At 63.2% G+C, this 54,768-nt stretch carries 59 protein-coding genes and 2 pseudogenes (1 of these 61 only partly in view); 27 read left to right on the forward strand and 34 right to left on the reverse strand.

Annotated elements, in window-relative coordinates; translation table 11 throughout:
• Both AC1DXM_RS24665 and AC1DXM_RS24670 read right to left on the reverse strand, forming a co-directional pair.
• Window positions 1–190, reverse strand: a pseudogene (locus AC1DXM_RS24665) (IS5/IS1182 family transposase); the annotation flags it as partial.
• A 405-nt stretch (window positions 191–595) separates the two neighbouring features.
• Window positions 596–1,516 (reverse strand): glycine--tRNA ligase subunit alpha, encoded by a 921-nt coding sequence (locus AC1DXM_RS24670; RefSeq protein ID WP_454586910.1) that lies wholly within the window; start codon window positions 1,514–1,516, stop codon window positions 596–598.
• A 295-nt stretch (window positions 1,517–1,811) separates the two neighbouring features.
• Here AC1DXM_RS24670 and AC1DXM_RS24675 point away from each other — a divergent pair, with 295 nt between their 5' ends.
• Entirely contained in the window at window positions 1,812–2,273 is a 462-nt protein-coding gene (locus tag AC1DXM_RS24675) for an N-acetyltransferase family protein (protein ID WP_477237061.1), read from the forward strand.
• A gap of 51 nt (window positions 2,274–2,324) precedes the next feature.
• Here AC1DXM_RS24675 and AC1DXM_RS24680 read toward each other — a convergent pair whose 3' ends face one another.
• The 5 genes from AC1DXM_RS24680 to AC1DXM_RS24700 form a co-directional block, all read right to left on the reverse strand.
• The gene (locus AC1DXM_RS24680) at window positions 2,325–4,103 is read right to left on the reverse strand and encodes a tetratricopeptide repeat protein (protein WP_477237063.1); all 1,779 of its coding nucleotides are present in this window, start codon (window positions 4,101–4,103) and stop codon (window positions 2,325–2,327) included.
• A gap of 192 nt (window positions 4,104–4,295) precedes the next feature.
• Complete coding sequence (locus AC1DXM_RS24685) at window positions 4,296–4,712, reverse strand: DUF1284 domain-containing protein (RefSeq protein ID WP_477237065.1); 417 nt, start codon at window positions 4,710–4,712, stop codon at window positions 4,296–4,298.
• A gap of 6 nt (window positions 4,713–4,718) precedes the next feature.
• Complete coding sequence (locus AC1DXM_RS24690) at window positions 4,719–5,318, reverse strand: biotin transporter BioY (RefSeq protein ID WP_477237067.1); 600 nt, start codon at window positions 5,316–5,318, stop codon at window positions 4,719–4,721.
• A 156-nt stretch (window positions 5,319–5,474) separates the two neighbouring features.
• Window positions 5,475–6,143: a GntR family transcriptional regulator gene (locus AC1DXM_RS24695; RefSeq protein WP_477237069.1), complete on the reverse strand. Its 669-nt coding sequence runs from the start codon at window positions 6,141–6,143 to the stop codon at window positions 5,475–5,477.
• An 88-nt stretch (window positions 6,144–6,231) separates the two neighbouring features.
• Window positions 6,232–7,248, reverse strand: a complete 1,017-nt coding sequence (locus AC1DXM_RS24700) for a polyprenyl synthetase family protein (protein ID WP_477237367.1) — start codon at window positions 7,246–7,248, stop codon at window positions 6,232–6,234.
• Between the two features lie 199 nt (window positions 7,249–7,447).
• Between AC1DXM_RS24700 and AC1DXM_RS24705 the strand changes: the two genes are divergently transcribed.
• The 7 genes from AC1DXM_RS24705 (at window position 7,448) to AC1DXM_RS24735 (ending at window position 11,844) form a co-directional block, all read left to right on the forward strand.
• On the forward strand, window positions 7,448–7,672 hold the full coding sequence (locus AC1DXM_RS24705; protein WP_112567065.1) for a putative signal transducing protein: 225 nt from the start codon (window positions 7,448–7,450) through the stop codon (window positions 7,670–7,672).
• A complete protein-coding gene (locus AC1DXM_RS24710) occupies window positions 7,672–8,466 on the forward strand; it encodes a tRNA1(Val) (adenine(37)-N6)-methyltransferase (RefSeq protein ID WP_477237071.1) in 795 nt (264 codons plus the stop codon). The genes AC1DXM_RS24705 and AC1DXM_RS24710 overlap by 1 nt, the downstream gene beginning before the upstream one ends.
• Before the next feature lie 178 nt (window positions 8,467–8,644).
• Window positions 8,645–9,502: a S49 family peptidase gene (locus AC1DXM_RS24715; protein WP_477237073.1), complete on the forward strand. Its 858-nt coding sequence runs from the start codon at window positions 8,645–8,647 to the stop codon at window positions 9,500–9,502.
• A gap of 81 nt (window positions 9,503–9,583) precedes the next feature.
• Entirely contained in the window at window positions 9,584–9,769 is a 186-nt protein-coding gene (locus AC1DXM_RS24720; RefSeq protein ID WP_477237075.1) for a hypothetical protein, read from the forward strand.
• Window positions 9,770–9,795: 26 nt separating this feature from the next.
• Window positions 9,796–10,689, forward strand: a complete 894-nt coding sequence (locus AC1DXM_RS24725) for a 4-(cytidine 5'-diphospho)-2-C-methyl-D-erythritol kinase (RefSeq protein WP_477237077.1) — start codon at window positions 9,796–9,798, stop codon at window positions 10,687–10,689.
• Entirely contained in the window at window positions 10,676–11,230 is a 555-nt protein-coding gene (moaB, locus tag AC1DXM_RS24730; protein WP_477237079.1) for a molybdenum cofactor biosynthesis protein B, read from the forward strand. Before AC1DXM_RS24725 ends, moaB begins: the two co-directional genes overlap by 14 nt.
• 185 nt (window positions 11,231–11,415) lie before the next feature.
• Entirely contained in the window at window positions 11,416–11,844 is a 429-nt protein-coding gene (locus AC1DXM_RS24735; protein WP_477237081.1) for a GFA family protein, read from the forward strand.
• On the opposite strand, the gene AC1DXM_RS24740 is transcribed toward AC1DXM_RS24735, so the two are convergent.
• The gene (locus AC1DXM_RS24740; protein WP_477237084.1) at window positions 11,834–12,808 is read right to left on the reverse strand and encodes a hypothetical protein; all 975 of its coding nucleotides are present in this window, start codon (window positions 12,806–12,808) and stop codon (window positions 11,834–11,836) included. The two genes, AC1DXM_RS24735 and AC1DXM_RS24740, sit on opposite strands and share 11 nt — an antisense overlap.
• A gap of 186 nt (window positions 12,809–12,994) precedes the next feature.
• Complete coding sequence (locus AC1DXM_RS24745) at window positions 12,995–13,498, reverse strand: glycosyltransferase (protein WP_477237086.1); 504 nt, start codon at window positions 13,496–13,498, stop codon at window positions 12,995–12,997.
• Between the two features lie 150 nt (window positions 13,499–13,648).
• Between AC1DXM_RS24745 and AC1DXM_RS24750 the strand changes: the two genes are divergently transcribed.
• Window positions 13,649–14,803 (forward strand): PA0069 family radical SAM protein, encoded by a 1,155-nt coding sequence (locus AC1DXM_RS24750; RefSeq protein WP_352584514.1) that lies wholly within the window; start codon window positions 13,649–13,651, stop codon window positions 14,801–14,803.
• A 155-nt stretch (window positions 14,804–14,958) separates the two neighbouring features.
• Window positions 14,959–15,654: a ribonuclease HII gene (locus AC1DXM_RS24755; RefSeq protein ID WP_477237088.1), complete on the forward strand. Its 696-nt coding sequence runs from the start codon at window positions 14,959–14,961 to the stop codon at window positions 15,652–15,654.
• Between the two features lie 224 nt (window positions 15,655–15,878).
• Here the strand turns inward: AC1DXM_RS24755 and AC1DXM_RS24760 are convergent, their stop codons facing one another.
• From AC1DXM_RS24760 to AC1DXM_RS24790, 7 genes are all read right to left on the reverse strand, one after another.
• Window positions 15,879–16,370 (reverse strand): F0F1 ATP synthase subunit B, encoded by a 492-nt coding sequence (locus AC1DXM_RS24760; protein ID WP_477237092.1) that lies wholly within the window; start codon window positions 16,368–16,370, stop codon window positions 15,879–15,881.
• Window positions 16,371–16,380: 10 nt separating this feature from the next.
• A complete protein-coding gene (locus AC1DXM_RS24765) occupies window positions 16,381–16,980 on the reverse strand; it encodes a F0F1 ATP synthase subunit B (protein WP_477237094.1) in 600 nt (199 codons plus the stop codon).
• A 66-nt stretch (window positions 16,981–17,046) separates the two neighbouring features.
• Window positions 17,047–17,271: a F0F1 ATP synthase subunit C gene (locus tag AC1DXM_RS24770; protein WP_006206606.1), complete on the reverse strand. Its 225-nt coding sequence runs from the start codon at window positions 17,269–17,271 to the stop codon at window positions 17,047–17,049.
• Window positions 17,272–17,352: 81 nt separating this feature from the next.
• The gene (locus AC1DXM_RS24775; protein WP_352557343.1) at window positions 17,353–18,111 is read right to left on the reverse strand and encodes a F0F1 ATP synthase subunit A; all 759 of its coding nucleotides are present in this window, start codon (window positions 18,109–18,111) and stop codon (window positions 17,353–17,355) included.
• Between the two features lie 63 nt (window positions 18,112–18,174).
• A complete protein-coding gene (locus tag AC1DXM_RS24780; protein ID WP_477237096.1) occupies window positions 18,175–18,567 on the reverse strand; it encodes an AtpZ/AtpI family protein in 393 nt (130 codons plus the stop codon).
• 264 nt (window positions 18,568–18,831) lie between these two features.
• Complete coding sequence (locus AC1DXM_RS24785; RefSeq protein WP_477237098.1) at window positions 18,832–20,016, reverse strand: cell wall hydrolase; 1,185 nt, start codon at window positions 20,014–20,016, stop codon at window positions 18,832–18,834.
• Between the two features lie 138 nt (window positions 20,017–20,154).
• A complete protein-coding gene (locus tag AC1DXM_RS24790; RefSeq protein WP_477237100.1) occupies window positions 20,155–21,468 on the reverse strand; it encodes an MFS transporter in 1,314 nt (437 codons plus the stop codon).
• 116 nt (window positions 21,469–21,584) lie between these two features.
• Between AC1DXM_RS24790 and AC1DXM_RS24795 the strand changes: the two genes are divergently transcribed.
• Window positions 21,585–22,493: a LysR substrate-binding domain-containing protein gene (locus AC1DXM_RS24795; protein ID WP_477237102.1), complete on the forward strand. Its 909-nt coding sequence runs from the start codon at window positions 21,585–21,587 to the stop codon at window positions 22,491–22,493.
• A gap of 250 nt (window positions 22,494–22,743) precedes the next feature.
• On the opposite strand, the gene der is transcribed toward AC1DXM_RS24795, so the two are convergent.
• Both der and AC1DXM_RS24805 read right to left on the reverse strand, forming a co-directional pair.
• Window positions 22,744–24,177 (reverse strand): ribosome biogenesis GTPase Der, encoded by a 1,434-nt coding sequence (gene der / locus AC1DXM_RS24800; protein WP_477237104.1) that lies wholly within the window; start codon window positions 24,175–24,177, stop codon window positions 22,744–22,746.
• A gap of 59 nt (window positions 24,178–24,236) precedes the next feature.
• A complete protein-coding gene (locus tag AC1DXM_RS24805; protein WP_192256206.1) occupies window positions 24,237–24,899 on the reverse strand; it encodes a tetratricopeptide repeat protein in 663 nt (220 codons plus the stop codon).
• A gap of 195 nt (window positions 24,900–25,094) precedes the next feature.
• Here AC1DXM_RS24805 and AC1DXM_RS24810 point away from each other — a divergent pair, with 195 nt between their 5' ends.
• Window positions 25,095–26,093: a polysaccharide deacetylase family protein gene (locus AC1DXM_RS24810; protein WP_477237106.1), complete on the forward strand. Its 999-nt coding sequence runs from the start codon at window positions 25,095–25,097 to the stop codon at window positions 26,091–26,093.
• A 29-nt stretch (window positions 26,094–26,122) separates the two neighbouring features.
• Here the strand turns inward: AC1DXM_RS24810 and sbmA are convergent, their stop codons facing one another.
• From sbmA to AC1DXM_RS24825, 3 genes are all read right to left on the reverse strand, one after another.
• On the reverse strand, window positions 26,123–27,385 hold the full coding sequence (gene sbmA / locus AC1DXM_RS24815) for a peptide antibiotic transporter SbmA (protein WP_477237108.1): 1,263 nt from the start codon (window positions 27,383–27,385) through the stop codon (window positions 26,123–26,125).
• A gap of 121 nt (window positions 27,386–27,506) precedes the next feature.
• Entirely contained in the window at window positions 27,507–28,664 is a 1,158-nt protein-coding gene (locus tag AC1DXM_RS24820) for a YbfB/YjiJ family MFS transporter (RefSeq protein WP_477237110.1), read from the reverse strand.
• A 289-nt stretch (window positions 28,665–28,953) separates the two neighbouring features.
• Window positions 28,954–29,163: a hypothetical protein gene (locus AC1DXM_RS24825; protein ID WP_436258819.1), complete on the reverse strand. Its 210-nt coding sequence runs from the start codon at window positions 29,161–29,163 to the stop codon at window positions 28,954–28,956.
• Between the two features lie 94 nt (window positions 29,164–29,257).
• Here AC1DXM_RS24825 and AC1DXM_RS24830 point away from each other — a divergent pair, with 94 nt between their 5' ends.
• Window positions 29,258–30,172, forward strand: a complete 915-nt coding sequence (locus AC1DXM_RS24830; RefSeq protein ID WP_477237112.1) for a LysR substrate-binding domain-containing protein — start codon at window positions 29,258–29,260, stop codon at window positions 30,170–30,172.
• Window positions 30,173–30,259: 87 nt separating this feature from the next.
• Window positions 30,260–31,516: an aminopeptidase gene (locus tag AC1DXM_RS24835; RefSeq protein WP_477237114.1), complete on the forward strand. Its 1,257-nt coding sequence runs from the start codon at window positions 30,260–30,262 to the stop codon at window positions 31,514–31,516.
• Window positions 31,517–31,701: 185 nt separating this feature from the next.
• Here AC1DXM_RS24835 and AC1DXM_RS24840 read toward each other — a convergent pair whose 3' ends face one another.
• Window positions 31,702–32,049, reverse strand: coding sequence for an ArsC family reductase (locus AC1DXM_RS24840; protein WP_477237116.1), 348 nt, complete (start codon window positions 32,047–32,049; stop codon window positions 31,702–31,704).
• A gap of 167 nt (window positions 32,050–32,216) precedes the next feature.
• Between AC1DXM_RS24840 and AC1DXM_RS24845 the strand changes: the two genes are divergently transcribed.
• Window positions 32,217–32,573 (forward strand): ArsR/SmtB family transcription factor, encoded by a 357-nt coding sequence (locus AC1DXM_RS24845; protein ID WP_477237118.1) that lies wholly within the window; start codon window positions 32,217–32,219, stop codon window positions 32,571–32,573.
• The gene (locus AC1DXM_RS24850) at window positions 32,570–33,049 is read left to right on the forward strand and encodes an SRPBCC family protein (RefSeq protein ID WP_477237120.1); all 480 of its coding nucleotides are present in this window, start codon (window positions 32,570–32,572) and stop codon (window positions 33,047–33,049) included. Before AC1DXM_RS24845 ends, AC1DXM_RS24850 begins: the two co-directional genes overlap by 4 nt.
• 83 nt (window positions 33,050–33,132) lie before the next feature.
• Here the strand turns inward: AC1DXM_RS24850 and AC1DXM_RS24855 are convergent, their stop codons facing one another.
• The 10 genes and pseudogenes from AC1DXM_RS24855 to AC1DXM_RS24900 form a co-directional block, all read right to left on the reverse strand.
• Window positions 33,133–33,486, reverse strand: a complete 354-nt coding sequence (locus tag AC1DXM_RS24855) for a SnoaL-like domain-containing protein (RefSeq protein ID WP_477237122.1) — start codon at window positions 33,484–33,486, stop codon at window positions 33,133–33,135.
• 134 nt (window positions 33,487–33,620) lie between these two features.
• Entirely contained in the window at window positions 33,621–33,980 is a 360-nt protein-coding gene (locus tag AC1DXM_RS24860; RefSeq protein WP_477237124.1) for a 2'-5' RNA ligase family protein, read from the reverse strand.
• A gap of 23 nt (window positions 33,981–34,003) precedes the next feature.
• Window positions 34,004–34,255 carry a hypothetical protein gene (locus tag AC1DXM_RS24865; protein WP_477237126.1) on the reverse strand — a complete coding sequence of 84 codons (252 nt, stop codon included), beginning with the start codon at window positions 34,253–34,255 and terminating at the stop codon, window positions 34,004–34,006.
• A gap of 81 nt (window positions 34,256–34,336) precedes the next feature.
• Window positions 34,337–34,462 (reverse strand): annotated as a pseudogene (locus AC1DXM_RS24870) (aldehyde dehydrogenase family protein); the annotation flags it as partial.
• 11 nt (window positions 34,463–34,473) lie between these two features.
• Window positions 34,474–35,559, reverse strand: a complete 1,086-nt coding sequence (locus tag AC1DXM_RS24875) for an ABC transporter ATP-binding protein (RefSeq protein WP_477237128.1) — start codon at window positions 35,557–35,559, stop codon at window positions 34,474–34,476.
• Window positions 35,549–36,157, reverse strand: a complete 609-nt coding sequence (locus tag AC1DXM_RS24880; protein WP_477237130.1) for a helix-turn-helix domain-containing protein — start codon at window positions 36,155–36,157, stop codon at window positions 35,549–35,551. Before AC1DXM_RS24880 ends, AC1DXM_RS24875 begins: the two co-directional genes overlap by 11 nt.
• A gap of 206 nt (window positions 36,158–36,363) precedes the next feature.
• Window positions 36,364–37,434 (reverse strand): ABC transporter substrate-binding protein, encoded by a 1,071-nt coding sequence (locus tag AC1DXM_RS24885; RefSeq protein WP_477237132.1) that lies wholly within the window; start codon window positions 37,432–37,434, stop codon window positions 36,364–36,366.
• Window positions 37,435–37,460: 26 nt separating this feature from the next.
• A complete protein-coding gene (locus AC1DXM_RS24890; RefSeq protein ID WP_477237134.1) occupies window positions 37,461–38,285 on the reverse strand; it encodes an ABC transporter permease in 825 nt (274 codons plus the stop codon).
• Window positions 38,282–39,169, reverse strand: coding sequence for an ABC transporter permease (locus AC1DXM_RS24895; RefSeq protein ID WP_477237136.1), 888 nt, complete (start codon window positions 39,167–39,169; stop codon window positions 38,282–38,284). The genes AC1DXM_RS24890 and AC1DXM_RS24895 overlap by 4 nt, the downstream gene beginning before the upstream one ends.
• Window positions 39,170–39,264: 95 nt before the next feature.
• Window positions 39,265–40,548 (reverse strand): NAD(P)/FAD-dependent oxidoreductase, encoded by a 1,284-nt coding sequence (locus AC1DXM_RS24900; RefSeq protein WP_477237138.1) that lies wholly within the window; start codon window positions 40,546–40,548, stop codon window positions 39,265–39,267.
• A gap of 186 nt (window positions 40,549–40,734) precedes the next feature.
• On the opposite strand from AC1DXM_RS24900, the gene AC1DXM_RS24905 reads away from it, so the two are divergent.
• The 5 genes from AC1DXM_RS24905 (at window position 40,735) to AC1DXM_RS24925 (ending at window position 46,135) form a co-directional block, all read left to right on the forward strand.
• Window positions 40,735–41,892 carry a fumarylacetoacetate hydrolase family protein gene (locus AC1DXM_RS24905; protein ID WP_477237140.1) on the forward strand — a complete coding sequence of 386 codons (1,158 nt, stop codon included), beginning with the start codon at window positions 40,735–40,737 and terminating at the stop codon, window positions 41,890–41,892.
• A 255-nt stretch (window positions 41,893–42,147) separates the two neighbouring features.
• Window positions 42,148–43,080 (forward strand): substrate-binding domain-containing protein, encoded by a 933-nt coding sequence (locus AC1DXM_RS24910; protein ID WP_477237142.1) that lies wholly within the window; start codon window positions 42,148–42,150, stop codon window positions 43,078–43,080.
• A 111-nt stretch (window positions 43,081–43,191) separates the two neighbouring features.
• Window positions 43,192–44,178, forward strand: coding sequence for an ABC transporter permease (locus AC1DXM_RS24915; protein WP_477237144.1), 987 nt, complete (start codon window positions 43,192–43,194; stop codon window positions 44,176–44,178).
• A gap of 3 nt (window positions 44,179–44,181) precedes the next feature.
• Entirely contained in the window at window positions 44,182–44,976 is a 795-nt protein-coding gene (locus AC1DXM_RS24920; protein ID WP_477237146.1) for an ATP-binding cassette domain-containing protein, read from the forward strand.
• A 136-nt stretch (window positions 44,977–45,112) separates the two neighbouring features.
• Window positions 45,113–46,135, forward strand: a complete 1,023-nt coding sequence (locus AC1DXM_RS24925; RefSeq protein WP_477237148.1) for a LacI family DNA-binding transcriptional regulator — start codon at window positions 45,113–45,115, stop codon at window positions 46,133–46,135.
• A gap of 361 nt (window positions 46,136–46,496) precedes the next feature.
• Here AC1DXM_RS24925 and AC1DXM_RS24930 read toward each other — a convergent pair whose 3' ends face one another.
• The gene (locus tag AC1DXM_RS24930) at window positions 46,497–47,078 is read right to left on the reverse strand and encodes a TetR/AcrR family transcriptional regulator (protein ID WP_112565683.1); all 582 of its coding nucleotides are present in this window, start codon (window positions 47,076–47,078) and stop codon (window positions 46,497–46,499) included.
• 242 nt (window positions 47,079–47,320) lie between these two features.
• Between AC1DXM_RS24930 and AC1DXM_RS24935 the strand changes: the two genes are divergently transcribed.
• From AC1DXM_RS24935 to AC1DXM_RS24945, 3 genes are read left to right on the forward strand one after another with little or no spacing between them, the layout of a single operon-like run.
• The gene (locus tag AC1DXM_RS24935) at window positions 47,321–47,563 is read left to right on the forward strand and encodes a hypothetical protein (protein ID WP_192256158.1); all 243 of its coding nucleotides are present in this window, start codon (window positions 47,321–47,323) and stop codon (window positions 47,561–47,563) included.
• On the forward strand, window positions 47,557–50,751 hold the full coding sequence (locus tag AC1DXM_RS24940) for an efflux RND transporter permease subunit (RefSeq protein WP_477237151.1): 3,195 nt from the start codon (window positions 47,557–47,559) through the stop codon (window positions 50,749–50,751). The genes AC1DXM_RS24935 and AC1DXM_RS24940 overlap by 7 nt, the downstream gene beginning before the upstream one ends.
• Window positions 50,752–50,765: 14 nt before the next feature.
• Complete coding sequence (locus AC1DXM_RS24945; RefSeq protein WP_477237153.1) at window positions 50,766–51,920, forward strand: efflux RND transporter periplasmic adaptor subunit; 1,155 nt, start codon at window positions 50,766–50,768, stop codon at window positions 51,918–51,920.
• A 60-nt stretch (window positions 51,921–51,980) separates the two neighbouring features.
• Here the strand turns inward: AC1DXM_RS24945 and AC1DXM_RS24950 are convergent, their stop codons facing one another.
• A complete protein-coding gene (locus AC1DXM_RS24950) occupies window positions 51,981–52,901 on the reverse strand; it encodes a LysR substrate-binding domain-containing protein (RefSeq protein WP_477237155.1) in 921 nt (306 codons plus the stop codon).
• Between the two features lie 99 nt (window positions 52,902–53,000).
• On the opposite strand from AC1DXM_RS24950, the gene AC1DXM_RS24955 reads away from it, so the two are divergent.
• From AC1DXM_RS24955 to AC1DXM_RS24965, 3 genes are all read left to right on the forward strand, one after another.
• Entirely contained in the window at window positions 53,001–53,789 is a 789-nt protein-coding gene (locus AC1DXM_RS24955) for a HalD/BesD family halogenase (RefSeq protein WP_477237157.1), read from the forward strand.
• Between the two features lie 103 nt (window positions 53,790–53,892).
• Window positions 53,893–54,582 (forward strand): GntR family transcriptional regulator, encoded by a 690-nt coding sequence (locus AC1DXM_RS24960; RefSeq protein ID WP_477237159.1) that lies wholly within the window; start codon window positions 53,893–53,895, stop codon window positions 54,580–54,582.
• 39 nt (window positions 54,583–54,621) lie between these two features.
• Window positions 54,622–54,768 carry the 5' portion of a mandelate racemase/muconate lactonizing enzyme family protein gene (locus AC1DXM_RS24965; protein ID WP_477237161.1) on the forward strand. 957 nt of this gene lie beyond the right edge of the window, so the window shows 147 of its 1,104 coding nt (coding positions 1–147); its start codon is at window positions 54,622–54,624; the stop codon falls past the right edge of the window.

The raw sequence follows: 54,768 nt of genomic DNA on the forward strand, positions 1-54,768 counted from the left end.
CCCTGAACATCACCAGCGAATTGTACGCAGGCCGCCCTGGCCCAGCCGGCGAGCGCAGCCGCGCCAGGATCTTCTCGAAGCGATACCACTTCACCAGCGACGACAGCCGGTCCAGCCGACCGCTCCGACCAAGACCCTGTGGCAGCAGAGCCTCCACAAAACTGAACTGACCGCTCGGCTTTGTCGTCATCGCAAAATCCCCGTTTCAAAAACAGGGAATCACATCCATCCAATTTTGCAACAGTCCCATCTAGGGGGAGGTAGGGGCGCATAACAACTCGGCTCACCGTCAATTTCTAGAAATTCTCAGCACCCTGTCGGGACGTGCCGACCCCGCCCGTCCTTGGATCAAAGATTTCCATGAACCAAACGCAGCGCTGAAGCGACCAACGCTCAGGCAGGGACCTATTGGCTGAACGACCATGAAAACGGCATCGAGACTTCTCCAGATACTCGCCCTCAGCGCCTGTTTCGCCGCGCAGGCCCATGGCGCCTTCTCGATGCCGGGCGTGCGGCAGGCCATGCGGACGATCGATAGCGCAAGCGCTCAAGGCGCAAAGCCGAGCGCCGCCACCATCCAAATCGCAGCCTTGCGCTAAGCTGCCAGCCCGCCGGCCTGGGTCATCAGGAATGCCTCGCCGCAGGCTTTCGCCAGATTGCGCACGCGCAGGATGTAACTCTGTCGCTCAGTCACCGAAATCACGCCGCGCGCATCGAGCAGGTTGAAGACATGGCTTGCCTTGATGCACTGGTCATAGGCCGGGAAGACCATGCGGTGCATCGGCAGATTGTCGTTCGAGGCCGGAGCGCCGGCCGCCAGCAGCGCCTTGCATTCGGCTTCGGCGTCCTCGAAATGCCGGAGCAGCATGGCGGTGTTGGCATATTCGAAATTGTGCCTGGAATATTCCTGCTCGGCCTGCAGGAAGACCTCGCCATAGGTGACTTTTTCAGCGCCTTCGCGGCCGTTGAAGTTGAGGTCGTAGACATTGTCGACGCCCTGCACGTACATGGCCAGCCGCTCCAGGCCGTAGGTCAGTTCGCCCGCCACCGGCGCGCATTCGATGCCGCAGACCTGCTGGAAGTAGGTGAATTGCGATACTTCCATGCCGTCGCACCAGCACTCCCAGCCAAGTCCCCAGGCGCCCAGCGTCGGGCTTGCCCAGTCGTCCTCGACGAAGCGGATGTCGTGCAGCAGCGGGTCGACGCCGATCGCCTTGAGCGAGCCGAGATAGAGCTCCTGCAGGTTCGGCGGATTGGGCTTCAGAATCACCTGATACTGGTAATAATGCTGCAGCCGGTTGGGGTTCTCGCCATAGCGGCCGTCCTTCGGCCGGCGCGAGGGCTGGACATAGGCGGCGTTCCAGCCGCGGGGGCCGAGCGCGCGCAGCGTGGTTGCCGGATGAAAGGTGCCGGCGCCGACCTCCATGTCGTAGGGCTGCAGGATGACGCAACCATAGGCGGCCCAGTAATTGTGCAGGGTCAGGATCAGCCCCTGGAACGAGCGGCTGGGATGCATATGGTCTGACGTCACGGCGGCCTCGCAAAGCGCGAAAAAGAAGACATTCCCTTAAAGCATGATCCCGAAAAGTGGAAACCGGTTTTCGGAAAAGATCATGCTCTAAAAAGCAACTGGATCAGGTCGACGATTCAACCGAACGTCGGCCCGATCCAGTTGCCGGGCCGGCAAGCGTCAAGGCAGCGCCTTGCGCCGCCTTGCCCGAGAGGTTGAACGCTTTGCTTCTCGCTGGCCCATTGCCGGACGGCGCCGGCGGCCCTCTGCTGAGCTCAGTTCCACCGACAAAGGTTCAGCCATGCAAGGCCAGTCCATCGTGCGCCCCATCACCCGGCAGGATTACGAGCAATGGCTACCGCTGTGGGACGGCTACAATGCCTTTTACGGCCGCTCGGGCGAGACCGCCCTGCCCGGCGACATCACTGCGATGACCTGGTCGCGCTTCTTCGATGCCTATGAGCCGATGCATGCGCTAGTCGCCGAGAGCGAGGGCAAGCTTCTCGGTCTCGTCCATTATCTTTACCACCGCACCACCACGGCGATTTCGCCGAACTGCTATCTGCAGGACCTTTTCACCACCGAAGCGTCGCGCGGCAAAGGCGTTGGCCGGGCGCTGATCGAAGGCGTGTACGAGCGGGCGCAAGCCGCAGGCTCGGGCCGCGTCTACTGGCTGACGCACGAGACCAATCACACGGCGATGAAGCTTTACGACAAGATCGGCGAGCTTTCGGGGTTTGTCGTCTATCGAAAAATGTTCTGAAAATAAAAACGGGGCTCAGCGAGCCCCGTTTAATCAGAAGTATGACTTGCCTCACCCCTTCGGCGCAGGCGCCGGTGCGACCGGCTTGACCTTCGGGGTTTCCTGCGCGGTGTTGGATTCGATCGGCGGCAGGCCCTTCATCAGCTTCTGCTGCAAGGTGGCAAGCACATCGGGATCCGGCTTCAGATCACGCGCCTGGTTCCACTGGAAGGTGGCTTCGAGCTTGCGGCCGACGCGCCAGTAGGCATCGCCGAGATGGTCGTTGAGCACCGGATCTTCCGGCTTGAGCGACACGGCGCGCTCCATTTCGCGCACGGCGTCGTCGAACCGGCCCATGCGGAAATAGGCCCAGCCCAGCGAATCGACGATGTAGCCATCGCTTGGCCTGAGGTCGACGGCCTTCTGGATCATCGCCAGGCCTTCCTTGAGGTTCATGTTCATGTCGACCCAGGAATAGCCGAGATAGTTCAGCACCTGCGGCTGGTCGGGGAACAGTTCCAGCGCCTTGCGAAAATTCGGTTCGGCCTTCGGCCATTCCTTCAGCCGCTCATAGGCGATGCCGCGCTGGTAATAGATGTTCCAGTTGGCATTGGTCGGCGTCTTCAGCACCGCGACCGCCTTGTCGTAGAGGGTGGCGGCGGAGCGGAAATCCTCCTTCGAGGCATAGACCCCGCCCAGCGCCAGATAGGCGCGCATGTCGTCGGGGTGGGCGTCGACGAAGGCCTTCAGATGGGCGATCGCCTCATCGTGACGGTTGAGATCGGCAAGGTTGAGGCCGAGCTGCAGGTCGGAAAGCTCCTTCAGCGGCGAGGAGGCCGGAATACGGCGGTAGAGCGCAATGGCGCCTTCGCCGTCCTTCAGCTGCTCCGCAACGGCGGCAAGCTGTACCAAAGCGGCGTCGCTGTCGGGCTTCAGCGCCAGCGCATATTGCAGATAAAGGCGCACGAACGGCTCGCCGCCGCCGCGATTGAGGGCGATGGCGAGGTCAAGCAGGATTTCGGAGGCGCCTTCCGACGGGCTGGAGACGAAGGGCTCGATCTTGTCGCCCTTGCTGATCCTGTCGCGAAGCGCCTGGATGTCCAGCTTGCCCGGCGCGAACGCCTCGGCCTTGTCGAGCACGTAGAGCGCCTTGTTCTTGTCGCCCTTGCGAGCCAGGAAAGACGCATAGGCCTGAGCGTTGCGCATCCATGTCTCGGGCGCAGCACCTCCGGCCGTGGTGTCGGTCAGGGTCGCGTCATAGAGCGCATCGGCCTTGTCCGACATGCCTGAGGCATCGGCGATCAACGCGCGGTGGAAGGACTTGAACAGGCCGAACCAGTCTGGCCCCTGAAGCTTGTCGATCGAGGCCATCGCCCCGGCGGCGTCGCCAGCGCCCTCCTGGGCCCAGCCGGACATGACGCCGGAAATCAGCCGGTCGAGATCGGATTCGAGCGACAGCTTGAGCCAGTACTGCGCCTTGGTGAAATCCTTCTTGTGGAAGGAGTCGACCGCCATCGCCAGCCGCGAGAAGCGCTCGACATCGGGAACTTCCTTGAGCTTGTCGGCATAGACAAGCGATTCCTCGAAGCGCCCCTGCGCGATCAGCGACAGCATCAAGCTCTGCTGCAGCGAGGTGTCGCCGGGATTGAAAGCCAGCGCCTGCTTGTAATAGGCGATGGCATTGTCGAGGTCGTTGTCGCCTTCGGCGATGCGGGCGGCGAGATAGGCGCCCGAGAAGGAGGTGATCTTGACCGGGTCGGTCGATTCCTTGGCGTGGGCGGGCAACGGAGAAATCGCCATCCCTGCCACAATTGCCAGCCCTGCGAGCCAGCGCGCACGTCCTTGCCGCATCGTATCCCTTTCAGCCAGACGCGACCCGCACACAGGCGGGACCGCCGTAGACTCGATGTTTCCGGACAAAGCATGGCCTTTTTGGGGTCAGGCTTCAATCCGGGCCGAATTCACAATCGGGTCACCCGATTAACAAACCATGGCGACGCCCACACTGCCGGTTTCGGGATAATAGCAGATCGGGGTTGGGAGCTACAGCCTGACATCGCGATATCCGCCTGCCGCGACAGCGGTGCACAGGCCGGCCCATTCGCAACCCTGGCAGGCCTCACGTGTCACGCCGGTTGAAAAGGCGGTGCGCAGCCTGCCCACGGTTGCCGCGTCAAGGCTGAAGCGGGCGCCGGCCTGGATCGGCCGGGCGAACAGTTTGCCGACATCGCGTGCCGCCAGTTCATCCCGGCCGGCGGCGCTTTCCCCCGAACAGTGGGATTCGGCCTCGCCGAGCATCGGCTGGCAGATGTCGTCTGGGCCGGAGACGATCAGAACATCCTCGCCCCGGCCAAGACGTTTCGCGATCGCGTCATAATTGGCGATGAAAGCTGCGCTGTACCCTTTGCCGACATAGGTCAGCAGGCAAAGCAGATGATGGGAGCGCAGTCTGACGGTCATCGGTCTTTATGATGCCTTCCGAGCCGGTTCGGTCTTATTGCCGGAGAAGAGCTTGAGTGTCGCGGCGCCGAGCGCCGATTTCAGCAAGCCGCCGACGAGGAAGGGCAGGAAGCCGAAGGTGATGGCCTGTTCGAGGCCGATCATGACGGCGAGCCAGGCGGTGCCGAGAATCAGGCAGGCGAGGTTGCCGAGAACCATGGCGGCGAAGGCAAGCAGCACTTGGCTGCCGTTCCAGCCACGCTCGGCCAGCCAGCCGACGAGCGCGCCGACAAGCGGGAAAGCAAAGAGATAACCGCCCGTTGGTCCGACGAAATGCGCCGCACCCGCTGCCCCTCCGGCCAGAACCGGAAAGCCTACGGCGCCCTCGACGAGCCAGGCCGCAATGGTGATGGCGCCAAGCCGCCAGCCATAGAGCGCGCCGATCAGCGTCACGGCGAAGGTCTGCATGGTTACCGGCACCGGCACCATCGGCACTTCGATGTAGGACGACAGCGCCAGAAACAGCGTGCCGAGGACGACGGCCCCGACCTGCCAGCCAAGCGAGCGGGTTTGCAGGCGCAACGGGCTGAAGGACGGCTTGGAGGGCGAAAAGGCGATGTCGGTCATGGCGGGCTTTCCCTGGCTGGTTTCAAATTATAGATAATTTTGTTGTTCGATCTATTATCGAATCCATATTTGCACGGGGATGGCAACCCCTCGCCCCTGAAAAAGGCTGGGAGCCCATCCGAAATAGCGATGATCGTAGATCCGCGTCTCGCGCGGCTAGCCGACGATGGCGAAGGCTTCACGCATCTTGCCTGACGCGGTCTTGACCGGTTTCTGGCCGATCCACTGCACGTGCCGGCCAAGGGTGGCAGCGGCCGATTCGATGTTGCCTTGCCTGAGTGCGCTGAGAATTGCGCGGTGATCCTGGTCGGTGCGGATTTCCCATTCCGAGCGCCAGGCGGCGAACAGGAAGCGCGCGCTTGCCGCATGCAAATCGTCGATGGTAGCGATGAGCCGCGGCATGCCGCAGGGCGCCAGGATCAGCCGGTGGAAAGTGCGGTTGGCCTCCTCCCAGGAGCGGACATCGCGGGATTTGTCACCGGCCTTTGTGGCTTCTTCGGCAAGGTTGAGAATGGCCGCCGTCAGGTGCGGCGCGGCATGGCGCAGCGCCAGAACTTCGAGCGCCGCCCGCATTTCGGCGACTTCCCTGACCTCGCCGAGATCGAAAGCGGCAACGCGCACGCCTCGCCTGGGCTCGCCGATCGCCAGCCCTTGCGCCTCGAGACGCCGGAAGGCCTCGCGCACCGGGACATGGCTGGTCTGGAATTCCTCGGCAATGTGATCCTGCCGCAGCCGGGCCCCCGGCTCGATCGCGCCCGATATGATGCGATCGGCGAGCACCTTGCTGATGCGCACGGCGATGGTGTCGTCTACGGTCTTTGCCATGTTTTATAGATAATTTGCGGCGTGCCGCTTTGTCGAGCCGGCCGCTGTGCGATTTCGCGGCAAAATCGCTCGGCGCGCCAGGCGCCGGTTAGTTCACCCGGCTGATGCAGAAGTCGATGACGTCGACCAGCGCCGATTTCTGCGGCGTCGCTTCCAGCGGCGCCAGCGCGTCGCGGGCGATCTCGCCGAAGTGGCGGGCTCGCCCGATCGTGTCGGCAATCGCGCCATGACGGGTCATCAGGCCGATCGCCTTTTCCAGCCCGGCATCGTCGGTGACATTGTCCTCGATGGCGCGCTTCCAGAAGGTGCGTTCGGCCTTGGTGCCGCGCCGGTAGGCGAGGATGACCGGCAGCGTCACCTTGCCCTCGCGGAAATCGTCGCCGACATTCTTGCCCAGCTCCTGGCTGGAGCCGCCATAATCGAGCGCATCGTCGATAAGCTGGAAGGCAAGGCCGAGATTCATGCCGTAGGAGCGTAATGCGGCGCGATCGTTGCGCGTCGCCAGCGCGATGACTGGGCCAACCTCGGCGGCGGCCGAGAACAGTGCGGCGGTCTTGGCTTTGATGACAGCGAAATGCTCGTCCTCGGTGGTATCGAGGTTCTTGGCGGCAGCCAGCTGCATCACCTCGCCCTCGGCGATGATGGAGGCGGCGCTGGACAGGATGTCGAGCGCTTCGAGCGAGCCGACATCGACCATCATGCGGAAAGCCTGGCCGAGCAGGAAGTCGCCGACCAGCACGCTTGCCTGGTTGCCCCAGATCATGCGGGCGGTCTTCTTGCCGCGGCGCATGCCGCTCTCGTCAACGACGTCGTCATGGAGCAGCGTGGCGGTGTGCATGAATTCGACCGAGGTGGCGAGCTTGACGTGGCCCTCGCCGGTGTAGCCGAACATCTGGGCGGCGGCGAGTGTGAGCATGGGACGCAGCCTTTTGCCACCCGACGAGATCAGATGGTTGGCGACCTCCGGAATCATCTCGACGTCGGAGCCGGCCTTGGACAGGATCAATTCGTTGACGCGGCCCATATCGGCTGATGTCAGCTCAATGAGATCCTTGATGGAAGCGGGTTCCCGCTTCCCGTTTTCGATGTTGAGAACGACACCCACCAACAAACACTCCCGTCTTGATCACGTGTGCGACGGCACCCTGGTCCCTGCAAGGACTCTAGGGCGGCACATACCGGCACGGCAAGAGGCGAATTGGCGCGGCTGCGGTGACGGCGTGTCAACCCCTGGAGCCGCTTCACACTTTTCGGCACCATGCTCCAGCGTTTACATCAACGCCGCAACCTGCGAACTTCATCCGATGATAGAACTCGTCCGCACCAACGATGCCGTGATCATCTCCTTTGTCGAATCGCTGATGCGCGATGCCGGCATTGCCTGCTTCGTCGCCGATCAGAATATGAGCATACTCGAAGGGTCGATCGGTCTTTTGCAGAAGCGCGTCATGGTCGACGCCGACCAGGCCGATCAGGCGCGGCGCATCCTGAAGGACGCCGGCATCGAGAACGAAATTCGCCAGAAATAATGGCTGAAGCGAGCGCCTTCGCCAATGACACGCCGGCCCACACGGTCGATGCCTTCCATCGCGGCCGCTTCTGGCTGGTGCAGCCCAGGACCGGGCATCGCGCCGGCATGGACGCCATGATGCTGGCGGCGGCGGTGCCGTCCGCCTTTGCCGGACGGCTTGCCGATTTCGGCGCCGGCGCGGGTGCGGCGGGCCTTGCTGTGCTGTCTCGTTGCCCAGCGTCTGAGGTCGTGCTTGTCGAACGCTCGACCGAGATGGCGGGGTTCGCCGCGACGACACTCGCCCATCCCGGCAATGCGCATCTCGGCAACCGCGCCTCGGTGCTGACAGCCGATGTCACGCTGTCGGGCCGGGCGCGCACGCAGGCCGGCCTTGCCGACAATTCCTTCGATTTCGTCATCATGAACCCGCCCTTCAACGCCTCCGAGGACCGCGCCACACCTGACCCGCTGCGCAGGCAGGCGCATGTCATGGAAGACGGATTGTTCGAAAGCTGGATCAGAAGTGCGGCTGCCGTCGCAAAACCCCGCGGTGGCCTGGCCGTCATCGCACGGCCTGAACAGCTCCGCGACCTCCTCGATGCCTTGTCGGGCCGCTTCGGCGACGCAGAGATGCTGGCCGTTCACCCACGCCCGGAAGCAGCCGCAATCCGCATTGTCGTGCGGGCAACACTCGGCGCGCGTGGAAAATTGTCGATCCGCCCGCCGCTGATGCTGCATGCCGAGACGGGCGACGGCCCGTCGGAACGGACCGAGATGATCAACAACGGACTGGCATCGCTGTTCAGCGATTGATTTGGGGCTGAGCATTCCGTTGCAGCAAAAGCAGCAGCGCGACATGCATTCGCCCCAAAACCGCGGCATTGCCGTTGGTCAGCAAATTCCTACATGCCAGAGCAAGATCCGCGCCGCCCGAGGAATTTCTTCCAAAACTGATCTATCTTGCTCTTTTGCCACTGGAGACAGCCACCTCGTGAAACGCCTTTTCAACCGCCTGCTGCCGAAATCCTGGCGATCCAGCGTCGTCACCATTCCCGTCATCAGGCTGCACGGCACGATCATGGCCGGTGGCGGCCAGTTCCGACCGAGCCTGTCGCTCGCCTCCACAGCCGCGCTCATCGAAAAGGCGTTCCTGTTCGACGCGCCCGCGGTCGCCATCTCGATCAATTCGCCCGGCGGCTCGCCGGTGCAGTCTCGGCTGATCTTCAAGCGCATCCGCGACCTGGCGATCGAGAAGAACAAGAAGGTACTGGTCTTCGTCGAGGACGTGGCGGCCTCGGGCGGCTACATGATCGCGGTTGCCGGCGACGAGATATTTGCCGATCCGTCCTCCATCGTCGGTTCGATCGGCGTGGTCTCTGCCTCGTTCGGTTTTCCCGAACTGATGAAGAAGATCGGCATCGAGCGCCGCGTCCACACCGCCGGCCAGAACAAGGCGGTGCTCGATCCGTTCAAGCCGGAGAAGAAGGAAGATGTCGAGCGCCTGAAGGCGTTGCAGCTCGAGGTGCACGACACCTTCATCGACCTGGTCAAGGAGCGCCGCGGCAGCAAGCTGAAGGACGATCCGGACCTGTTCACCGGTCTGTTCTGGACCGGCAAGAAGGGGCTGGAGCTTGGCCTCGTCGATGCGTTGAGCGACATGCGCACGGTGCTCAAGACCCGCTTCGGCGCGAAAACCCAGCTTCGGCTGGTCACCGCGCCGCGCGGGCTGTTCGGCCGCATCGGCCTGTTCGGCTCAAGCTTTTCGGCGCCCGAGATAGCCGCCGCTGCCGCAAGCGGCGTCATCGATGCGGCGGAAGAGCGCGCATTGTGGGCGCGCTTCGGGCTTTGAAAAAGCGGGGAAAGCGTCTAGCATAACAGCTTGACCGACCTGATCGGCCGCCTTTGCCGCCTTGCGAGGGAGAGTTTTGAGATGCCGCAGATCATTTTCTTCGCGATTGTCGGCGCCGCCGCCTATTTCGGCTATCGCACCTTTGTCCGCGAGGCCGAGCGCGTGACCGCCAAGGTGCGGCGTACCGAAAAGCAGGCGGCCAACGGTGCCAACGGCACGCTGGTCAAGGATCCCAAGACCGGCGAATACCGCCTGGCCAAGGACTGAAACCCATCCCGCTTACAGCCGACACTGTGGATGCCGTGAGCCGGACATGGCTTGCGCCTGCCAAGATAAATCTGGCCCTGCATGTCACCGGCAGGCGTGCCGACGGCTATCATCTGCTTGAGAGCCTGGTCGTTTTCACCCGCTTCGGCGACAGGGTCGAGATCGAACCTGCCGACAGCGACCGGTTCTCCGCAGCGGGCCGCTACGCGATTTCTGTGCCGATAGACGACAGCAATCTGGTGGTGAAGGCGCGCGAGGCGCTGCGCAGCCGGGCAAGCCAGCAGAGCACGCCGCCGGTCGCCATCCGGCTGGAAAAGAACCTGCCGATCGCCTCCGGCGTCGGCGGCGGTTCGAGTGACGCCGCGGCGGCGCTGCGCGGTCTTGTCCGGACATGGGGGCTCGATATCGGCGAAGCCGAACTGGCGCGGATTGGTCTCACCCTCGGCGCCGATGTGCCGATGTGCCTTGCGGCAAAACCACTGATCGCGCGCGGTGTCGGCGACGAGCTGTCACTGGTGGCGGATTTTCCGGCACTGGCGCTGGTGCTGGTCAATCCCGGGGTCGCCGTTTCAACGCCTGAGGTGTTCAACGCCCTCGACAAACGCGACAATGAAGCACTACCGCCGTTGCCGCGCGGTTTCGACTTCCACAGTATCCGCAACTGGCTGGAGGTCACCCGCAACGATCTTGAGGCACCGGCGCAGGCAATACAGCCTCCCATCGGCAGGGCGCTTTCCCTGTTGAACCGGGCTGGGTCGGGATTCTCGCGCATGTCGGGGTCCGGCGCGACATGCTTCGGGCTGTTCGAGACCGGCAATGTCGCCAAGCGCGCCGCGGCCGAGATCCGCAGCCGCCAACCGGACTGGTTTGTCGCCGCGACGCGAAGCATCGCTTCGGAGGGAATTGATGGCCAGACTTGACGAGAGCCGCCCGTTCATCCCGGTGCGCATCGCGGTGCTGACGGTTTCGGATACGCGCAGCCTCGCCGACGATAAATCCGGCAAGACGCTGGCCGATCGCATCACCGAGGCCGGCCATGTCCTCGCCGCGCGCGACATCGTCACCGACGATCGTGAAAAGATCCGCGATACAGTCCTGGCATGGTCCCGGAACAAGGAGATCGATGTCGTCATCACCACCGGCGGCACCGGCTTTACCGGCCGCGACGTGACGCCGGAGGCGCTGGAGCCGATCTTCGAAAAGCGCATGGACGGCTTTTCCGAAGTCTTCCACCGCATTTCCTACGACAAGATCGGCACCTCGACGGTGCAGAGCCGGGCGACCGGCGGTGTCGTCAACGCCACCTTCGTCTTCGTGCTGCCGGGCTCGCCCGGTGCCTGCAAGGACGCCTGGGACGGCATATTGAAGCCGCAGCTCGACTATCGCCACATGCCCTGCAACTTCGTCGAGATCATGCCGCGCCTGGACGAGCATTTGCGCCGCCGCAAGGCCGGCTCGTAAAGCAAGGCGGATAGCGGTTCAGCGCTGCCTTTGTCAGGCGGAATGGCAGCTACGCCTTCGAGAGGTCATTTCCTGCAAGTTGCCTAAGGCGTAGTCTGCGGCCAAGTCCTCTTTGTTTGACGCAATTCCGGACGGAAAACCGCTTCACACTTTTCCTGGAATTGCTTTGAAGGCGGAACGATACGATGAGCACGCACACGGGCGGCTGCCATTGCGGCAACATCCGCCTGACATTCGAAACCGGGATCGAGCCGTCCGAGATGGAGATCCGCGCCTGCCAATGCGCTTTCTGTGTCCGGCATGGCTCGCGCGCTGCCGCCGATCCGCAGGGGCGATTGATCGTCACGGTCGAGGACGAGGCGCGGTTGCACCGATACCGGTTCGGATTGCGCACCGCCGACTATCTCATCTGTCGCGACTGCGGCGTCTATGTCGCGGCCGTGGCCACCGATGGCTGCGACCCCAAGGCGATCGTCATCGTCAATGCGCTGGACGACCGGCTGCGGTTCAGCCGCGAGCCGGTCCCAATGGATTACGATGCCGAGAACAAAGAGGGCCGCATGGCCCGGCGGCAGGCGCGTTGGATGCCGGTCGAGATCAAGGTCAGCGGATGACCGGTTCGCCGTGGAAGCGGCGGCGCGAGGGCGGCGACACACCGAAGCCGACCTCCATCATCAGCCGCGGCGTGCGCGACGGCACGGTGCCCATGTGGAAGCCGAACGGGTCCTCGACAAAGCCGAGACCTGCGTCGCCGGTCAGCGTGACCGGGCTGTCGTCTCCATAAACCTTGAGCACCTCTTCGGCCGGATGGCCGACCAGCAGCGTCAGCTGGTGCTTGAGGCTGCGCCTGTTGTGGCTGCCCCTGACGTACACATGCGGGCCGGTGCCGGCATCGCAGGGTTTCAGGTAGAAGAAGAATTTCAGCATCCGCCAGTCGTCGAGATCGAAATGGTATTTGCCCAGGGAGGCAAGGTTCTTGTCGGCATCGGAAGCCTCGCCGGTCGGAAAGCTCCACCAGACGCGCGTCGTGATCAGCTTTGCCTGCCCGCCGAGATAGTGCTGAGCGATGTCGAGCAGAAGCGGATCGTTCTGGATGGCGAGTGCCGCCTTGCAGCCGAGGATGCGCTCGAAATAGTGGCCGCTGAGCAAGGAACGGCCGAAACGCCTCTCGGCCTCGGCATGATCCCCAGGCATGAATTCGAGCCGGCGATCGAAATTGCCGAAGCATGGCGTGCTTTGTGCAAAGCACCCAATCTCCTCATGGATTGCCGTCGGCAGGACCAGGCCTGAGAACATCCCATCGGTGCGCAGCGTTTCGACGATCGAGTTGAGCTCGACGCCCCTGAACATCGTTGCTCCGGCACTCTGCGCCGGACGGGCGGCTCTGGCGCCCAGCCAGTGCAGCTTGCGCGCCGGCATGGTGCGGGCCAGCATGAACATCGGCAGCCAGGCCGGGTTCTCACGCATATCCTTGAGATAGGTCGGGATGCGCACGGCGATGCGGCGGAGCAGGCTGCCGTTGCGGGCAATGGCTTCCAGGCTGGCGGCGCCGGATTTGTCAGGGGTCGAAAGGTTCATCGAGGTCCTCAGTATATGAATGGCAGCCGACGACGCGTCACCTGCTACCGCTCCGGCACTACCCAAACCCAATTCTCCCACATCAATGGAATGCTAACCCCGCGTCTACTTTTGTGCAATGCACAATAACGACGTGCTAAAGTAAAAAGTTCAATCCCTCGCTCCGACCAAGAGCGAGAGCGGGAGTCACTTCTTCGGCGCCACCCAGATTTCGGCGTCCAGCCGCCTGGTGGCGAGACCGCGCGCAAGAGCCTCGGCGCTGTGCGCGTTCTTCGACAGGGAAGCGGCCTGCCGCTTGCTGATGACCAGCCCTTCGGCCAGCGCCCGGTTTCCCTGGAGCACCCGTGCCAGGAACGGCGTGCGGCTGCCGCGGGCGCGGGAAAAGCGCGCCGGCATGGTCTGCCGCGCCGTGTGGGCGACAACGTCGTCGATCCAGCCTTCCGAAAGCCGCGCGCCGGGCTCCAGAAACAGCAGCCAGTCGCCTTTCGCCTGCCGGATCCCGGCGGCAATGCCGCCGGCGACGAAGTGACAGCCGGCGTGATCGGCGACACGATGCGTCTGGTCGGTCGAGCCGGTGTCGCAGACGATGACATCGCGCACCACGCCCTCGACCGCGCCGCCGATCAGCGAGGCGAGCGTGCGGGCAAGGCCCTCTTCGTCATCTCGGGTTTCGATAAGAACGCTGAGCATATTTAGCCGAATAGCGGAAAGCCTGGCGCAGCGCCAGTTTTGCATCGCACAACAAAAAAGTTCTTGCTTTGTTCTCATCGGCAAAATAGGATTATTTTCATGAACAGACCGAATCGACAGCCGGCCGACAGTCCCTGGGAGAGGGCGAAAATGGAACATATCGTGCGTGCGGACATTGCAGCCTTCGGGGCAGGAAGAGCCGAGATGGCCAATGCGATGATCGAACAGAGCGGCATGCGTGTCCGTCCGGACCGCAACCGCGGCCGTTCGGCCGGCATCAATCCGTCCGGCCGCTTCGAGCCCGTCAGCCGGCATGTGTTCGACGATGGCTGGAATTCGCTGGAGGAGCTGCCGCCGTTCAAGACCGAGGTGCAGGTCGAGAAGCCGCGCACGATCATCACCCGCAACGAATCGCCCGACATCTCCTTCGACCGTTCGATCAACCCCTATCGCGGCTGCGAGCATGGCTGCGTCTATTGCTTTGCGCGGCCGACCCATTCCTTCATGGGCCTGTCGCCGGGGCTGGATTTCGAATCGAAGCTGTTTGCCAAGCCGGATGCGGCGCGGCTGCTCGACAAGGAACTGTCTAAGGACGGCTACCAGCCGCGCACCATCGCCATCGGCACCAACACCGATCCCTACCAGCCGATCGAAAAGCAGTACCGGATCATGCGCGAGATCCTCGAAGTGCTGGAGGCGCGCGGTCATCCGGTCGGCATCGTCACCAAATCCCATCTGGTGACGCGCGACATCGACATATTGTCACGCATGGCCGAACGCGGGCTGGCCAAGGTGGCGCTGTCGGTGACGACGATGGACCGCATGCTGGCGCGCACCATGGAGCCGCGCGCGTCGACGCCGACCAAGCGGCTGGAGGCGATAAGGCAGCTTTCGGATGCAGGCATTCCGGCCTCGGTCATGGTGGCGCCGATCATCCCCGGCCTGACCGACCAGGAGATGGAGCGTATCCTCGATTCGGCCCGTGCCGCCGGCGCCCGTGAAGCCGGCTATGTCATCCTGCGCCTGCCGCTCGAGGTGGCGCCGATCTTCAAGGACTGGTTGCTGCGCCACTATCCGGATCGCTACCGGCACGTGATGTCGCTGATCCGTTCGATGCGCGACGGCAAGGATTACGATTCAGAGTGGGGCAAGCGTATGAAAGGCGCCGGACCCTATGCCTGGCAGATCGGCCGACGCTTCGAGATTACTGCCAAGCGGCTCGGCCTCAATGCCGAGCGGCGGACGCTCAGGACCGACCAGTTCGTCGCCGCCGCCAATGCGACCGAGCAGCTGATGCTGCTCTGAAGACCATCCCTGCCCCGCCATCGTTGGCTGGGCAGGCGAAGAAATCCCGTCCGGCCTGTCCCCCGGCCTGCAGACGGTGCCCCCTCCCGGTCTTGCCCCACTCGACCCTGGAGGGACTTGCGGAGAATCGGAGCCGATGCGAACCTCGCCGCAAGATGGCTCGCGCGCGTTCCGATTCTCCGCTTCTTTTCGAGATGATCGAGAAGCCCGACTTCTCCTTCGAGACGAAGGCGATGGCCGAAGGTCTGTGGCCGGTGGCAGGCATGGACGAGGCCGGCCGTGGGCCGCTGGCCGGACCGGTGGTGGCGGCAGCCGTGATCCTCGATCCCGCCAACATTCCCGACGGCCTCGACGATTCCAAACGGCTCAATCATTTGCAGCGCGAGGCACTGTTCCTGAAAATCCTGGGGTCCGCGCTCGGCGTGTCGATGGCCTCGGTGAGCGCCGAAGGCATTGACGGCAGCAACATCCTCAAGGCGAGCCTCGAGGCAATGCGCCGCGCCCTTGCCGGCCTGCCGATCCAGGCCAAGCTTGCACTGGCCGACGGCCGAGACGTGCCGCCGGGTCTCCTCTGCGAGGGCCGCGCGCTCATCAAGGGCGATCAGCGCTCGCAGTCGATCGCCGCCGCCTCGATCGTCGCCAAAGTGATGCGCGACCGCATGATGTGCGGCTGCGGCAGCCACCACGAGCGTTACGGGTTCGAAGTCCATATGGGCTACGCCACGGTCCGCCACCGCACCGCAATCGAAGCGCATGGGCCGGTGGCAAGGCTGCACCGCGCGTCGTTCGCGCCGTTCAGGCTGGGTGGGGTTGAGGTGGCTGAGGAAGAGAGTTTTGCCGGGTTGGAGTGAGGGTAATCTCCCCCCTCGAGGGGGAGATGGCCGGCAGGCCAGAGGGGGTCGCCGCGCGTGAAGCGCTGGCCACTTTTTCGCGGCAGAAAAGGCGTCGCGCCCGGTCGAACCGACCCCCTCTGTCGCCTTCGGCGACATCTCCCCCTCGAGGGGGGAGATTATCCGCGCTCAACAAAAAAGCCGCCAGGTCGCCCGGGCGGCTTCATGTCAGCGAGCTAACCCGCTCAGTTCAGCTTGGCCTTCACGTCCTGCAGCGCGGACTTGAACAGGTCGGCGCCGGCCTTGGCATCGACCTTGGCCGCAAGCAGGGCGCGGGCTGCCTCGACGGCGATGTCGACGGCGCTGGCGCGCACCTCGGCGACTGCCTCGCGCTCGGCCTGGCCGATCTTCTGCTCGGCAAGCGCGGTGCGGCGGGTGACGTAGTCCTCGGTCTTCTTGTGCGCTTCGGCGGCAAGCATGTCTGCCTCGCGCTTGGCGGCGGCGACGATTGCCGCGGCCTCCTGCTCGGCTTCCTTGCGCTTCTTCTGGTACTGGCCGAGCAGCTGCTGGGCCTCTTCGCGCAGCTTGCGGGCTTCATCAAGCTCGTTGCTGATCTTGGCGGCACGGGCGTCGAGCGCCTTGGCCATCAGCCCCGGTACCTTGATGTAGACGGCGATGCCGAGGAAAATGATAAGGGCGACGGTGGCCCAGAGCGTCGCGAGCGATGTGGCGTCCATGATGTGCTCCTCAGCGGGCCACGGATTTGACGGCCGCCGCGATCTCGGCCTTGCCGGTCTTGCCTCCGACAAGCGCTTCGACGATGGCCGAAGCAGTGTCCTCGGCGATCGTGCCGACTTCCTTCATGGCCTTGGCCTTGATGGAAGCAATGCTGGCCTCGGCCTCGCCGAGCTTCTTGTCGAGCGCGGCCTCGACCTTCTTGCGGGCAGCTTCGGCTTCGGCCTTGGCAGTGTCGTTGGCCTGCTGGCCAATTGCATTGGCCTTGGCCTTGGCTTCCGCCAGTTCCTGCTCGTAAGCAGCAACGGCAGCGTCAGCCTCGCCCTTCAGCCTGGCGGCCTGGTCGAGGTCCTGCGTGATGCGATCGCTGCGCACGTCGATAATGCCGCCGAGACGCGGCATCACCACCTTCTTCAGGAACAGGTAGAACAACCCGAACGTGATCGCCAGCCACAGAAGCTGCGACGGGAACGTCGCCGGATCAAATGGCGGGAACGTGCCGTGCGCCTCGGCAGGCACGCCGGTGCCGGAATGCGTATCGCCTTCCGTGCCGGTGTGGGCGCCTTCAGCGGCGGGTGCGGACTCTTGCGCAAAGGCAGATGTCACGAACATGGACTATCCCCTGATATCAGGCATGGCCGCAGGGTAGCGGCCGGCCTGTCCAATCTTCTCGAGTGCTCAGCCGAACAGGGCGAGAAGCGCGATCAGAAGCGAGAAAATGCCCAGAGCTTCGGTGACGGCGAAGCCGAAAATCAGGCGGCCGAACTGGCCATCGGCGGCCGACGGATTGCGCAGGGCGCCCGCCAGGTAGCTGCCGAAGATGTTGCCGAGGCCAATGCCCGCACCGCCCATGCCGAGGCAAGCGATACCAGCGCCGATGTACTTTGCTGCTTCTGCGTCCATTTTAAAACTCCTTTGGATCTGTAATTCGTTGCAATTCCATCCGGCGACCGATGCCGGAAACTCTTGGCCAGTACCCCGGGGTCAGTGCCCAGGATGCAGGGCGTCGTTCAGATACATGCAGGTCAGCACGGCAAAGACGTAGGCCTGCAGGAAGGCGACCAGCAATTCCAGGGCGGTCAGCGCGACTGCCATGGCCAGCGGCAGCACCGAACCGGCGACGCCGACGGCGCCCAGCGCGCTCAGGCTGACGACGAAGCCCGAAAAGACCTTCAGCGTGATGTGGCCGGCCAGCATGTTGGCGAACAGACGAACCGAGAGGCTGACCGGGCGCGAGACGAAGGAAATCACTTCGATCAGCACCACCAGCGGCAGCAGGAAGACTGGAACGCCATGCGGCACGAACAGCTTGAGAAAGCCCAGGCCGTGTTTCGTGAAGCCGTAGACAACGACGGTTCCGATCACCAGGGCGGCGAGGCCGAAGGTGACGATGATGTGGCTGGTGACGGTGAAGAAGTAGGGGAAAAGGCCAAGCAGGTTGGCAACAAGGACGAACATGAACAGCGAGAACACGAAGGGGAAGAACTTCATGCCTTGCGTTCCGGCAGCGTCGCGCAGCATGTTGGAAACGAACTCGTAGCCCATTTCCGAGACCGACTGCAGGCGCCCGGGAATAAGGCTGCGGCTCGAGGTCGAAAGGTAAAGAAACGCCGATGCGACGAGCACGGTCGCGACCATAAACAGAGCCGAATTGGTGAAGGACAGGTCATAGCCGCCGATGTTGATCGGAATCAGCTTGACGATATGGAACTGGTGGATCGGATCGACCTTGTCAGCAGCCATTTACATCCCCGTCAAAGCCGCGAACGGCTTTCAGTGTTCTTATGCGCCATTGGCGGCGCCAGTTCATTCTTTCGGATCGCGCGACTTATCGCTTTTTCCGAATTCCGCCACAACACCTGCCGAACGCAGGACATTGAGCACGCCGGCGCCAAAGCCCAGCAACAAGCCGACGACCAGACCCCATGGCGAGGTTCCCGCCACACGATCCAGGAACCAGCCAAGGCCCACACCCACCACTATCCCGGCGATGAACTCGCTGGACAGCTTGAGCGCCTGGCCATATCCGGCCGTCGCTTTCGCGCCGTCATTCCCCTCTAGCCGATCCGGCCGTCTTGTCGCAAGCGATGCTCCAAGCTCGCGCCGGCGGCGCTCAAGGTCTTCATCGCGGATGTCAGGTTCGTGCTTGCCGCCGCGGCCGGTTTCTCCGGTTCCGTGTGGCCCATTCTTGTCGGCCATCGAACCCCCCTGCCCGGTCAGACCGTTACCGTCCGTCCGCTTCTAAAGTCGCCGGCAACATAGTTAGAGGGTCCGCGCCCGTCAAGCCACGGGCGGGACTTCAAAGTCATGTATTTTTTCCAATGAAATCAATCTCTTGCCGAGGTGCGACATCGTGCCCGGCACTATGGGGTCGGCACATGCCCCGAATCCGTCCGGCGACCGGCGTCCGATTTCGGCACCCGGGGGCTTTTGCGGCTCGTAATAGACGGCAGCCCGAAGGGCTCAGCTCCAGCCGCCGCCATAGGTGCGGTAGAAGATATGCAGGCCGATCTTGGTCATCTTCTGCATGGTGCGCGCCCAACCCGGATGGACATAGTTGGCGTAGTAATGGGTCGATGAGCCGACTTCCGGAATGAAGATCTTGCCGGCGGTGACCGCCATGGCGACGTCCTGCGCCACCTTGTAGTTGGCGGGGCTCTCGATGCGCTTCTTGCGGCCGTCGCAGGCGAAGGAGAACTGGCAGCGGTTCAGCCAGTTGTCGTTCTGGTAGACGACGCCGCAGATCGAGTTCGGATAGGCCGGATTGCGGACGCGGTTGAGGATGACCTGCGCGACGGCGGCCTGGCCGCGCACGGATTCGCCGCGCGCCTCGAAATAGATGCCATTGGCAAGGCAGGCCTGCTCCTTCTTGGAGAAGACGCTGGCCGGTAGCGGATTCTGTATCCACGAGTGATCGCCCTTGGCCATCGGCGGAATGAAGCGCCCATCGTTCGGGTCCTCGTCCTGCAGCAGCGCCTCGAAGGGCGAGGCCTTGGCGTAGTCGGGTTCGGCCTGGGCATAGGCGGTGGCCAGCACGTCCGGCTTGTCGTTGTTGACGAGGGCCGCAAGCATCGCCGGCACGCCGGGATCGGGCTTCTTGTCCACATTGGTGTGGAACGCCTGGGCGATCTGGATTTCCTTGCCCTTGATGCCGGGCTTGGCGAAGGCCAGCTTCAGGCCGCTGTCCATGCTCGGCCGCAGCAGCGAGGAGGTGCGCTCGAAGATAGAGCCAGCATTGAAGTTCTTCGGCGGCGCCACCGGCGAGACCTGGATGATGCGGCCCTTCTTGTCGGCGCGCATGATGCGGTCCTCGTCGGGCGTGACGCCGGCGACATTGCCCTTGCCGCGAAACGAGACCTTGCCGACGCCAGGCAGGCGCACGCCCGAGCCCGAAAGCGAACCGGTGGTGACGGAATCGATGAAAGGCATTTCAGCGGCATGGACCGAACCAGCGACGGAGCGCTCGACATAGGAATTCCAGCGACTGCCCGACGCCTCAAGGCCGGAAATCAGGCTGCCCATGTCCTGGTAGGCGACGACGGTCGGAAAGCCGATCCAGATGCCGAGCCCGATGACCAATGGCGATACGAAGGAACGTTTTTTCTCACCGGCGGCGGCAGCCAGCCGCTTCAAGACACGTCGATGCACGGGGAACTCTCCAGAAACGCCACTTAGCCACTGGAGAGCCAAAGTGAAGCATTAACCTTGATGCGGGGTTAACGTTAACGATGGTGTTTTTTCAAACTGCTCCGGAATGGAACGCCGTTCGCGGGTCCGTCAAAGTGGTCAGTTCGGCCGCAGCAGGATCGGCCAGGCGATGAGCGCGCAGAGCGCGCCCACCAGCCAGACGCCAGGCCACGACCAGACGAGCAGCAAAGCCGGAATGGCTGTCGGCACCACGAAGAAGGCGACGAAGACGAAGCTGTTGGCAAGGCCGAGCGCGGTTCCGGCGCGGCTGGCGCCGGCCAGCGTGGCGAGCTCGGTGTAGGCGACGCCATGCCAGGCCGAGACCGAGATGCCGGCAACGACCAGCGGCACCACGATCGCCGGCATCAGCGCGGCGTGCGCGCCCGGCGTGGCTCCTGCCGCCAGGACCAGCAGGCCGAGGGCCGCGAAGCCAAAGGCGCTCGTCATGCTGCAGAGGCGCAGGAACCAGCGGCGGTTGCCATGGCGGTCGGTGAAGCGGCCGCTCCAGACGCGCATGATCATGGCGCCGGTCTGCACCGCGGCAAGGCTGGCGCTGATCGTCAGCGTGCCCATGCCGGCGAAATCGTGCAGGAAGACGGAAGCGAAGGTCAGCACCGCCACCTGCGGGAAGCAGAGGAGGCCGATGGCTGTGGCGATGCGCCAGACCTCGACATTGCGCAGCGGCACTGGGCCGGCCGGCTTTGTCGTCGCAATGCCTCCGGCATTGTCGATCTCCGGGTCGACCTCCGCCGGCTGATGCAGCCAGCGCCAGGCAAACAGCGCCGAGACGGCGTTCACGGCCGCCAGCAGGCCGAAGACCGCAGCAAAACCATGGGCTGAGGCCAGCGACGGCAGGACCAGCCCGCCGAGCCCGCCGCCGAGCGGCACCGCCGTCTGCCTGATGCTCATCGCAAAACCACGCTCGCCCTCGTGGAACCAGGCCATGATGGCGCGGCCGCTGGAACCGTTGACGCTGCCGCCGAGCAGGCCGGTGACGAGAAGGCATGCGGCCAGCATGGCAACGCCAGGCACATAGGTCGCCGACGGCACGATGAACAATGCCATCAGCGCGAGCCACGCCGCCGTCGTGCCGAGGCCGGTCAACAGCACGCCGCGATCGCCCCAGCGGTCGGTGAGCAGGCCCCAGGGCAGTTCGCTCAAGGCGACACCCAGGCCGAGGAGGCCGAGGACGAGGCCGAGATTGCCGTTGGAGAGCTGATAGCCCGAGCGCAGAAACACCGCTGCCGCCGGTATGCCGGCGAAGGTGGCGGAGAAACTGGCATTGGCGGCAACGCCGATGCCGAGCACCTTCCAGCGATGATTGGCGCGAAATCGTTCGGCGTTCGAAATGGCGGTGACGGCGGCGGCTCGACCAACCCGGCGTTGCTCACAATTTGCGTCGGCGATCGACATGGCGGAACTCCTGTAATGGCCCTTCCGGACCTTGACGCCTTGTCTCTACCGCCATAACTTCATCCCGAATATCGGGAAGTTTTTGACAATTATTCCCGAAAAGCAGGATTGTTGTGATGCGGCGCGTAACTTTCGACCTCGATGTCCTCAGAAGCTTCGTCACCGGCATGGAACTCGGCAGCTTCGCCAAGGCTGCCGACCGGCTCGGACGCTCGACCTCGGCCGTCAGCGCGCAACTGAAGAAGCTGGAGGAACAGGCGGCGACGCCGATCTTCCGCAAGTCGGGCCGCGGTCTGGCGCTGACCGAAGCCGGCGAGACCATGCTCGGCTACGCCAGACGGCTGCTCGAGTTGAATGACGAGGCGGCCTCAGCCATCCACGATGTCGAACTGGAGGGCTGGGTAAGGCTTGGCCTACAGGAGGATTTCGGCGAGGCGGTGTTGCCGGAGGTGCTTGGGCGCTTCGCCCGCGCGCACCCCAAGGTCAAGATCGAGGCCAGGATCGGACGCAGCTACGAACTTGCCGAGCGGATCACATCAGGCAATCTCGACATTGCGCTGGCCTGGGACAGTGGCCAGGCACTGCCCTACAGCCGGCATGTCGGCGATGCGCAGTTGCGCTGGATCGGCCCGGCAAAGCTGATCGAGACCAGGCTGCGCGAGGGCGAGGCGCTGCCGCTGGTGGCGCTGGAAGCGCCCTGCCTGCTGCGCACGGTGACGACGGAAACGCTGGACCGCGCCGGTCTGCCGTGGCGGATGGTGTTCTCCAGTCCTAGCCTTGGCGGCATATGGGCGGCGGTCGCCGCCGGGCTCGGCCTGACGATCCGCACAGATATCGGCCTGCCGGCCAATGTCAGGGCGATGGCGCCGCAGATGCTCGGTTTGCCCGCACTGCCGACCATGGCGCTGGTGCTGCACCAGAAGGACGCCGAACTGGATCCGGTTGCGGCGCGGCTGGCGGACATATTGTTGCAGGCGGCGCTGCAGGCGCTGCCGGAGGGTGCGAGGCTGAGGGAGGTCGCTTAGGGTTTCTGGGCGACGCCCTCCCAGCTTCGTCATCCTAGGGCGAAGCAGGAGCGGAGCTCCGTCGCGCAGACCCTAGGATCCATGCCGTTGCATCAGCCAAGGAGTGCAGCGGTGCAGAATTCTGGATCGCAGCAACGTTTTGACCTCACGGCATGGATCCTATGGTCTGCGCCGCGTCGCTTCGCTCCTTGCTTCGCCATAGGATGACGAAGTTAGAGGCGTTTCCGCTAATCGCCGAGAGCTAGCCGCCTCACTTGCGCTTGTTCGCCCGGCCCGCGAACGGATTATCCGAAGTCCGCAGCGCTATCCTGATCGGCACGCCCGGCATGTCGAAGGCTTCGCGCAGGCTGTTGGAGAGGTAGCGGACGTAGGATTGCGGCATCGCGTCCGGCCGCGAGCACTGGACGACAAAGCCCGGCGGCCGCGTCTTGGCCTGGGTGACATATTTGACCTTGAGCCGGCGGCCGGCGACGGCGGGCGGCGGATGATGCGCCAATATGCTTTCCAGCCAGCGGTTGAGTTTTCCGGTCGAGACGCGGCTGTTCCACACCTTGTGCGTCTTGATGACGGCATCCATCAGCTTGTCGAGGCCACGGCCGGTCTCGGCCGAAACCGTCACCGCCTGGATGCCGCGCACCTGCGGCAAGAGCCGCCCGGTCTTTTCGCGCAGTTCGGCCAGCAGTTCCTGCGGATTGTCGATCAGGTCCCATTTGTTGAAGGCGATGACCGGCGCCCTGCCCTCGCGGATGATGAGGTCGGCGATCTGCAGGTCCTGCTTCTCGAAGGGAATGGTGGCGTCGAGCACGATGATGACGATCTCGGCAAAGCGGATGGCGCGCAGGCCATCCTGCACCGACATCACTTCCAGCTTCTCGTGGATCCTGGCCTTGCGGCGCATGCCGGCAGTGTCGAACAGCTTCAGCCGCCGACCATGCCAGTCCCAGTCGACGGAGATGGAATCGCGGGTGATGCCGGCTTCCGGGCCGGTCAGCAGCCGCTCCTCGCCGATAAGCGCGTTGATCAGCGTCGACTTGCCGGCATTGGGGCGGCCGACGACGGCGATGCGCATCGGCTTGGTGTCGTCATAGGCGGGCTCCGCATCGGGATCGGTAATGTCCTCGCCGATCAGAACCTCGCTGGCGGCGACCTCTTCCTCGGCGTCGTCCTCTTCCTCGTCGAATGCGCGCTTCTCGCCAAGGGCTTCGATGACAGCGTCGCGCAAATCGGGCATGCCCTGACCGTGCTCGGCCGAGACCGGGATCGGTTCGCCGAGGCCAAGCTCCCAGGCCTCCAGCATGCCGCCCTGGGCGCCCTTGGCCTCGGCCTTGTTGGCGACCAGCACGACCGGCTTGCCGGACTTGCGCACGATCTCGGCAAAGGTGCGGTCGTCAGGCAAAAGGCCGGACTTGGCGTCGATGGTGAAGAAGATCAGGTCGGCTTCGCGGATGGCGATCTCGGTCTGCGCGCGCATGCGGCCGGGCAGAGTCGAGGCGGCCGCATCCTCGAAACCGGCGGTGTCGATGACATCGAAATGCAGGTCGTAGAGTTTGGCCGCGTGGACGCGGCGGTCGCGGGTAACACCAGGCGTGTCGTCGACAAGCGCCAGCTTCCTTCCCACCAGGCGGTTGAAAAGCGTCGATTTGCCGACATTGGGCCGGCCGATAATGGCGACTTTGAAGCTCATCCGGCCCTACAATCCGTCATCCATCGCCCAAAACCGCAGCGCATTTTGGGCGACGCGTATCATGACGCGCCCGAGCCGCGGATCAGTTCCGACATCAGGGTCGCCCGCTGGCGCGCATTGCGCGGGGCGCCGTCATCGGCGGCGATCTGGTCGAACAGTTTCAGCGCATCCTGGGTCTTGCCTTCCTTCCAGGCGGCAAGGCCGAGCGCTTCGCGCGCCGTATGGCGCAGCGTGTTGTTGTCGGCGGTCAGCGCCTCGACGCGGCTGGAGACGTCGGCGAAGGAGCCGTGGTCGACCAGCAGCAGGGCGGCCCGTAGGCGCGCCATGTCGCGAATGCCCTGGGGAATGGCAGTGTCGGCGGCGACGCCATCGAAATCCGCGACGGCGGCGGCAAAGTCGCCCTTGTCGGCCTTGACGGTTGCCGCGCGCATGCGGGCGAGCAGCGGATAGGCGCCGTAGCCATCCTTTTCCAGCTGCTGAAGCGCGGTCAGCGCATCGTCGCTCTTGCCGTCATTGGCAAGCTTCAGCGCCTGCGAGAAGGCGTCACCCGAGCGGTTGGCGCGGCTCTCGTCCCAATAGCGGTAGCCGACGAAGGCAGCGGTGCCGAGCACCACCAGGATGGCAAGGCCAAGGATCGCCGGACCGAAACGGTCCCACAGCGCCTGCGCCTGCTCGCGACGGATCTCGTCGTTGACCTCACGGATAAAACTGTCGTCGGACATCAATAAAAAACCATTGTTGCCCCGGACGGGGCGCTTCTTGAGCCCGCGTTTTAGCGAAATTTTGTCGGCATGGAAGGGGCTGGGCAGGAAAATCGGCTAATCGCGGGAGAGGGGCGGCCCGGCACCCGACCGCACCCACGCCACATTTTGCCGATAGCCGGCTTTGACTGCCTCCGGATCAAGCCCAGATTGCCGATGCCTCGTCTGTCCCGCGTTGTTGCGTTTTCCACAGCCATGCTTGCTACGGCGGGCGCTGCCTACGCCGACCCGCCGGCCGCCCCCGTCCCGGCCAAGCCGAAGCAAATCGTCATCATCTCGTTCGACAGCGCCCGCGAGATCTCGCAATGGCAGCGCAGCCGGGCACTGGCCAAGCGCACCGGCGCGCATTTCACTTACTTTCTGTCCTGCGTCTTCCTTTTGTCGCAGCAGACGCGCGCCGAGTACACGCCGCCGGGCAAGTCTGCCGGCAAATCCAACATCGGCTTTGCCGCTTCGAAACAGGAAGTCGCGGATCGGCTCAACCAGATCGGCCTCGCAGCCGTGGAAGGCCATGACATTGCCAGCCATGGCTGCGGCCATTTCGACGGCAAGGACTGGAGCAAGGCCGACTGGCTGAAGGAATTCGCCTCGTTCGAGCGCATTCTGGAGAACGCCTATTCGATCAACGGCATTACGCCCGAGCCCGCCAGCTGGCGCGATATTGCCCATGCCGTTGTCGGCTTTCGCGCGCCGTATCTCTCGACCAGCAAAGGGCTTTATGAGGCCCTGCCTGAAGCCGGCTATCACTATGATACCAGCGGTGTTTCAAAAGGCCCGGTCGAGCCCAGCGGCGGCCTCACCCGCTTTTCATTGCCGCAGATCCCGGAAGGCCCGAGCGGCAGGCCGGTGATCGCCATGGACTACAATCTCTATGTCCGCCATTCCGGCGGCTTCGAGCGGCCGAGCCAGGCGGCCGAGTTCAGCGAGCGGACCTACCAGGCGTTCCGCGCCGCCTTCGACAAGCAATACCAGGGCAAGCGCATCCCGCTGGTGCTCAGCTTCCACTTTACCTTGATGAACAACGGCGCCTACTGGAACGCGCTGGAACGCTTCGCCGACGAGACCTGCGTCAAGGCCGATGTCGAGTGCATCAGTTTTCGCGATTATGTCGCACGGCAGCGTGGCGGCGAGAGCCAGGCGGCTGTGGGCGGCTAAGCCGCCCCTCGCCCTAATTCCTTTAACATTCAGGCCGGGTCGCCTTCCTGTACCTGCCGCTCCATGAAGCGGCGGTCAATGTCGGGAAGCGGCTCGCCATGGATCGTCGCCTCGAAGGCGCGAAGACGCTTGTAGATTGAGATCAGCTCGACGATGGTTGGCCAGGAATTGACCAGATACTGAAACGAAGACCGGACCTGATCAAAGGAATTGAGAATCTGGTTCAGAGCACCGAGCTTAATCTTTCCCGCGACCATCGTGGGAACAAGGACAATATACGGGAATATATTATCAATCTGAAGATAGAATATTCTGGCGATATTGAAATATAAGTAGTGGAAGTACTTAAGAAAATAGTTGCTCCTTACATTTCTAAAAAGCTCAGCAACAGTTGGTGGCTGGGCGCGGTTTACGTCATCCTCACCATAGACAAGTTCTTTGCGGTAAGCCGCCTCGACACGCTGGGTCCGGAATTCGAGCCCTGGCAGCTTGATTCCAACCAATGCCAAGAAAGTGGTTCCGAAAAGCGACCAGAGAATTGCCACAACGACGAGGGAGTAAGGCACTGTGCCGACAATCGGCAGTTCCGTGACATTCCGGGAGAGATGCAGCAGCACAGGAAGGAACGCTATCAGGGTCATGACAGACCCGACCAAGCTTACGCCCAGATCTTCCATCGTGGTGGAGAAGCGCATCGTATCTTCTTGGACACGCTGGGATGCACCTTCGATGCGCCTCAACCTTTCCCAGTTGGTCATGTAGTATTCGTTCATCGCGGTGCGCCAACGAAATATCCAGTGACTTACAAAAAACCGATTGAGGGCCCCAACGGTCACAGCCAGAAGCGCAATCCACATAATTGTCAGCAACTGGCTATAGAAATCCCACGGCGTCGTGGAAAACGGTGTGCCCAAGGCCTTCTGAATGAGATCGTAGAAAGGGCCATACCAGTCGTTGAAAGCGACGTTTACCTGAACCTGATAGTAGATCACAAAGAGGATCAGTGAGGTACCAAGGATCGACCAATTCCGCCATGGATGAGGTCGGTACCAGGCCCAAAATCCGTGGAAAATGAAGACGATAGCGGCAAAGTATATGTAAAACCAAAGAAATGGCTTCGACCAAAAGAGCGACACGCCAATGATCTTGTCGACGCCTTCGGCTGTGGGGGGCAATCCAAAAACAGCACCTAGCTGCTCTCCACCAAAAAACCAAAACAAAATTGCCGCAAGAATCCAGACGACTGCCGAGGTGAAAAACAGCTTCGGCTGTGGGAAAAACGATACGAACACTGTGGTGAAATCCTCGGTCGATGCGCAAATCAGCGGGGTTGCCGTTCAGCGGGCATAAAGTCACACATCAGCTGGAAAGCAAATGCCCGTGCCCGATGCCCGGCATCGAGCAAGACCACAATCATGGCGATTTTGGCGCGGCCGACCAGGTGACCCCAGCAGATACCAGCAATACGGCAGCAGCTACGATCGAGGCGAGGAAGAAGTTGCCCGAGGCCTGCGCCAGCAGGCCGGCGACGACAGGGCCGACGATCTGGCCGATGCCGAAGGACGCGGTCATCAGCGCGAAGATACGGCGCGGCGCCTGCGGCACGAGCTGCCTTGCCGTCTGCAGGCCGAGCGCGGTGATGGCGATGAAGGTGCCCCCGAGCAGGACGCCTGCGAGCAGCGGCCCGATGGCGCCGCCCATGGCGACGCTGGCGGTGACGCCGACCACTTCGACCAGGCAACCCAGGGCATAGGCTGCGTAAAGCCCGATCCGTGCTGATATCTTCTGCCAGAGCCAGACCGAGGGAAAGCCGGCAAGGCCGGTGACCATCCAGACGGTCGCCTCGAAGACGCGGCCGCCGCCGCCCTGGCGCACGATGGCGACGAGGAAGGTTGCGGTCACCACATAGCCGAAGCCAAACAGGCCATAGGCGATGATGACCTTGACCAGCGAGCGGTCCTTGGGCAGCGCCGGTTCGCGACCAGCCACGCCGTTGACAGGTGCGGTGGAACCGGCGAGCAAGGCGACCAGGACCAGCCCGCCAGCGGAAATCGCCGCCGACCACAGCCAGCCCGCCGGCCAACCGGCATGGTCGGTGACCAGAACCGCCATCAGCGCCGAGGACGCCGCGATGCCGAGGCCAACGCCGCCGAAATGCAGCGCCTGCAGATCGCTTCTGTTGGCGGCAGCCAGATGACCAAAGACGATGCTGGCCATGAACACCATGACGAAGGCGCTGGCCAGACCGGCAAGGAAACGGATGACGATGAAGGCGGTCATCGCCTCGGTCAGTCCCATCAGGGCGGCGAGCACAGCACTTGCGGCAAGGCCGCCAAACATCAGCATGCGCTCGCGCCCATGTGCCCAGCCGCCGGCCGCCGCAAGCGCGCCGATGAGGTAGCCGAGATAGTTGGCCGAGGCGATCCAGCCGGCATCGGCCGGCGACAGATGCAGCTCTTCCATCATGCCGGGCAGGATCGGCGTGTAGACGAAGCGGCCAATGCCCATGGCGACCGCCAGGGCGATCATGCCGGCGAGAGCGAGACGAAGGGGTGACGGCGCGGCGTTCATTGCAGCGCACAATAAGGGTGCCCGGTGGGGAGACAATGCGCTTGAATTGGGCCAGAGCAGGTTTGGCGAAACGCCCGTTGCACAGGATTGGCGCGAAAACTTCTGCGTCAGCGCCGCCCCTCATCCGCCTGCCGGCACCTTCTCCCCGTAGAACGGGGAGAAGGGGGCTAATCGGCCGCCTCAGCGCCCTTTCCTGCAACGCCGGTGGTTGGCGAAACCTTCAGCGCAATGAGGGGCGGTGCCGGCGTCGACAGCATCGCCTCTTTCTCTCTTGGCGCGTTCGCGATTTTCAGTGGCAGCCGACCGCACCGGTCTCGTAGGCGGTGCGCCGCGCCGTCAGCCGGAACGGAATGTCGCCGAGTTCGCGCTCCGACATGGTGTCGAGCACCGGATGAGACAGCGGATCGGTCGCCCAATTGACGGCATCGCCATTTTGGCGCGGGGCCCGCCGCGCGCCCACGGCCGCAAAGATCTTGAGCAATGATAGGAGCGTCACCATCCTCGCCTCCTCGGTCTGACTGTCCCGCTAAAATCTGCCTTGTCGGGCTGCCTTTCAATTGAGATTTCAGCCGAGCCGGTTTAGAAAAACTGAAATGGCTATGCTGAACCGCGTCCACCTCAACGGCTTGCGCGCCGTCGAAACCGTTGCCCGCCTCGGCTCGCTCGCGGCTGCGGCCGGCGAACTTAACGTCTCTGTGAGCGCCGTCAGCCAGCAGATCAACCGCACCGAGAAGCAACTCGGACAGGCGCTGTTCGAACGCACGGCAAGCGGGCTGGTGCTGACCGAGTTCGGCACGGTGTTTTCCGCCAGGCTGGGCGCCGGTTTTCGCGAACTGGCGCAGGCGGTGGCGCTTGCCGACGAGGCACACCAGTGCACGCTGGTGGTTTCGGTGGCGCCCGCCTTCGCCTCGAAATGGCTGCTGCCGCGGCTGTCGCGGCATTTCGACCGGCATCCCAACGTGCTCCTGCGCATCGACGCCTCGGTCCGGCTGGCCGATCTCGAGCGCTCAGACATCGATATCGCCATCCGGCTTGGCGACGGCAAATGGCCGGGCGGACGGGCAGAGCTGCTTCTGACGCAGGAAGTGTTTCCGGTCTGCGCGCCGGCGATCGCAGAAAAATTGAAGTCGATCGGCGACCTTGCGCAGACCTGCGCCATCACCGACGAGCGGGCGATGATCACCTGGGAGAGCTGGTTTGCCGCCGCCGGAGTCGAGCCGGTGACCTTCCGCAAGGGGGCGCGCTTCACCGACCCTATGCTGTGCCTGGAATCGGCGATCGCCGGCCATGGCGTCATGCTCGGCTGGCAGTTGCTCGCCGCCGACGCGCTGGCCGACGGCCGCCTTGTCACGCCTTTCGGCGTGCGGGCACAGAGCGGACTCGGCTACTGGCTGGTGACCTCGGCGACCAAAACCGAAAGCCGCAAGGTGCGCGATTTCAAGATCTGGATCCGCGAGGAGATCGCGGCAACCGTGGCGCAGTTCAGTGCGCTGGAGAGTGCGGCGTAAAGCTCGCTGCCGCGACGGCGCTGGAAAGCGCGGCCGCGCCGCTCTATGTTGGAAGCTTCACCCCCCAAGACCAAGGCAGGCAGGATCATGACCACACATTCGCGCGGCGTTTCCGCAACCATCGACCCGGTGAAGCTCGACAGGCTGGCGGAAGTCGCCATCAAGGTCGGGCTGCAGTTGCAGCCGGGCCAGGACCTGGTGCTGACCTCGTCGATTGCGGCGCTGCCGTTGACCAGGCGAATCGTCGAACACGCCTACAAGGCCGGCGCCGGGCTGGTGACGCCGATCTTCAATGATGACGAAATCACGCTGGCGCGCTTCCGCTATGGCGCGGACGCGGGCTTCGATCGCGCTGCCGGCTGGATGTATGAAGGCATGGCGAAAGCCTTTTCCAACAATGCGGCGCGGCTTGCGGTGCGCGGCGAAGACCCGTCGCTGCTGTCGGCGCAAGATCCTTCGAAGGTGGCACGGGCCAACAAGGCGAACTCGATGGCCTACCAGCCGGCGCTGGAAAAGATCACCGGCTTCGACATCAACTGGAACATCGTCGCCTATCCCGACCTCGCCTGGGCAAAACAAGTCTTTCCTGGCGATGCCGACGATGTTGCCGTGGCAAAGCTCGCCGACGCCATCTTTTCGGCATCGCGGGTCGACGTGGAAGACCCGATCGCAAACTGGACGGCGCACAATGCAGCGCTGCGCGGCCGCACCGAGTGGCTGAACGAGCACAATTTCCATGCGCTGCATTTTACCGGGCCGGGCACCGACCTCACCGTCGGACTGGCCGACGGCCATGAATGGATGGGCGGCGCCTCGACGGCCAAGAACGGCGTAACCTGCAACCCGAACATACCGACCGAGGAAGTCTTCACCACGCCGCATGCACGGCGCGTCTCCGGACATGTCTCCTCGACCAAGCCGCTGTCCTACCAGGGCACGCTGATCGACGACATCTCGGTGCGCTTCGAGGACGGCCGGATCGTCGAGGCCAAGGCGTCGAAGGGCGAAGACGTGCTGAAGAAGGTGCTCGACACCGATGAGGGTTCGCGCCGGCTCGGCGAAGTGGCGCTGGTGCCGCATTCCTCGCCGATCTCGGCCAGCGGCTTGCTGTTCTTCAACACGTTGTTCGACGAGAACGCCGCCTGCCACATCGCGCTCGGGCAGTGCTATTCGAAATGCTTCGTCAATGGCGCTTCGCTCAGCCAGGACGAGATCGCCCAGCGCGGCGGCAACAAGAGTTTCATCCACATCGACTGGATGATCGGCTCGGACAAGATCGACATAGACGGCGTCCACAAGGATGGCCGCAAGGTGCCGGTGATGCGCAAGGGCGAATGGGCCTGAGGTCACAACGACTTCGTCATCCTCGGGCTTGACCCGAGGATCCATGCCGTGACCTCCGCTCAGGCTGCAACGGGCACAGAACCTGCACCGTTGCATCGCTCATAGGTCACGGCATGGATCCTATGGTCTGCGCCGCGTCGCTTCGCTCCTTGCTTCGCCATAGGATGACGAAGTGAGGGGCTGCGCTACTTCACTTCCGCCTCATAAACATCAGCCTTGAACCCGACCAAAATCCGATCCCCGACCTCAAGCACCGGCCGCTTTATCATGGTCGGGTTGGCCAGCATCAGCTTCTTGGCCTTCTTCTCGTCGAGGCCCTGCTTGTCCTTGTCCGGCAGCTCGCGAAACGTCGTGCTGCCCTTGTTGAGCAGCTTTTCCCAGCCGACGTTGCCGATCCAGCCGTCCAGCTTTTCAGCCTCTATCCCTTCGGCCCGGTAATCGTGGAAACGGTAAGGCACATCGTGGCCCTCCAGCCAGGTGCGCGCCTTCCTGATCGTGTCGCAGGTGGTGATGCCGTACATGGTGATCTTCAAAACGCGCTTCCCTTGGGCTGACAGTCGAATCCGCCAGACAGCCTAAAACCGCCCTCCCCGCTTTGCCAGCACCCGGCCGACATCTGTGCATTTTTAGGGCTTGCCAATACTAAGGAAATTTCCAAAGTATTTTTGCGCAGTTTTTAACGGCACCTCAGGAACCGACCATGCCAAGCCTCCACAGGGCAAATCCCACCCCCCCGCCGATCGACGGCATTTTTCGCGCGCTGGCCGACCCGACACGGCGGCGCGTTGTCGAACGGCTGAACCGCAGTCCGGCCTCGGTCAGCGAGCTGGCGCAGCCTTTCGAGATGGCGCTGCCCTCCTTCATCGAACACCTCAAAGTGCTGGAAGGCTGCGGGCTGGTGCGATCGGAAAAGATCGGCCGTATCAGGACCTATCAGCTGGCGCCCGAGCCGCTGCAGCTTGCCGAAAACTGGCTGGCCGAACAGCGCACGCTGTGGGAGCGCCGCCTCGATCAGTTCGACGCCTATGTGATGAGCCTCAAGGAGCAGGAAAAGTGAGCTATCCCTTCAAGACCGACCCCAGGCTGGACCTCGTGCTGGAGCGCAAGCTCGACGCGCCGCGCGAACTCTTGTGGCGCGCCATGACGGTGCCGGAGCATGTCAAGCAATGGTTCACCCCAAAGCCCTGGCTAATCACCGATTGCGAGATCGATCTGCGGCCGGGCGGGCTGTTTCGCACCCGCATGCAGTCGCCCGACGGCACAGAGGTCAACGACCGCCGTTGCTGCTATCTCGAGATCGTGGAGAACGAGCGGCTGGTGTGGACGGATGCGCTGCTGCCGGGCTATCGGCCGTCGGGCGAGCCCTTCATCACCGCGGTGATTTCCTTGCATCCGGACGGCAAGGGCACGCGCTACACGGCCACCGCCATCCACCGCGATGCGGCCACCCGCAACAACCATGAAGAGATGGGTTTCTTCGACGGCTGGGGCACGGTGGCCGATCAACTGGCGCAGTATGTGAAGACGATTTGAGTTTTTCGCCCGGCGGCCAGGACAGTGTCCCGGCCGCCATTCTTAAATCGCGCAAGCGAACCGGGAGCCGGCGGCATTCCGGCTTAGTAGTAAAAGCGCTCTTCGGTGATCTTGCCGTTCTTGACCGTGTACAGGCCAACCTCGTCCATAGTGACACGTTCGCCTGTCGCCTTGGGCGTTATGTCAAACTTGAAGCGCACTGCGAACTGGTCGCCGTTGACATAAGGCCCCTCGACCGAGCCGCCATGCACTTCATTGTTCGCTTGCCACCATTCGCCCTTTTGCCTGAGCGCCTCTTTGCCGCGGGCGATGGCCATTGGCCCCTCCATGGCTTCAAGGCTGACGATATCATCGGCATTGTATTTTTCACCAGCACCCAGGTGATCGCCCTGCTGGAGCATTTCGGTGAAATTCTTGGCAATATCCGTGATGGTCATTTGTGTTCCTCCTGTTCAGACTCACTCGAAGTAGGGAAGCGCTTGCCGGCCTGCCACCTTTGTCCGCACGGCAGCTGACAAGCCGTGTCAGGACGATCAATATAGCACGGCTATGTGACGACGATTTGGGGCCATCACATTGCGGGCTGGGCATCGTCCTGACCGGTCAGTTGCCACCGCCCACGCTCCTTGTAGATGCCTTTGCCGATCAGACTGTGGATCAGCACAAAATCCCGAACCGTCCAGCTGACTGGGTCAATCGATCGCTCCCGGATCTTGGGAACACGTGCTTCATCCCGAAGCAGCGTGACATGCGGTTCAATGGAGTTTGTGAGAAAGCGTTTTAACGGGCTGTCGGAAATCAGTGCGGTGAGGTTGCGCCAGAGTTCTTGCAGCGCCGGATTGCTGCCACTGCCACCGCGAAGAACAAGTGAACCTCCGCCAAAAGCCGACAAGCGATCGAAAGAAGCTTCGAACGGTTTCGCAACGATCATCGAACCTATGCGGCAGGCATCTTCTACCAGCGCTTGCGGAAATCATGGTCGCCGAGACCGACTAGCGAGATATGGATGTGGTCTTCCGGAACAAACCAGCTTTGCAATCCCAGTTCGCGATCCAAAGTGACGGCCTTCCGCGCGAGAGGACCAGCGATCGTCCTCTCGGTAAGGATAGCGAAGAATATTCGGTCCTCGAAATGTCGCTCCAAGTCTTTCCATTCGAAGAAGCGCTGGCCATTTTTGGCGGTCCCGAATGTAGGAAACTCACGCATAACCGATCTCACCCGGACAGATTGGTAAGATTGATCAATCTAGAACATAACGAGAACAAATCAAGAGGCCAGCCCATTGCCGGGGGTGACGTGACCGAAGACAGTCGGGCGCAAATAATAGCCGCGGTTGAGATGCTCCGGCCGGCCGGGGCCGCCGGTGACGAGCGTCGCGCCTTCCTTGATGCCGGCCTCGATCAGCCGCTGGATCTAGGGCCGGATTAGCTTGGCAACATAGGGCAGCTGGCGCCACGGCGCAAACTGATATGCGCCACGTCGCCGACGCTGAATTGAAAGCCCTCGGCCTGGCGCGGGGCGTCGATCACCACCGGCAGCCCCTGGCCGAGTTCAGCATGCAGGCGCAGCGTGCGGCCGTGGAAGACGATGCTGTTGACGCGCGCCGGCGCGGTGCCGGCGGCGGCGTCGGTGGTGGCCAGCAGATCCTCGGGACGGACGCCGATGGTGCGTTCGGCGCCCTCGGCGGGCGTATCGCCGGTTTCGGATGTTGCCTCCAGCGAGAGCGCGCCAGCGGCAAAGCGCAGGCGGTCGCCATCGCGGCCGAGGAAGCGCGATTGCAACAGGTTCATCGTGCCGATGAAGCTCGCGACGAATTTCGTCGCCGGCCGGTCGTAGAGCGTCGCCGGCGGCGCGATCTGCTCGATCCGGCCCTTGTTCATGACGACGATGCGGTCGGAGATCGACAAGGCTTCGGTCTGGTCGTGGGTGACCATGACGAAGGTGGTGCCGAGGCGCGACTGCAGCCGCTTCAGCTCGACCTGCATCTGTTCGCGCAGATGCGCGTCGAGTGCCGACAGCGGCTCGTCGAGCAGCAGCACGCGCGGCTCGCAGACAATGGCGCGGGCAAGCGCGACACGCTGCCGCTGGCCGCCCGACAGTTCAGAGACGCGGGCGCCGAGCTTGTCGGCAAGGCCGACCATGTCGAGCGCTTCGCGGACGCGCTTGGCCTGTTCGGCTCCGGACAGTTTGCGCAGCGACAGGCCGAAGCCGACATTTTCCGCCACGTTCATATGCGGGAACAGCGCGTAGTCCTGGAACACGGTGTTGACGGGACGGTCGAAGGGCCGGAGCGCGGTGATGTCGCGGCCGTCGAGCAGAACCTTGCCGCTGGACGGGCTTTCGAAACCGGCAATGACGCGCAGGCTGGTGGTCTTGCCGCAACCCGACGGTCCGAGCAGCGTGATGAACTCGCCGCTGATTATGTCGAGATCGACGGCATCGAGCCCGACAATGCCGCCGGGAAACACCTTCGAGACCTTGTCCAACCGTACCAGAGTATCAAGCGCCATCGCGAACCTCGGACGGCTTGGTGGTGTTGACCCAGAGGATCTGGCAGCGCTCGGTGCCGGGATTGCGGAAGGCGTGCAGAAGCGTGCTCTTGAAGGCAAAACTGTCGCCGCTCTTCAGCACATATTTTGTCGAATCCACCACCAGCTCGACCTCGCCCGACAGGACGTAGCCGAACTCGTGGCCGATATGCGCATAGGCTTCCGCTGTGCCACCATCGGCCTCTACTGTCACCAGGAGCCCGGTCAGCGTAGCGCCCGGCGGCGACAGCAGCGCCTTGGCGATGCCTTCCGACTTGACCGGGATCTGCCGCCTCTTGTCGGCGCGCACGCAATAGAGATCGTTGCCGGCATCATTGCCGTCCGTGATCAGCGCCGAGGGCTCGATGTCGAGTGCGGCAGCGAGCGGCCAGATCACCTTGACGCGCAGCGAAGACAGGCCGCGCTCGATCTGGCTCAGCGCCCCGATCGACACGCCGGCCTTGGCCGCAAGCTCGGCCAGCGACAGATTGCGCTCCAGCCGCAGCGCCCGCACACGGCGGCCGACGCGGATGTCGGCATCGTCTTTGGGCTTTTCTGTTGCGTTGTCGAGCATGTCCATGCGTGGGTCCTTGTTCTCTTCTCACATCGACGGGGCGCAGCGCCGCTAGGCTCTCCCTTCTCCCCTTGTGGGAGAAGGTGTCGCCGAAGGCGACGGATGAGGGGTGTTCCAGGGAACGCCAGCGTCTCACTCCGCTGGAGCACCCCTCATCCGTCTCGGCGCTGCGCGCCGATCCACCTTCTCCCACAAGGGGAGAAGGGGGAGCTTTACCCGCCCGCCTTCACCTTCTCGAACATCTTCGCCACATCGTCATTCTGCTTCATCGGGCCGGTGAAGATGGTGCTCTTCAGCATCACTTCGGGGTCCGCCGGCAATTGCAGCTTGTCCAGTTCGTCCTTCGCCACGCCGGCGAAGGCGGTGCTGAGCGAGCTGCCATAGCCGTAGGACTGGATCAGGTACTTACCCGAGTCGGCGTCGAGCCGGCTGTTGATGAAGTCATAGGCGAGGTCGACATTCTTGGCGTCCTTGAGCATGACGAAGCCGCAGGCCCAGGTCAGCATGCCTTCCTTCGGCTTCATGAACTCGACCGGCACACCTTGTTTCTTCAGCGAGGTGGCCGACGCGTTCCAGGTCATGGCGGCGACCAGCTGGCCGCTGGCCAGTGCCTGTTCGACCGAGGTCATGTCGGTGGTGTAGCTGGACAGCAACGGACGCTGCTCGCGCAGTTTTTCCGCCACCTTGTCCATCTCAGCCGGCGTCATGTCGAACGGATTGACCCCGGCGAGCAGTGCGGCAACGATCGGCGTGTCATGCACGGCATCGATGGTCGCCATGCGGCCGGCATATTGCTTGTCCCACAGAAGGTTCCAGCTCGCTTCCGGGTTCTTGACCAGATCGGTGCGGTAGAGGATCGAGGTGTTGCCCCAGTCCCACGGCACCATCCAGACCTTGTCGTCGCCGGCCTGGATGTCGGGCAGGTTCTTGAACACTGGGAAAATCGAATCCCAGTTCTTGATGCGCTTGGTGTCGATCGGCTGCAGCAGGCCTTCCTTGTTCCAGCGCGCCACCTTGTCGTAGCAGGGATGGGCGATATCGGGGCGGAAGCCGGCCTTGACCTTGGTGAAGGCATCGTCGTCGTCGCCGAAGATCGAGGCCTCGACGCCATCGGGATGGGCTGTTAGGAAGCTCTTGTTGAAGTCGGGCAGTTCATAGCCCGACCAGGTGAAATATTGCAGCTTGTCGGCGGCGAAGGCGACGGTCGACGACAGGACGATTGCAAGGGCTGCAAGCCCGGTGCGGGCTGTCTTTCCGGTGATCGATTTCAGGTCGAATGCCATTTCGATTCTCCTCTCTTGTTATGGTTTCAGGCTGGATTGGCAGGCGCCGGCCGCCGGGCTGCATTGAGGCCACGGTGGCGCAGCAATTCGGCTGTGCCGGCGATGATGAAAGACACGGTGAGGATCGCAGTCCCCAGCGCCATCACGGTCGGCAGCGAGCGGGGAAATCGCAGCTGGCTCCAGATGTAGAGCGGCAGCGTCGGCTCGGTGCCGGCGAGGAAGAAGACGACGATGAATTCGTCGAAGGAAATCAGAAACGCCAGCATGAAGGCCGAAATGATCGCTGGCAGGCTGAGCGGCAGCATCACCCGCCGGAACGTCGTCCAGTCGGAAGCGCCGAGATCGAGCGCCGCCTCGCGAATGGTTTTCGGGATGGCGGCAAAGCGGCTGCGCATGATCACCACCGTCGTCGGAAGCGCCACCAGTATGTGGCCGAGAACGATGGCGATGCGCGACGGGCCGAGGCCGATGAGGTTGACGAGAATAAGCAGCGATATGCCGACGATGACGCCGGGGATCAGGATCGGCAGCCTAGAGATGGCGCTGATGGTGGCGGCCAGCGGCGAGCGACCATAGAGGTCCATGTAGGAGACGGTTATGCCGCAGAGCGTCGCGCCGGCAGCGGCCACGACGCCGATGACGAGGCTGTTCAAAAGCGCGCCGGACAGCGCCGGATTGCCATAGAGCGTGGCATACCATTCGAGCGTAAAACCCTGCAGCGGAAACGCTGCCTGGATGGAATTGTTGAAGGAGAACAGCGGGATCAACAGGACCGGCAGATAGAGGAACACCAAGTAGGCGATGACGTAAACGCCTAGCCAGCGACCGCCTTCCGTGCGCGCCGCGCTCATGTCCGACTGCCGAATTTGCGGTCGGCAGACCGCGCGACCAGCACCACGCACAGGATGACCAGCATCACGCAGACCGAGAGTGCTGCGCCGAACGGCCAATCATTGGCCTTGCCGAATTGCGACTGGATCAGTGTGCCGATCATGGTGCTGGCCGGGCCGCCGACCATAGCCGGCGTGACATAGTCGCCGACCGTCGGCACAAAGACGACCAGGGCTGCCGCCAGCACGCCCGGCATCGAATTGGGCAAGACAACGCGGCGGAAGGTAGTGAAGGGTCTGGCGCCAAGATCGGACGCGGCTTCGAGCAGCGATTTCGGAATGGTGTCGAGCGCTACATAGATCGGCAGGATGGCAAACGGCGCGTAGGCGTGCGCCAAGGTGACGACGACCGCAGCGGGCGTGTTGAGGAAGGCCAGCGTCGGTTCCGACCAGATGCCGCTTTCGATCAGCGCCGAGTTCAACACGCCGTTGTATGCCAGCACGATCTTCCAGGCGAAGACGCGCAGGAGATAGCTGGTCCAGAACGGCAGGGTCACCAGGAAAAGCAGCAGTCCACGGCGGCGGCCGGCATGGAAGGCGAGATAGTAGGCGACGGGATAGGCGGTGACGACAGTTGCCAGCGTCACTAGGCCGGCAATCACCAGCGAGCGCAGCGTCACCGTCCAGTACAGCGGATCGGAGACCACGGTGATGAAATTGCCCACCGTGAAACCGGCGCCGAGCAGCGAACCGTCATTGCCGCGGAAGGCGAGGAACAGCACCAAGCCGAGGGCGAACAGGATCAGGAAGAAGGTGACCAGTCCGCCCGGCAGCAACATGGCGAAGCGGAAGCCTCGGGAAGACCCGGACCCTGCTGGCGCTTCAGACACAACGATGGTCGACATCAAAGTGTTCAACCGAATTATGAAATCGACCTAACTTTTTTCATATTCGTGAAACTGTCAAGCTGAATCCGCGGAACTAAACGGCTGGCGCACAATCAGCGCCCGAAGGCGTCCAGCATCCGGTACCAGGCGATCGTCGCGGCGACGCCGACCTGGCGGAAGGCATGGAACGGGATCGGCCGGATCGGCGACAGCGGGAACGGCAATTGCGCTACGTCACCGTTTGCAAGGTAGCCCGCCATTCGCTTTCCCAGCGCGCTCATCAGGCCGACGCCCCTGCCCTGGCAGCCGACCACGGCGAGCAGGCCCTTTTCGGGCTCATGGACATGCGGCAGATGATCCGGCGTCATCGCCACGCGGCCGAACCAGCGCTTCTCGATGGGAACATCGGAGAGCGCCGGATAGAGCCGCACCAGCGCGCGCTGCAGATGCGCCCAGTCGGCCTCGCTCTTTGGCAGGGCCATGCGGCCGCGGCCGCCAAGCACCAGCCGGCCGTCGGCGCTCCTGCGATAGTAGACGAGGATGCGCCTGGAGTCGGATACCGCCTGCCCTTCCGGCAAGATCGCCGCTGCAAGGTTGGACGACAGTGGCCCGGTCGCGATCTGGAAGGAATGCAACGGCACGATCGTCTCGGCGAGACCAGGCAGCAGCCCATCGGAATAGGCATTGGTCGCCAGCACAACCGCCTTGGCCCGCACTTCGGCGCCGTTTGCGCTCGAAACACACCAAACGCCGGCGTCCCTGGTCAGCTTCACCACCTTCTGCCGCTCGGCAATCCTGGCTCCGGCCGCGGCAGCGATGCGCGCCAGTTCCAGCGTATAAGCGAGCGGATCGATGATGCCGGCGCGGCGGTCGAGCCAGCCGCCGAGATAGCCTTGCGCGCCGGTCATCGCAGCGATCTCGCTTTGGCTGAGAAGCTGGACATCGGCGCCACGTGCCCGCCATTGCCGATCCCGGTTCGCTGCCGCTGTCAAAGCGGTTTCGGTGTGCGCAGCCTGGATCCAGCCGTTGCGCGTGAACGGCACCACCAGTTTTTCGTCACGGATGAGATCGAACACCGCATCGGCCGTCGAGGCAGCGAAATCGACCAGTGCCTGGCCACGCCCGGGGCCGAAATGCTGGAGCAGCCATTCGGGATCGTATTTCAGGCCGGGAATGACCTGGCCGCCATTGAGACCCGAGGCGCCTTGCCCGACCTCGCCGGCCTCCAGAACCTGGACGCCGAGACCGAGGCGCGCGGCATGCAAGGCGGTCGACAGGCCCATGAAACCGCCACCGACGATGGCAACATCGACCAGCGTACCATCCGGGACGAGCGACCGGAATGCGGATGCGGTCTGCGGCTTTTGCCAGATCGGAATGGAAAACGGTGCGGACAAGGCTTCACCTGGAGCAGAGGGCAAAATGAAAACGCTAGTGGGAATTTCATTTTTTTGAAAGAGCGGGCGTCATGTCAGAACCGACAATTGGCTGCACCACGGGATAGACCTTTGAGTGGAATCCGGTGAAAGTGCCGCGCCCTTCAGGCCAGTTCCCATTCGCAATCAGTCAAAGGACCGTAAGCCATGACGAACCCAACGCAGCTTCCCGCCGACGGGCTCTTCATCGGCCGCGCCAAAGCGAGCGATGCCTCGCATCCGCTGGTGGTCACGGTGCGCGACGGCACCGTTTTCGACATCACATCGAGCGCAGCGCCCACCGTGCGCGACATCTGCGAAATGACCGATCCGGTCGGACATGTCAGCTCAGCCAAGGGCAAGTCGATCGGCTCGCTCGACGCGATTGCCGCCAACAGCTTTCAGGCCACGCGCGATCCGGCAAAGCCCTATCTGCTCTCGCCCGTCGACCTGCAGGCGGTGAAGGCGTCGGGCGTGACCTTCGTCGTCAGCCTGCTCGAGCGCGTCATTGAGGAGCAGGCACGCGGTTCGGCGGAAAAGGCCGACGCCATCCGCGCCGACATTGCCGGGCTGATCGGCCACGACCTGTCAAAGCTCAAGCCCGGCTCGCCGGAGGCGATGGAGATCAAGGCCAAGCTGATCGCGCGCGGCGCCTGGTCGCAATATCTGGAAGTCGGCATCGGTCCCGACGCCGAGATTTTCACCAAATGCCAGCCGATGGCCTCGGTCGGCTTCGGCGCCGATGTCGGGCTGCATCCGGTGTCGACCTGGAACAATCCGGAGCCCGAGATTGCCATGATCGCCGCCAGCAGCGGCAGCATCGTTGGCGCCACCATCGGCAACGACGTCAATCTCAGGGATGTCGAGGGACGTTCGGCACTGCTGCTCGGCAAGGCCAAGGACAACAATGCCTCGGCTTCGCTCGGCCCATTCATCCGGCTGTTCGACGCAACATTTTCGATCGACGACGTGAAGCAGGCCATTGTGCGGCTGAAGGTCGAGGGCGAGGATGGATTTTCGCTGGAGGGCGCGAGCTCGATGGCCGAGATCAGCCGTTCGCCGGAAGAACTCGTTGCCGCCGCCATGGGGCCGCACCACCAATATCCGGACGGGTTGGCGCTTTATCTCGGCACCATGTTCGTGCCGTCGAAGGACCGCGGCGAAAAGGGCAAGGGCTTCACCCACAAGGTCGGCGACATCGTCACCATCTCCTCGGAGAAATTCGGCGCGCTGGTCAATCGCGTGCTTCTGTCGCCCGATTGTCCGCACTGGACCTACGGCGCCAGCCATCTCATGCGCGACCTCGCCAAGGCCGGCCTTATCTGATTTTTCGGGCGCTGCGCTTTTCCCGGGAAAACCGCCTCACACTTTTCCTGGATTTGCTCGAACTGATGCGATCTGATGGGATCGCTGATGGCGTGTTGCATCGCGCCACCATCCATTGGGCGGATGGAGGCTTGCCATCGGCCGGAAAAGAAGATGCTCTGAGCATCCGGGCGGCGCTGGCAGGAGGAAATGATCGGGCATGGCCCGGATCATCGCCGGACGTGGAGGTCGTTTTTCAACATGGGAGGAAAGCAAATGCTAACGAGGCTACGATTACTCGTGCTCGGCTTGATTGTGGCGCTGGCCATTCCGGCGGCGGCACAGGCCAAGACGTTCTACTGGATTTCGCATGGCGGCCCGGCCGACCCGGTCTGGACCTACTTCCTCGCCGGCGCCAAGCAATGGGCGAAAGACACCGGCAACACCGTCAACACCTCGTTCCACAATGGTGACGTCGCCTCGCAGCAGGAAGCGGTTCGCGCGGCCCTCTCCGCCAAGGCCGACGGCATCGTCACCACCAGCCCCGATCCGGGCAGCCTCGTCGAGATCGTCAAGGAGGCCCGCGCGGCAAACATCCCGATCATCAATTTCAACACGCCCGATCCCAAGGCCAATTTCAACGCCTATGTCGGCGGCGACAACGTCACCTTCGGCAAGCACTGGGCGCAGTATCTGGTCGACAAGGGGCTGGTGAAGAAGGGCGACTTCGTCTGGATGCCGGTCGAAATCCCCGGCGCCACCTATGGCGTCCAGGAAGAGGAAGGCATCAAGAGCGTCTTCGGGCCACTCGGCATCACCTATGAGATCACCGAGGCGACGCTCGACCAGGCCGAAGTGATCAACCGCATGGTCGATTACCTCACCGCCAACAAGGCCAAGGTCAAGGCGATCATCGGCCTCGGCGACCTCGTCACCGGCTCGATCAAGCGGGTCTTCGACCAGGTCGGCATCAAGCCGGGTGAAATCCCGGTCGTCGGCTGGGGCAACTCGCTCGACACCACCCAGGAAGTGCTGAACGGCTATGTCAATGCCGGCCAGTGGCAGGACCCTCAGGCGACCAGCTACGTTGCGCTTTCACTGGCCAACATGGCAGCAAGCGGCATTCCTCCGGGCTTCAACGTCATCACCGGCGCGCTCTACGAAAAGGACACCGCGCAGGTCTACGACGACATCCTGTCCGGCAAATAACCTGGATATCCAACAGTCGCGGCCGCAGCCGCGGTCGCGACTGTCTTTTTCGCCGAAGCTTTCGCACCACGTGCGGAGGTTCAGCCCTTCCCTTCCTGTCGCGGGTTATCAGTGGAAAACCGTTCGCTCATCCAACGCCTGATCGCGAGGCCGGAATTCGGGCCTTTCGTGCTGCTCATCGTCGAAATCGCGGTGTTCTGGAGCATCAACCACGATTTCCTGTCGCCGCAAAACATCTCCAACACGCTGGCCTTCACCGTCGAGCTCGGGCTGATCGCGCTGGCGATGACGCTGCTGATGACATCGGGCGAATTCGACCTGTCGGTCGGCTCGCTGTTCGGCTTCTCGCCGGTGCTGATGTGGACGCTGTTCAACAGCGGCCTGACCTCGCTGGAAGTCGGCTTCCTCGCCGCGCTGCTGGTCGCCGCTCTCATCGGTCTGGTCAATGGCTGGTTCGTCACCCAGCTCAAGATCCCGTCCTTCCTGGTCACGCTCGGCATGCTCTTGGTGGTGCGCGGCACGGCGCTGTTCGTCACCGACGGCTTTCCGCAGCGCACCTGGAGCGCGGAAGGCAGCTGGCTTGCCGAAGCGCTGGTCGGCGATTTCTTCATCGGGCCGTTCCGCATCTACATGTCGCTGTTCTGGTTCATCGCGGCGGCCGCAATACTCGGCTACGTGCTGACGCAGAGCCGCATCGGCAACTGGATCCAGGCGGCAGGCGGGAACCCGAATGCCGCCCGCGCCCGCGGCGTCAACGTCAACGGCGTCAAGATCGGTCTGTTCATCCTGTCGTCGCTGATGGCATCGCTGGCCGGTGTCATCTCCTCGCTGCGCACGTCGGCCGCCAACCCCAACAGCGGAACCGGCTACGAGCTCGAAGTCATCGCCATGGTGGTGATCGGCGGCACGGCACTGACCGGCGGGCGCGGCACCATCATCGGCACCGTGCTCGGGATCCTGATCCTGCGGGTGATGCGCAACGGCATCGTGCTGATCGGCGTGCCGGGCCTTGCCTACAACATCTTCATCGGAGCCATCATTCTCGGCATGATGGCGCTGCATTCATGGCTGGAACGCCGGCATCAGGCAGGGACGTGAACCATGGCTGAACCGCTCATCCGCATGACCAACATCAAAAAGTCCTACGGGCGCGTGCAGGCGCTCGAGGACGCCAATTTCCACGTCAACGAAAGGGAGATTGTCGGCCTGCTCGGCGACAATGGTGCCGGCAAGTCGACGCTGATCAAGGTGCTGTCGGGCGCGGTGCCACTGACCAGCGGCGACATCTTCATCCGCGGCAAGAAGGTCAATCTGCGCAGCACCAGCGATGCCATCGCGCACGGCATCGAGACGATCTACCAGGACTCCGCACTGGTCACGCAGCTGTCGATCGCGCGCAACCTGTTCCTCGGGCGCGAGCCGATCAAGCCGCCGCGCTTCTTGAACCGCATGGACCAGGAGGCGATGAACGTGGTCGCCCGCGACCTGTTGAAACAGGTCGGAATCTCCAAGAATATCCCGCCGACGACGCCGATCGGCTCGCTCTCCGGCGGCGAGCGGCAGGCCGTCGCCATCGCCCGCGCCATGCATTTCGACAGCGACCTCATCATCCTTGACGAGCCGACCAACAATCTGGGCGTCGCCGAGACGCAAGGCGTGCTGAGCTTCGTGCGCAACGCGCGCGATTCCGGCCATTCCTGCATCTTCATCGCCCACAACATCCACCACGTCTTCCAGGTGGTCGACCGCATCGTCGTCATGCGCCGGGGCAAGGTGGTGGCCGATGACATCGACCCGAAGAAGACCAACGTCGCCGAGGTCGAACGCATCATTACCGGCATGTCGGACAAGGAAATCCGCGACGCCATCGCCGAAGGCAGGCCATCGCACGGCTGAACCGTCTTCCTGCCGTCTGGCGCAGGATCGCATCAGCTCTAACTCTTTGTGGAGCATGATCTTTGGACAAAACGGTTCCCGTTTGTCCGACAAAACCGGTTCCCACTTTTCGGGATCATGCTCTATGACTGTGACCATGAAAGCCACCGTTGCTGACATAGCCAGAAGCTGCGGCCTGTCGACCGCGACGGTCGACCGGGTGCTCAACAACCGGGCCGGCGCGAGCGCCGCCAACCGGCAGCGCGTGATGGAAGCGGCCAAGCAGCTCGGCTATTTGCCGGTGGTCGACCAGGTGACGCTGCCATCGCGGCCGGCGCATCTCGAATTCTTCCTGCCGATCGGCGCCAACGGCTTCATGGTCGACCTGGCCGGCCACATCGAGGACTATGCGGCGCGCCTGCCGCTGGTCGCCTCGTGCCGCATCCACAACCTTGCCGGCATCTCGCCCGCCGCACTCCAGGCGGCGGTCGAAAATCTGTCGCTCAAGGCCAACGGCGTCGGCGTCATCGCCGTCGATCATCCCAGGACGCGCAACATTCTGCGCGACGTCGTCGAGGCCGGCATCCGCCTCGTCACCTTGGTCTCCGACGTTCCGGCGGCCCCGCGTTCGGCCTATGTCGGCATCGACAACCGGGTCGCCGGGCGCACGGCGGCGCTGTTGATGGGGCGCTTCCTCAACGGCCATAAGGGTCATCTGGCGATGGTCGTCGGCTCACGCTCCTATCGCGGGCATGAGGAGCGCGAAATGGGCTTCCGCTCGGTGCTGTCGGAAGAGTTCCCCAACCTCACAGTCTCAAGCGCCGTCGAGATCAATGACGAGCCGGAGGGCAGCTATGCTGCCACGATGCAGGCGCTGCATAACGAGCCGGACCTGCTCGGCATCTACTGCGTCGGCGCCGGACGCTCAGGTGTGGCGAGAGCGCTGCTCGAAACCAAGCCGAAGAAAAAGCCGGTGTTCATCTGCCACGACCTGACGAAGGAAACGCGCGGTTATCTCGTCGACGATCTCGCCGATGTCGTCATCGACCAGAATGCGCGGCTGATCGCCGAGCAATCGGTGATCCGCCTGCTCGGCTCGATCGCGTCCGCGGCACCCTATCTGACGAAGAAGTTCATCGAGCCGCGGCTGATCTTCAAGGAGAACGTGCCGGTGCAGTGAATTTGCGCCGTGGCGGCTTTTCCTATTTGTACGACAAGTCGGGGTAGCTGCCGCAAATCTGCACAGCAGCTATGCATCTTTTATGGTTGCCGAATCATTAAGCAACTCGTAGGTATTGGTGGTCGGCCATCTACTCCTCCCAGATGCGATGCCGGCCTTGAGTGCGGTGCACCTCCTCCCGCGCCGTATTCGAAATCAAGCCCGCTGCCACCTCCTCCCGGCAGCGGGCTTTTTCTTTTGCAAATGAATTTGAAGCTGACGTGCGAGGTCTCGGCCAACAGCCGGGGCTGCTCACCCGGATGGCCAGTGGCGATGCGAATCGCTGCTCCCCATGCGGGCGCAGCGAGCGAAACGCTGGCTGTCAGCGTGCCCTGAAAGAGCTGATCAGGCCTTCCGCCATGCGCACGAACTGTGTGCTGGGGCCCTGGCAGCCCATGGTCTGCACGCTGACACGCGCGCCTTCGAACAGCAGCGACAGCGTATCGGCGAGAAGCTCGGCCTGACCGATGCCGGCATCGCGGCATAGCGTAATAAGGCGATCGCGCTGGGCGCTCTTGAGCTCCTTGATCACGCTTCTCGCCGGATGGTTCGGCTCGGTCAGTTCGACGGCGGCGTTGGCCATGTCGCAGCCGCGACCGTCGGCGGCGAGCATGTCGGCGACCTTGCGGACCCAGGCATGCAATTGCGCCAGCTTGTCGCCGGGGTGCTCCGCCTCGAACTCATCCCATATCGCGGCGCCCTTGGCCGCCGAAGCGCGCAGGCACTGGATGATGAGTTCGTCCTTGGACTCGAAATGACGGTAGAGCGTCATCTTGTTGGTGCCGGCGGCTTCCGTAATGGCGTCGACGCCGACGCCCTTGATGCCATGTTTGTGAAACATGTCCTGCGCCGTCTCCAGGATTCGATCCCGGGGACGCACGCGATCCGTAATGCCGTCTGCCATCGCCGTCTCCTTGTCTCCCTAAATTTTCGGTCCACCTCTTGACTAGGGTGTTACCGGTCTGTAACTATCCGAATGTTACTTACTGGTAACACCTATGTAGCCTTCCGTCAATAACAAGGCCGTGAACTGGTCCTGCCAGATCACAAAGGGTGAAAATTGCGGTTCATGCGGCTCCGGCCGGTGAAGAGATGAAAACCGGTTCGCGATCATCCGATGCGAATCGCTGGAATGGAGACGCTCCGATGTCGCAGCGCAAGGATTTGACCATCGATGAAGCCATCCGGGATCCGATGATCCGGCTGGTGATGAAGGCGGACCGCGTCAACCCGCGCGCCTTCGAAGCGATGCTGAGGACCGTGGCCGATGAGCAGGGCCTCAGCGGCGCGGCGCCGTCTTCGTATTTTTTGCAGGACCCGGGTTCGGCGCGCAGTCGGCGGCTGTCCCGGTCTGCCCATTCATTTAAAGAGGCATGCGTGTCGTGGTAAACTTTTTCATCCATCGTCCGATCTTCGCCTCGGCCATCGCCATCGTCATGGTGCTCGCCGGGACGATTTGTTATTTCCTTTTGCCGGTCTCGCAGTTTCCCGACATCACACCGCCGCAGGTGGTGGTCAGCGCCCATTATCCGGGCGCCAGCGCACAGGTCGTCGCCGATACGGTGACGACACCGCTGGAGCAGCAGATCAATGGCGTCGAAGGCATGACCTACATGTCGTCGTCGAGCTCCAATGACGGCTCCTCGACCATCACCATCACCTTCGATGTCGGCTATCCGCTGAGCACCGCGGCGGTCGACGTGCAGAACCGCGTCTCGCAAGCCGCCTCGTCGCTGCCGGCGATCGTCAACCAGGGTGGTGTGACGATCAAGAAGCAGAATCCGAATTTCGTCCTCATCGTCAACCTGACCTCGCCTGACAAATCGGTCGATCCGGTGGCGCTGAGCAACCTGGCCTATCTGCAGGTTGTCGATCCGCTCAAGCGTCTGCCCGGCGTCGGCGATGTGCAGATCTTCGGCGAGCGGCGCTATTCGATGCGCGTCTGGCTCGATCCCGACAAACTCGCCAATCTCGGCATCACCGCGGTCGACGTCCAGAATGCCATTTCGGAACAGAACGTCCAGGTCGCGGCCGGCAAGATCGGCCAGTCGCCGGCGCCCGCCGGCACCGCCTTCGAAATGCAGGTCAACGCCGTCGGCCGCCTGAGCGACCCGAAGGAGTTCGGTGACATCGTCGTGCGCGCCAACACCGACACCGGCTCGCTGGTGCGCCTGCGCGACGTCGCCCGCATCGAACTCGGGGCGTTGCAATATTCGTCGTCGGCCTTCTTCGGCAAGGACCCGACCGTGGTGCTCGCCGTCTACCAGATGCCCGGTTCCAACGCGCTCGATCTGCAGCAGCGCGTCAAGGACAAGATGCAGGAGCTGTCGGCTCGTTTCCCCAAGGGCGTCTCCTATGCCATGCACTACGACACAACGCGCTTCGTGTCGGCCTCGATGCATGACGTTCTGATCACGCTCGGCGAAGCCCTGGTGCTGGTAGTGGCCGTGGTGTTCATCTTCCTGCAGAGCTGGCGCACCACGATCATCCCAACCATCGCCATTCCGGTGTCGCTGGTGGCGACGATGGTCGTCATGGAGATGCTCGGCTTCTCTCTTAACATGCTCTCTCTGCTCGGCATGGTGCTGGCCATCGGCCTCGTCGTCGACGACGCCATCGTGGTGGTGGAAAATGTCGAACGACAATTGGAGGCCGGGCTGAAACCGCTGGCGGCGACCAAGGCCGCCATGGCCGAAGTCACCGGGCCGATCATCGCCACCACCGCGGTGCTGATGGCCGTGTTCGTGCCCGTCGCCTTCATTCCCGGCGTCTCCGGCAAGCTCTACAACCAGTTCGCACTGACAGTGGCGATTTCCGTCGGCATCTCCGCCTTCAACTCGCTGACGCTCAGCCCGGCGCTGAGTGCCGCCTTCCTGCGCCATCGCGGCGAGACGCAGTTCGCGCCGTTCCGCTGGTTCAACACGGGCTTCGACAAACTCTCGCATCTCTACGCCCACGGCGTGCGCATCCTCATCCGGCTGCGCTGGATCATGCTCGGCCTGTTCGCAGCCGGACTGGTCGCCACCTACTTCGTCTGGCAGAAGCTGCCTTCGACCTTCCTTCCGGTCGAGGACCAGGGCTACTTCTTCGTCGTCATCCAGCTGCCTGACGGCGCTTCGCTGGAGCGCACCGATGCGGTGGCGCAGAAGGCGCGCGACATATTGCAAGCGACGCCCGGCGTCGACATCGTCGGCTCGATCAGCGGCCTGAACTTCCTGACCAGTGCGGCGCAGTCGAACTCGGCGGTCGAGTTCGCCATTCTGAAGCCTTGGGAGGAGCGCGGCCCCGACCAGAGCGCGTCCAAGCTCGTCGCCGACGTGCGCGGCAAGCTGATGCAGATTCCGGAAGCCTTCGCGCTGTCCTTCGATCCGCCTTCGATCCCGGGTATCGGCACCACGGGCGGCTTCGAATTCGTCGTCGAAGACCTTACCGGACGCGGCAGCGCGGCTCTCAACGATGCGACGCAAGCCGTGATCGCCGAGGCGCGCAAGCAGCCGGAAATCAATCCGCAGCAGCTGTTCTCGCCGTTCTCGACCTCGACGCCGCAGTTCAACTACGACCTCGACCGCAGCAAGGCCAAACTGCTCGGCCTCAACCTGCCCGACGTCTTCAATACGCTGCAGATCTATCTCGGCTCGCTCTACGTCAACGACTTCAACCTGTTCGGCCGCACCTTCCGGGTGACCATCCAGGCTGACAAGGATGCACGCGCGGGTGCGGCCGACATTTCGCGGCTCTATGTGCGCAATGCATCCGGTGGCATGGTGCCGCTCTCGACGCTGGGCAAGCTGGTGCCGTTCGTCGGCCCGGAAACCGTGCCGCACTACAACAACAACGCCTCGGCCACGATCAATGGCGGCGCAGCACCCGGCTTCTCGTCGGGCCAGGCGGTCGCCGCGATGGAGCGGGCCGCTGCCACCGCGCTGCCCAGGGATTTCGGTTTCGAATGGACCGGCATCACCTTCCAGGAGCTCAAGGCGGGGTCGATCGCGTCGGTCGTCTTCGGCCTCGCCATCGTCTTCGTCTTCCTGATCCTGGCGATGCAGTATGAGAGCTGGGCGATGCCGTTCATGGTGCTGCTGGCGGTGCCACTGGCCCTGTTCGGCGCCTTCGCAGCCCTGTTCCTGCGCGGCATGCAGATCGACGTCTACTCGCAGATCGGCTTCGTCATGCTGATTGGCCTGGCGGCCAAAAACGCGATCCTGATCGTCGAGTTCGCAAGGCGGCGGCGCGAGGAAGGCCTGAGCATCGTCGACGCGGCGATGGAAGCCGCGCGGCTCCGGCTGCGGCCGATCCTGATGACGGCCTTCGCCTTCATCCTCGGCGTGCTGCCGCTGATGTTTGCGACGGGTGCTGGTGCAGCAAGCCGGCAGTCGATCGGCACCACCGTCTTCGGCGGCATGGTTGCCGCGACCATCCTGTCGCTGGTGTTCGTGCCGGTCTTCTACGCAGTCATCGAACGGCTGCGCGAAGGCCGCGAGCGTAGCGACGCCCATGACCAGGATCATAGTGGCCAGGACAACAATGAACCGACTGCCGACCCAGCGCTCGTGCGACTGGCCGAAGCAGCCGAATAGAATTGGAGACCAAAATGCGTAAATGGAAAATAGCTTTGGGAACGGCCATCGCCCTGGGGGCGATCTCGGTGGCAAGCGTTCACTTCCTCGATATGGGCAATCTCAGCCTCAATGCCGGCACAGCGGCAGCGACGCCGGCGCCAGCGGCATTCGTCATGCCGGTGCCGGTGGCGAGCGTCGTCAAGAAGACGATCCCGATCTATCTCGACTACGCCGCCCGCATCGAGGCGATCCGCAGCGTCACGCTGCAGGCCCGGGTGCCCGGTTATCTTGACGAACAGACGGCTGAGGACGGCGCCGATGTGCGCAAGGGCGACCTGCTCTACAAGGTCTCGCCTGACGACTTCCAGGCGGCTCTCGACCAGGCCAAGGCCGCGGTACAACGCGACCAGGCGACGCTCGACTATGCGCGCTCCAATCTCGGTCGCGGCTCTGAGCTCGCCAAGAGCGGTTACCTAGCCAAGGACGGGTTCGACCAACGCACCAGCACCCTGCGCCAGGCCGAAGCGTCGCTTGCCGTCAACCAGGCGGCGGTACGGACGGCCGAGCTCAATTTGAGCTATGCCGAAATCCACGCCCCGTTTGCCGGCCGCGTCGGCCGCAACCAGGCTTCGGTCGGCACACTGGTGAGCGTTGCCGGCACGGTGCTGAACACGCTGGTGCAGCTCGACCCGATCTATGTCACCTTCAATCCGAGCGAGACGGACCTGGCCGAAATCGAGCAGGCCCGCGCCGCTGGCCCGATCGAGGTCGAGGTGCTGCTGCCGGGCGAGACCGAGGCCAGCCAGAAGGGCGAACTCACCTTCATCGACAACACGGTCGACCACTCGACCGGCACGATCACGGCGCGCGCCACCATCGGCAATGCGAAGTTCTCGCTGCTGCCGGGCCAGTATGTGCGCGTGCGGCTGCACATCAAGCAGCTGCCCGACGCGCTGATGGTGCCGCAGGTGGCGCTGGGTTCGAGCCAGCTCGGCAAATATGTCTATGTCGTCGGCAAGGGCAACACGGTCGACCAGCGCATCGTCACGCTTGGCGCGAACAGCGGCGATCTGGTGGCCGTGCTGACCGGCGTCGCCGAAGGCGACCAGGTGATAACGGGCAATCTGCAGAAGATCGGACCAGGAATGCCGATCTCGCCATTGCCTCAGGAAAAACCGGCCAGCTGATAACCCCCATCAGCCCCGGTTCTGTGGCGCCCTCGGCACCCACGCCGAGGGCGCCGTTTTTTATGGGGCGCCGTGCACTTTTCCTGGAATTGCTCCGAGCAGCGCGACAAGCCCGGCGATGTCGGCGCGTTCGGCTTTCGCCGGCAGCATGAAGGCGCAATAGGGTTGCCCGAGCCGGACGGAAACCGAGGAGAGCGCGATCAGGCGGCCGGCTTCGAGATCGGCATCAGCCATTGTCCTCTGGCCAAGCGCTATCCCCAGCCCCAGCCTCGCCGCCGATATCGCCAGGCTGGACAGGCCGACGCGGCGGCCATGCGAAGGGTCCGGCGAACGATTGCTGCCCACCGCCGCGAACCAGTCGGCCCAGCTTGGATGCGAGGCATAGTTCGGGCCCCAGTTGGTGTGGATGAACTGGCTCTCATGCATATCCGCCAGGATGGAGCCGCCGCTGCCATGGCGTTTCAGGAAATCGGGCGACGCGACCGGCAGCACCTCGTCATGCACGAGCCGCACCATCCGCAACGCCGGATAGTGATAGTCGCCATAGGAGATGCGCAGGTCGATGCTCTGGCGCACGACGTCGACCGGATCGTCTTCGACACGGATATCGATGGCCATCTGCGGGAAGCCGTCGAGCAGTTCCGCCAGCCGGGGCGCCAGCCACAATTCGGCCAGCGAGAACGGCACGCTGACGACGAGACGGGGCCGCACGCCGCCCTCCAGCATGCGCCGGCCTACCGCCGCTATGTCGCCCAGGGCGCGGGCCGTCTGGGGATAGATGGCATGGCCGGCATCGGTCAGCGTGATGCGGTTGCCGTTGCGCACGAAAAGCTGCTTGCCGAACCAGCTTTCGAGGTTTCGGATCTGCTGGCTGACCGCGGCTGAGGAAACGCCAAGTTCGGTGGCGGCAAGCGTGAAGGAGCCGGCGCGCGCGGCAACCTCGAAGGCTCGCACGGCATTCAAAGGTGGCAGCTTCTCCATGTCGCTTCCTCAATATTTTCTTGTGCAAGCCTAATTATTTTCCGCGTTGAGAGAAAGATTTTTTTGTCGTCTTCTGGTTTCGAAACCGGAGCTTTGACAATGAAAGACATTCTCGACCTCGACCGCTACCCGCTCGACCGTGAAGGCAGCCCTGAATGGAGGCGGCTTGTGGACACCTCTGTCACGGCGCTGGAAGCCGACGGCATGTTCAATCTCGAAGGGTTTCTACGCCCTGGCGTCGCCGAGAAGGCGGTTCAAGAAATCCAGCCGGTGATGGCGGCGCGCTCGCATGTGCACAAGCGCATGCACAACATCTACTTCAAGCCGGACCTTCCCGAACTCGCTCCGGACCATCCGGCGCTGCGCAAGGTCGAGACCATCAGCCACACGGTCTGCGCCGACCAGATTCCCGGCAGCACCGTGCTTGCCATCTACGAATACGAACCGCTGCTGCGCTTCCTCGCGGCGGCGATGGGCAAGACCAGGCTGCATGTCATGCAGGATCCGCTGGCGCGCACCAATGTCATGGCCTACCGCGCCGGCGAAGCGTTGAACTGGCATTTCGACCGTTCGGAATTCACCACCACGCTTTTGCTGCAGGCGCCTGAACGCGGCGGCGATTTCGAGTATCGCACCGATCTGCGGTCGGACGACAATCCCAACTATGACGGCGTCGCAAAACTGCTCGAAGGGCGCGATCCCGAAGCAAAAATCCTGCGTCTGAAGCCGGGCACGCTGAATGTCTTCCGCGGCAAGAACACCGCGCATCGCGTCACCACCGTCCAAGGCGCGCGCGAGCGGATGATCGCGGTGTTTTCCTATTATGAGAAGCCGGGTGTGATGTTCAGCCCAGAAGAGCGGGTCGGCTTCTACGGCCGCGCAGCATGAGGAAAGGCTGACACGCCAACCGCTACAAGAATCCGGAAAAGGCCTCTTGTAGGATTGTCGACAATCTGCTTGTCTTATTCCCGGCTCTCACTGGAGTGGCGACATGGCCAAGCTGGATTTCAGTCCGATCGCGGATACGACACGTCGGGCCGAGATCGTCGCGCTGCTGAGGCGCGCGATCCTGACCGGCCAGCTGGAACCCGGGCAAAAACTCAACGAACTCAGGATCGCCGAGCAGATGCGGGTCAGCCGCGCGCCGTTGCGCGAGGCGATGCGCGAGCTGGTGCAGGAAGGCATCCTGACCAGCATTCCCTATGCCGGCACCTTCGTCATTGATGTCACCGCCAAGGACATCGATGACGCCTATTCGCTGAACAAGGTGCTCGATGAATTCGCCATCGAGCGCACCTGGAAGTTGCGCGACCAGCGCTTCTTCGACGAACTCGACAGCCGCCACGAGGCGGTGAAGCAGGCGACGCGAGCGCTCGACACCACGCGCCAGATCGAAACCGCGCTGCAACTGCACGGGCTGATCTATGAATGGGCCGACAATTCGGTGCTGCTGGAAACCTGGCAGCGGCTGACCAGCCGGCTGCAAATGTATTTTGCCCTGCACCAGCGGGCGCGCAACGAGCCGGTGCCCGCGGAAGATGTCCACGAGACCTATGTGCGGCTGTTGAAGGGCGCCGACATGCGCGCCGCCCAGCGCCACGCCCGCGAGCATATCGACCTCGATTTCGAAGAATTGCTTGCCTATGCGCGCGGCCTCGAACAGCGGACGTCGAAGGGCTGACCCTCCTCCTCAACACCAAGCGACAACGGACGTACACAAGTGCAGATCAAAACCATCAAGGCCTATAGTGTCGTGCAGCCCTTCGTGGACGGGCCCTACCGCATGTCCAAGGGGCGGGTCGCCGACTGCTTCGACGCGGTGATCGTGGCCATCACCTCCGACAGCGGCGTGACCGGTTGGGGCGAG

It is taken from the genome of Mesorhizobium sp. P3_A2 (assembly GCF_056403115.1).

Coding starts and splice junctions, on each gene's coding strand:
- AC1DXM_RS24820 (WP_477237110.1), bottom strand. CDS start 28,664: ATGAACGCCGCGCCGTCACCCCTTCGTCTCGCTCTCGCCGGCATGATC.
- AC1DXM_RS24810 (WP_477237106.1), top strand. CDS start 25,095: ATGCCTCGTCTGTCCCGCGTTGTTGCGTTTTCCACAGCCATGCTTGCT.
- AC1DXM_RS24685 (WP_477237065.1), bottom strand. CDS start 4,712: ATGACCGTCAGACTGCGCTCCCATCATCTGCTTTGCCTGCTGACCTAT.
- AC1DXM_RS24880 (WP_477237130.1), bottom strand. CDS start 36,157: ATGGACATGCTCGACAACGCAACAGAAAAGCCCAAAGACGATGCCGAC.
- AC1DXM_RS24795 (WP_477237102.1), top strand. CDS start 21,585: ATGCGGCGCGTAACTTTCGACCTCGATGTCCTCAGAAGCTTCGTCACC.
- AC1DXM_RS24770 (WP_006206606.1), bottom strand. CDS start 17,271: ATGGACGCAGAAGCAGCAAAGTACATCGGCGCTGGTATCGCTTGCCTC.
- AC1DXM_RS24910 (WP_477237142.1), top strand. CDS start 42,148: ATGCTAACGAGGCTACGATTACTCGTGCTCGGCTTGATTGTGGCGCTG.
- AC1DXM_RS24680 (WP_477237063.1), bottom strand. CDS start 4,103: ATGCGGCAAGGACGTGCGCGCTGGCTCGCAGGGCTGGCAATTGTGGCA.
- AC1DXM_RS24695 (WP_477237069.1), bottom strand. CDS start 6,143: ATGGCAAAGACCGTAGACGACACCATCGCCGTGCGCATCAGCAAGGTG.
- AC1DXM_RS24710 (WP_477237071.1), top strand. CDS start 7,672: ATGGCTGAAGCGAGCGCCTTCGCCAATGACACGCCGGCCCACACGGTC.
- AC1DXM_RS24760 (WP_477237092.1), bottom strand. CDS start 16,370: ATGGACGCCACATCGCTCGCGACGCTCTGGGCCACCGTCGCCCTTATC.
- AC1DXM_RS24935 (WP_192256158.1), top strand. CDS start 47,321: ATGTCGCAGCGCAAGGATTTGACCATCGATGAAGCCATCCGGGATCCG.
- AC1DXM_RS24920 (WP_477237146.1), top strand. CDS start 44,182: ATGGCTGAACCGCTCATCCGCATGACCAACATCAAAAAGTCCTACGGG.
- AC1DXM_RS24775 (WP_352557343.1), bottom strand. CDS start 18,111: ATGGCTGCTGACAAGGTCGATCCGATCCACCAGTTCCATATCGTCAAG.
- AC1DXM_RS24875 (WP_477237128.1), bottom strand. CDS start 35,559: ATGGCGCTTGATACTCTGGTACGGTTGGACAAGGTCTCGAAGGTGTTT.
- AC1DXM_RS24790 (WP_477237100.1), bottom strand. CDS start 21,468: ATGTCGATCGCCGACGCAAATTGTGAGCAACGCCGGGTTGGTCGAGCC.
- AC1DXM_RS24855 (WP_477237122.1), bottom strand. CDS start 33,486: ATGACCATCACGGATATTGCCAAGAATTTCACCGAAATGCTCCAGCAG.
- AC1DXM_RS24755 (WP_477237088.1), top strand. CDS start 14,959: ATGGCTCGCGCGCGTTCCGATTCTCCGCTTCTTTTCGAGATGATCGAG.
- AC1DXM_RS24890 (WP_477237134.1), bottom strand. CDS start 38,285: ATGAGCGCGGCGCGCACGGAAGGCGGTCGCTGGCTAGGCGTTTACGTC.
- AC1DXM_RS24740 (WP_477237084.1), bottom strand. CDS start 12,808: ATGAACCTTTCGACCCCTGACAAATCCGGCGCCGCCAGCCTGGAAGCC.
- AC1DXM_RS24955 (WP_477237157.1), top strand. CDS start 53,001: ATGAAAGACATTCTCGACCTCGACCGCTACCCGCTCGACCGTGAAGGC.
- AC1DXM_RS24830 (WP_477237112.1), top strand. CDS start 29,258: ATGGCTATGCTGAACCGCGTCCACCTCAACGGCTTGCGCGCCGTCGAA.
- AC1DXM_RS24735 (WP_477237081.1), top strand. CDS start 11,416: ATGAGCACGCACACGGGCGGCTGCCATTGCGGCAACATCCGCCTGACA.
- AC1DXM_RS24845 (WP_477237118.1), top strand. CDS start 32,217: ATGCCAAGCCTCCACAGGGCAAATCCCACCCCCCCGCCGATCGACGGC.
- AC1DXM_RS24960 (WP_477237159.1), top strand. CDS start 53,893: ATGGCCAAGCTGGATTTCAGTCCGATCGCGGATACGACACGTCGGGCC.
- AC1DXM_RS24670 (WP_454586910.1), bottom strand. CDS start 1,516: ATGCATCCCAGCCGCTCGTTCCAGGGGCTGATCCTGACCCTGCACAAT.
- AC1DXM_RS24950 (WP_477237155.1), bottom strand. CDS start 52,901: ATGGAGAAGCTGCCACCTTTGAATGCCGTGCGAGCCTTCGAGGTTGCC.
- AC1DXM_RS24860 (WP_477237124.1), bottom strand. CDS start 33,980: ATGATCGTTGCGAAACCGTTCGAAGCTTCTTTCGATCGCTTGTCGGCT.
- AC1DXM_RS24905 (WP_477237140.1), top strand. CDS start 40,735: ATGACGAACCCAACGCAGCTTCCCGCCGACGGGCTCTTCATCGGCCGC.
- AC1DXM_RS24945 (WP_477237153.1), top strand. CDS start 50,766: ATGCGTAAATGGAAAATAGCTTTGGGAACGGCCATCGCCCTGGGGGCG.
- AC1DXM_RS24745 (WP_477237086.1), bottom strand. CDS start 13,498: ATGCTCAGCGTTCTTATCGAAACCCGAGATGACGAAGAGGGCCTTGCC.
- AC1DXM_RS24805 (WP_192256206.1), bottom strand. CDS start 24,899: ATGTCCGACGACAGTTTTATCCGTGAGGTCAACGACGAGATCCGTCGC.
- AC1DXM_RS24885 (WP_477237132.1), bottom strand. CDS start 37,434: ATGGCATTCGACCTGAAATCGATCACCGGAAAGACAGCCCGCACCGGG.
- AC1DXM_RS24825 (WP_436258819.1), bottom strand. CDS start 29,163: ATGGTGACGCTCCTATCATTGCTCAAGATCTTTGCGGCCGTGGGCGCG.
- AC1DXM_RS24930 (WP_112565683.1), bottom strand. CDS start 47,078: ATGGCAGACGGCATTACGGATCGCGTGCGTCCCCGGGATCGAATCCTG.
- AC1DXM_RS24780 (WP_477237096.1), bottom strand. CDS start 18,567: ATGGCCGACAAGAATGGGCCACACGGAACCGGAGAAACCGGCCGCGGC.
- moaB (WP_477237079.1), top strand. CDS start 10,676: ATGGCCAGACTTGACGAGAGCCGCCCGTTCATCCCGGTGCGCATCGCG.
- der (WP_477237104.1), bottom strand. CDS start 24,177: ATGAGCTTCAAAGTCGCCATTATCGGCCGGCCCAATGTCGGCAAATCG.
- AC1DXM_RS24690 (WP_477237067.1), bottom strand. CDS start 5,318: ATGACCGACATCGCCTTTTCGCCCTCCAAGCCGTCCTTCAGCCCGTTG.
- AC1DXM_RS24705 (WP_112567065.1), top strand. CDS start 7,448: ATGATAGAACTCGTCCGCACCAACGATGCCGTGATCATCTCCTTTGTC.
- AC1DXM_RS24765 (WP_477237094.1), bottom strand. CDS start 16,980: ATGTTCGTGACATCTGCCTTTGCGCAAGAGTCCGCACCCGCCGCTGAA.
- AC1DXM_RS24835 (WP_477237114.1), top strand. CDS start 30,260: ATGACCACACATTCGCGCGGCGTTTCCGCAACCATCGACCCGGTGAAG.
- AC1DXM_RS24675 (WP_477237061.1), top strand. CDS start 1,812: ATGCAAGGCCAGTCCATCGTGCGCCCCATCACCCGGCAGGATTACGAG.
- AC1DXM_RS24865 (WP_477237126.1), bottom strand. CDS start 34,255: ATGCGTGAGTTTCCTACATTCGGGACCGCCAAAAATGGCCAGCGCTTC.
- AC1DXM_RS24750 (WP_352584514.1), top strand. CDS start 13,649: ATGGAACATATCGTGCGTGCGGACATTGCAGCCTTCGGGGCAGGAAGA.
- AC1DXM_RS24720 (WP_477237075.1), top strand. CDS start 9,584: ATGCCGCAGATCATTTTCTTCGCGATTGTCGGCGCCGCCGCCTATTTC.
- AC1DXM_RS24925 (WP_477237148.1), top strand. CDS start 45,113: ATGAAAGCCACCGTTGCTGACATAGCCAGAAGCTGCGGCCTGTCGACC.
- AC1DXM_RS24895 (WP_477237136.1), bottom strand. CDS start 39,169: ATGTCGACCATCGTTGTGTCTGAAGCGCCAGCAGGGTCCGGGTCTTCC.